Here is a 55,206-nt window from a genome sequence, read left to right as displayed (position 1 = left end):
AGTTTCAGGCTCAACTGATGCGGATTGGCGACCTGGTCACGGGCCACCAGTTCAGGGCCCAGCGAGCAGAAGCCGTCACGGCACTTGGCTTTTACCGCCGGGCGGTAGTAGCTGTCTTCCGGCAGGCTGAACTCATTGACGATGGTGTAGCCGGCCACATATTCCAGCGCATGTTCAACACTGACCCGGCTGGCACTCTTGCCGATCACCACGCCCAAAGCCGGGCCCGGTTGCAGGCGTTCACCTTGCGGATGGACCACCGTGCGATCGTGGCTGTTGCGGGTGTTGGGCGTCTTGATGAACAGCACCGGTTTGATCGGCGGTTTCTGATAAGGCGCTTGCTCGAATTCGGCGATACGTTGGTTCAGCAACCCTTGGTAGTTCAGCGCGACGCCGAACAGGGTGCCGTTCGCAACATCATGCAGGGCACGGCTCATGCTTTTCTCCTGGCAGTGGCGGAGCAGTGGCTGCTCTGCCGAATATTCGTTAACCTATTAACGTTATAATTAATATGTTAACCATCGTCAAGCGTGGCAAAATCCTCTGGCAATGGTTAGTCGCCTGAAACCGGCGCAGGATGAAAGTCCTTGCACTGCCAACACCCAAACAAGAAAGAGAACCGAGCGATGATCGATCGTCAGCCGATTCCCAATATCAACATCGGTCAGGTCTACGACCAACGCTACAGCGATGCCGAAGTGCACTACGACAAACTCGGCAACCTGGCGGGGTTCTTCGGCCGCAACATGCCCGTGCACCGACACGACCGGTTCTTCCAGGTGCATTACGTGAAGAGCGGTGCGGTGCGGGTCTATCTGGATGACCAGCAATACCTCGAGTCGGGGCCGATGTTTTTCTTCACTCCACCGACGGTGGCCCATTCCTTCGTCACCGAAGCGGACGCCGACGGGCATGTGCTGACGGTGCGTCAGCAGCTGGTCTGGCAGTTGATCGATGCCGACCCCAGCCTGGCACCCGGCCCGCAGTTGCCGGCGGCCTGCGTGGCGCTTGCGCGGCTGGCACCACAATTCCAGCCCGAGGTCAGGAGGCTGGAGTTTTTGTTCGAGGAACTGTGCGGCGAGATCAACACCGATGGGCCAGGGCGGGGTTCGGCTCTGGACAGCTTGACGCGATTGATCATGATCAGCCTGCTCAGGTTGTGCGCCAACTCCCTGGAAGCTCGCCCGGCGCGCCACGAAGACTTGCGGATCTTCCATCGCTTCAATGAATTGATCGAAGACCATTACCTGCAGCACTGGCCCCTGTCGCGCTATGCCGACGGTATTGGTGTTACTGAGGCACGGCTCAACGACGTCTGTCGGCGCATTGCCGACCTGCCGTCGAAACGCTTGATTTTCGAGCGGCTGATGCAGGAGGCCAAGCGTCTGTTGCTGTTCACTGGCAATTCGGCCAACGAAATCTGCTACCAACTGGGGTTCAAGGATCCGGCCTATTTCAGCCGGTTCTTCCAGCGTTATGCACAGATGACCCCAGGGGAATATCGCCTGCGGCAGTCGGGTTTGCGCTGATACAGCCATGCTCGCTACTCGATAGGCTTATAAAAAACACTCTGAGCTGTGGAGCAATCATGGTCGCAGTCGGTGCCCTGAAAAATGGCTTTTACAGGGAACCGATTGCACTTTTCATGGGCGGGTCACCGCAAGGCCCAGCTGGCTTTGCTGTCATGGATAGTTGCATGCACTCTGTGCCGACTCTAAGCTTCGGAGCTTCGACCTCTTTTTGCGCGTGAACCATGCCGACCCCCAGACCGTCCCTTACGCTCACCTTATTGCAGGCCCGCGAAGCGGCCATGGCATTTTTCCGGCCGTTGCTCAATGAGCATGATCTGACTGAACAGCAGTGGCGGGTGATTCGCATCCTGCGCCAGCAGGGCGAACTGGAAAGCCATCGGCTGGCTCATCTGGCGTGCATTCTCAAGCCGAGCATGACCGGCGTTCTGTCTCGGCTGGAGCGTGACGGTATCGTGCGGCGCAGGAAGTCGTCCGAAGATCAGCGCCGGGTGTTCGTCGCCCTCACCGAGCGGGGGCAGCAGTGTTTCGTCGACATGAGTGCGGGGATGGAAAGCAATTACTTGAAGATTCAGGAACAGTTCGGTGAGGAGCCGCTTGAGCAGTTGCTGGAACTGCTCAATAAGCTGAAGAGCATCAAGCCCTGACCGACGAAACCACGATCGATGGAGCGTTTGCCGTCATCCTGGAACCAGTAGCCAACATCGCTGAAGAGGTTTTTGTAGGTGGTCTAATGAAACCGGACACCTATTTATTAGGCGAGACTGCTCGCCAGATAGAGGTGTCTGATGACCACGCAACGTCGTTCCTTTTCCGCTGAATTCAAACGAGAGGCCGCAGGCCTCGTGCTCGATCAAGATTACCTCCACATCGAAGCCAGTCGCTCGCTTGGGGGTTGTCGAGTCCGTATTACGTCGCTGGGTTAACCAACGCCAGCAGGAGCGCAACGGCGTTGCTCCGCAGAGCAAAGCGCTGACGCCTGAACAGCAGAAAATCCAGGAACTGGAAGCTCGAATCGCTCGCTCGCTCGCCAGCAACAGCGCATCAGCCTGGTGTGCCTCCTATTCACAACACCCACGTTGCACTTGAATGGGTGGGCATTTCACCGAGCCGAAGGAGCAGAATACGCAGCAGTGGCCTGGATCAGGACGCAGTAGTTTCTTGCAGTTGTTGCATTCGTAGAAGTACAGACAGGCATCTGTGGGCATGGTTTCCTGCCTGGCGAAACCACAATGCGGGCAGGTCAGCACGGACTCAAGAACAATGGTGCTCATGGGGCATCACTTCTGCACGATGGAGGGATAACCTGCGTTCATGGTCGCCTTGGTGAGCGCTTCGTACGTGGTTTGGTCCGGGGCGAAGGTCACAGTGGCCGTTTTCTTGTCGAAATCGACCGTGACCGCATTGACGCCTGGTACCTTCTGTAGTGCCTTCTTCACTGTGATCGGGCAAACCTCGCAGGTCATGTTCTGCACTCCGAGCGTAATGGATATCGGCGGGGCGGCCAGCGCTGCCAAAGGTAAGCTGACCAGCAGGGCAATCAGTAGTTGGCGCATGGTGATCTTCTCTCAGTAAAACAGTGGGGCGAACCAAGGCACGGCCAATAGGCCGAGCAGGAGTACTGCAACCAGCCAGAAAATGAACCGTTGCCGTTTGAGGGGACGAGAGACAGCGCAAGACGAACCCGAAACGCAGGTCTGCGGTACAAGGTAGAGCTTGTAGAAGGCCATACCGAGAAATAGCAGCGTCAACCCGATGAAGATCGGGCGATAGGGCTCCAGTGCCGTCAGATTTGCGACCCAGGCACCGCCGATCCCAAGGGTCAGTAATACCAGTGGTCCGACACAACATACTGATGCCCCAATGGCGGCAAGCGCACTGGCGAACAGTGAGTTTTTTCCCGTGATTAATGCCATGTCGATTTCCTTGAGGCTGTTTGCCCAAGTGATACTCTAAACCCTGTACCCAGGTACGGAATCAAGGGGAACGTGGTGTCGAAAGAGCTGACCATTGGAAAACTGGCGGATGCAGCTGGAGTGAGTGTCGAGACCATTCGCTATTACCAGCGACTCGGCCTGCTGGATGAGCCCATCAAGCCGCTGGGTGGTCACCGCCGCTATACGGTGGAGCAGGCAGCGTGCCTGCGCTTTATCAAACGAGCACAGGCACTCGGCTTTACGCTATCCGAAATCGGTGGACTGTTACGGCTGGATAAAGGCTGTGCGTGCGTCGAGACTCGGGCATTAGCAGTCAGTAAACTGGCGCTAATTGAAAAGAAAATCACCGACCTTGCCGCGTTGCAAAAGAATCTGGTCAGCTTGGTGCAGCAATGTGACGCCGGAGAGGGAGGGTTGAATTGTCCAATCATCGAGGCGTTGGAGCATGAGTAATGCTGCTTACCCAGGATGAATAATGTAAAACGACGCCTGTAAACCGATGCTAGTCTTGATAGATACGACGCCAGGTGGGCGCTGTTTGCGACTCCATTGGAGTTGCTGGTTAACAATGGGGGGGTTGAGCCAACACACTTCGTGGTGGTTGGGGGGAATTCGCCGGCGCGGTGCCGGCAGGATAGGGATTATGAGTAGCTCCCAAACCATTCACCCCATCTGGCTCCGGTTGACCCATTGGGTCAACGTCATCGCGGTGCTCATCCTGCTGATGAGCGGCTGGCGTATCTATAACGCCTCTCCGATCTTTTTCTTCCAGATTCCCGCCGGTATCACCCTGGGTGGTTGGTTGGCGGGTGCGCTGCTTTGGCATTTTGCGGCGATGTGGATACTGGTCATTAACGGCACTGTTTACCTCCTCCTTAATATTTTCTCCGGCCGCATCGCCTACAAGTTTTTCCCGATACGCCCCGCCGAAGTCTTTCATGATGTGCTGGCGGCCCTCAGGGGCAAGCTTGCCCATGCCGACTTGCGGCAATACAACTCCCTGCAAAAGCTCGCCTACCTCTTTGTCGTGCTCGATCTCATTGTGCTCGTGCTGTCGGGCCTGGTGATCTGGAAGTCGGTACAGTTTCCTCTGCTGAGGGAGCTGATGGGTGGTTATGACTCAGCGCGCATCGTGCATTTTGTCTGCATGGCCCTGTTGGTCGCCTTTACCGTGGTGCATCTGGTGATGGTGGCCCTCGTGCCGCGCACCCTGATAGCCATGCTGCGTGGGCGCTAAACCATGATCAGAAAGATTAAAAAAGACCGGTTTGATGAATCCGCCATCATCCAGGCGGTGGCGCAGGAGCTTGATCTACCCGCGCGTAGACAATTTCTTCAGCATGTCTGGACGCTGGGCGCGATTGCCTTGCTGACGGGCTGTCGCCTGGATGACAGTGACTCCGTGGAGTCCATGCTGAAAATGGTGTCGCGCTTCAACGACAAGGTGCAGGCGGCGCTATTCGATCCGGGCAGGCTGGCACCGACCTACCCTGAGTCGATGATGACACGCCCCTTTCCCTTCAATGCCTATTACGACCGCGACGGCATTCCGGACATCGACGGTGATGATTTCAAACTCACGGTCGGCGGCCTGGTCCAGGATAAACATAGCTGGACCCTCGCCGAGCTGAACCAGTTGCCGCGAACCACTCAGGTCACGCGCCTGATTTGCGTGGAGGGTTGGAGCGCCATCGGCAAATGGGGTGGGGTGACCTTTGCGACCTTTCTGCGACGTGTGGGCGCCGATACCAGTGCCAAATATGTCGGACTCAAATGCGCCGATGACTATTACACCAGCATCGACATGCCCACGGCTTTACACGCGCAGACGCTGCTCACCCTGAGTTATGACGATCAGGTATTGCCGCCGGAGTACGGTTACCCCCTGCGGCTGCGTATGCCGACCAAACTGGGCTTCAAGAACCCCAAACACGTTGTGGAGATTTTTGTGACCAATGATTATCCCGGTGGCTACTGGGAGGATCAGGGTTACAACTGGTTCAGTGGCAGTTGAGCGATCGGCTGTCCTGAAAAACGGCGGATTGCCGCTGTCGTTAACGCGAACTACACGGGAAAAATGACATGAAAAAGCTGATTGTTACGGCGGTTGCCGCCGTTGTTCTGGGCCTGGCCGCTGCCCCACTGTTTGCAGCTGAAACAGGCACCAGTGATATGAACAAGGAGCAGATGGACAAGGGCACGATGAAAAAGGATGAAATGAAAAGCGATACCGTGAAGGCCAAGCACCACTACAAGACCAAAGGCGACCAGAAGAAGAGTGACGCCATGGGCAAAAGTGATGCGATGAAAAAAGACAGCATGGATAAAGGCGGCGCCATGAAGAACGACGGCATGGAAAAAAAGGACAATATGAGCAATGACACGATGAAGACATATTAAGGCGCCCAGTCGCTACAGCTCTGGATCGCGCGTGCTCCCACCTGGGACATTCCAGGACCATTTGCACCTGCTGATTGACGGACGCTCCAGAGAAGTCGTCTGCCAATAACCGGAGGGCTCGATGCTTATCGTCCTGGTCTGGATGGCCGCATTGGCAGGTGTTTGGTGGGATTTCAAGCGCAACTGAATAGCGGTCTGTTCATTAAACCAAAGCGGCCCCTCGTGACAGGCGACTGCCGATCGTCAAAACGAAAGCGAGAGCACCTTTTCAATAGGCGCAAGAAGACATGAGCATGGTGGCGCGAGGCTGTGTTTTTACGCACCACCCAGCGCCTCAGATGGACCGCTGGTTGTGAAAATGCAGCGACCCGCATTTACTGCGATTATCGAGCAGCAGTGACTGCAAACCAACGCAGCTGCCTGGATCGAAGCTCGCCGCGCCTTGCGCGTTTGGGCCGCCGCAAAAAACTGCATCCAGGCTACTTGGGAATCGCGTCTCGTTGCAGTTTCGCTAACCGCTTTGGACGCTCGTTGATTACCTGATGACGGCGATGATCCGTCATTTTTTTCCAGCCACGAATTTCCTCCAGGGTGCGCAAGCAGCCTACGCAAAGGGTGGTCTTGCCATCGAATTTACAGACTTCGGTGCAAGGGGATTTGACAGCCATTGCTCAGGCCTCCGCTTCTGGATGCACTTCAACCGTGAGATGGGACAACCCTTTGAATTGGGCAAGATGCTGATGGTAAAACTGTGAGGTGCGTTTCGGCTCGCGTGTGACGACCGAAACCACCGCGCCGAGATGCCCTGGGCCGAGCCGCCAGACATGCAAATCCACCAGTTTGTCACCGGCCTCGTCAATCACCGTCCTGATCTTGCCTTCAATCCGGGTGTCTGCACTGGCATCCACCAGGATCGCACCGGTCTGGCGTATCAGACCGTAAGACCAGTTGGCGATCACGAGTGCCCCAACGATACCGGCCAGTGGGTCCATCCACAGCCAGCCAAATGCCTGGGCCAACAGCAGACCGATGATGGCCATAACTGACACGGCCGCGTCCGCAATGACGTGAATGTAAGCAGCTCGCATATTGTGGTCGCGGCTGTCCACACCATGGTTGTCGTGAGCATGCTCCGTGAATTCGACGGTCTGTTCACCCGATGGCAGGGCAACGGCTACCTTGAAACCATGCGGCTCCGGAATGTCGCTGGTGGATTCCAGAAAGCCGGCTTTCTGCATAAAGTTGAACACTTGCCGCGAACCGTCCTGGCGTATCGTCGTAACCGTGACATCGCTTGGCGAGAGTAGGGGGCCTGAGCCTTCGGTGGAAAAGCGAAACACAGGCGGAACACCCTCTTCGAAGATCGACAGTTCGAACACCCCTTCAGAAGTGACAATCCGCTGCATTTCCTCATGATGATCATCATGTTCACCGCTCTCGGCATGCCCATGACTGTGTCCATGGCTGTGCCCGTGGTCATGCCCATGATCTGCGCCGCTCAGCAGCCAGGCACTGGCAATATTCACGGCCAAGCCAACGACGGCGATCGGAATGGCTTCGCTGAAATGGATAGGTACCGGGGACAGGAAACGGGAAACGGCTTCGTAACCTATCAGTAAGGCGATCATCGCCAGAATGATGGCGCTGGTGAAGCCCGCCAGATCACCCAGCTTGCCGGTGCCAAACACGAACCGCCGATCATTGGCGTACTTACGCGCATAGGTGTAGGCCAGCGCAGCGATCAACATGGCACCCGCGTGCGTGGACATATGCAAGCCGTCCGCGACCAGTGCAAGTGAGCCGTACAGGTTGCCGCCGATGATCTCGACCAACATCATGGCCGTGCACAGCGTAATCACAGCCCACGTCTTGCGCTCATTTTTTTCATGGCCCACGCCTAGAAAGACGTGATCATGACCGACATTAAACGGTGCTTCGTACAGGTTATTCATACTGAGTTCACTTGAAATAGCTGCGGACGATTTCGATCAGTTGCTCTTTGGCATCATTCGGCTCCTTGCCGTCAGCAAAATCCGCATCAATCAAATGCGTGCGGATATGGTCCTCCAACACCACCGTCAAGAGACCGTTCATGGCACCCCGGCAACTGGTGATTTGCTGGAGTACCTCAATGCAATCACGTTCCTCGTGCAGCGCACGTTCAATCGCTTCGAGCTGACCACGAATACGACTGACACGATTCAATAGCTTTTTCTTGTCCTTGATGGTGTGACCCATGATTGCATCTCGAGATCAAAATATACTGTAGGGGGGTATACATTACATGATCGAGGTGTAGACCCGCCATAGAGTTCTGATATTCGGTAGGCGCAAAAAGCACTAGGGTGTTTTTTTGTGGAATCGACTTAACGGAGCACTCGTTGTATGAGCGGCTCTGCCTGTGCTTATCTGTTTGCCAACCGCCGCGCCAATCGTATAAAGGTGCTGGTGCATGACGGGCTTGGCATCTGGCTGCACGCCGTTTGCATCAGGGGAAACTCTTCTGGCCTGGCTCTCGACACGGTTCGACGAATTTTTAGGAGAAAACCATCAAAGCCTTATCAATTGTACGACCTAGTGGAAGCCGAATCGCTTCTGGTGAGAAAACCCTTGAAATTCGTCGCTGGCATCCGGAATTAGATCCCTTCGAGGATCTGCTGATTGTCGAAAATGGGCGATTTCTTCGTACCGATGGAGACGAAGACAGTGATGGTATTGCCGTCGCAATCGTCCGCGTCAAAGCTGTGCGTCCGTTCACGCCAGGTGACGTGCAAGCGGCGTGCGCAAGTTATTTTGAGGATGGCTGGCTTGCATGGGAGCTGTGTTATGTAAGGCCTGTTACGACCCCTGTGACTGTCCGAGCGGCGCGCGGTATTTACGAGGCAGACTTCTTGCTCCCGCAGGGACAGTAACCATTACGTAAGGTGAGTTGAGCGGACGCTTAAGAACGTTTATGAGTAACGCCCAATGCTGTGGCGAAAAGCTGGGCGTATCGGTGCCGACGCTTTCAGCGACGTCAAAATGATGGTCAGGGCAGAGGTTGGAGGCTGGTTTTGATGGTAGTGACCACACGGTTACGGCCTTGGTGTTTAGCGTGATACAGGCGTTGATCGGCTACGTGCAGAATTGCCTCGATGGTGTCGCCGTCGCGGCCAGATTGCGATATGCCGATGCTCACTGTGACCATAGTTAACCGCTGCAGGCCGCTATTAAAAGAAGTGTTTGCAACGGTGGTTCGCAGACGCTCAGCGATTACGCGCGCGCCTTCGAGTGAAATCTGAGGTAGCAGTATCATGAACTCTTCCCCGCCCACTCGGGCTACGCCGTCATACGGCCGGATCGAATCGAGGCATTTCTGCACGAACTCCTTCAGGATGTCATCGCCCACCTGATGTCCGAAGCGATCGTTGATGGACTTGAAATTGTCCAGATCGAGTGCCAGTACGGAGAACGGCGCACCGCCGCGCGCGGTCCGGCCAATTTCGGCTTCGACCCGCTCCATGAACCGACGCCGATTATCAGCGCCTGTCAGTGGATCGGTTGCTGCAAGGTGGCCGAGTTCTTGATTGGTGCGCTGGAGCTCCTGCAGGGCGCTCTCGGTGTACGCCATCGCCTCGGCAAGACGCACCATCAGCTCCTCTTGGCTGTAAATATTCGAGAACGAGCGCGTGGTGAGGAACGCTTGCACTACCCCATAGCTCAATAGGAAGAATCCGGCGGCGAAGATCGCATGAGCGAGCCACCACATGTGGTTCCACGGACGTCCAAGGATGAAGGCGAGAGATGACAGCGCGAACGCGGTGACCGAGATGGCAAAAATCACCATCAGCGGTGAACGGAAACGGCGCAGCAGGATCATTGCCACGTTCAATGTGGAAAAAACGAGGGCACCACCTTCCATCGAGAGGCGCACCGCGAGATGGCCTGCGATCGGCGAATTCGCAACGTACGCCACTGCCACGTCAACCAGCAGGAACAGTCCTATCCAGGTCAACCAGGGGAGGGGCTTCATTCGTTGGTCCGCGGCATCAGGCGGGCGGTGGTATGACAGCATTCCGACAAACAGCAGAATCGCCATGACCAGTCGAGAGGCCGGTCCATAAAGCAGGAAGAGCCAGATATTGTGGTGTGCGAGCCCAGTGAACGCACCATGCAACGCATAGATCAGCACAAAACCGAAAAAGCCAAGCGTCATCCATCGCAGCAGCGGTTCTCCCGATGACTGATAGCAGCGCCACGTTACGTAAGTAACAAACAAGCCCTCTAAGGTGGCTGCCGTGATTGCAATTATATGGAACGCGTGGTTCTCGAATATAAGGGTGGGGTCCTGAAAGAAGAATAAGTAGACAATCAGATAGGCGGGAATAAGCGCAAATCCTGCGAGCAGCAAGCAGGCATAAACCTTGATCATGAGACGGACGGCTTCAGGTGGCTCGCCAGTGGCGATGGTATTGCTCATGGTTCCCTCCAATTTTAAATCTATTTTGCCAACACCGGTCCGGTGTTGGCTCCAAAGCCGCCTACCTGCCAACTGTCCCTCGCGCCATTACGCAAATAGGTGATGGACCGATACATTGCATTTCAATTTTAGACACCTCACCAGTTTCTGCTGCCGAAGTAGGTAAAAATGTTCACGCGAACACAATTAACTAATAACGAATGTCTGGTTATTCTCATTGGTCAGGGGTTAGCTGTCCTTCCCAAAATCAGGTGGACACCCTGTCTGGACTTAGCGTAGCCAGCTAGATGACTAGGCAATCTTCAGCGACTCCGGTCGCCATTCGGTCTGCTGGATACGCTTGTCGCCGCGGCCGACGCGCCAAGAGATCTGATTCATGAAAACCTCAGTCCACACCGATCGAGCCGGTTGCGCCGCACATTGGGCATCATGCTGCCCGAATTCCTGTCGGAACCGGTAGGCCACCGCTACACTAGGATAATGCGTTTCAGCTTGGCATTCAGTGCGGCGAACGCCGCTTCGGTACTGGCCTTGTGGTTGGTGATGAGCACGTCGATGCGTTCTGGCGGGCAGAAGGCGACGCGGCTCTCTACGCCGATCTTGCTGTAATCGGCCAGGATGACCACGTGCTCGGCATGGTCAGCCATGGCGCGCGCGACTTCGGCTTCACGGTGGTCGTAGTTGCTGGCGCCGCGAAGGGCGTTGATGCCGACGGGCGACAACAGCGCGAAGTCGGCCCGATAGCGGCCAATTTCCGCCACCGTGGTGCCACCCACTGTAGCCGGAGCACGGTCGTCGAGCGAACCACCCAGTACGATCACCTCGTTGTGCTGGCTGCCTGGCGCGGCGGGATTACGCAATTGCAGAGCCACGTTGAACGAGTTGGTGATCACGGTTAACCCGCCCAGCTTGGCCAGCTCTTCGGCGAGGATGACGGTGGTGGTGCCGGCGTCGATAAACACAGTCTGTCCGTGCGACAGCAGGCTGACCGCGGCGCGCGCGAGGTCACGCTTGAATCTGACGTTGATGTGCGCCCGTTCGGCGATTGGCGCCTCGTCCTCGACGCGGATGGCGCCGCCGTGTATCCGCTTCAACTCCCCCAGATTTTCCAGAGCTACCAGGTCGCGCCGCACAGTCTCGCGTGAAACATTCAGCTCCGCGCCGATGCGGTCGGTGGTGACGCGCTGCAAGGTTGATAGCAGTGCGCGGATCCGCTGGTAACGCTCTTCTTGCCACATGCCTGGTGTCCCTGCTGTTTGAGTCGCTGTCCGAGCACGCATTGTGGAGGGGTGTCGGTCGCTGTCAAGTTTGGTGCGGCCCCCATGATCATTGGGCTGGCGCGGTCTGCACGTCATATTTGTGTAATATTGAGGCATTGTTGTTTTTTTGTGTATTTGGAGATAGCCTCGTGGCCGGACGGTTTCTTCCCCTCGTCCTTATTTCGAAACACGCTTTCGCCATCGCCTCGGTTGTAACCTCTCGTCTAGAAGTAGGAGCTATGCCATGCAGCGTCGCCAGTTTCTGAACACCCTCGCTACTGTTTCCGTCGTAACCCCGCTTTTGTTGAGCTCCCGTATAACGCAAGCCGCCACGCCCCCGGCCACACCGAGCGCGCTGGATCCGGCGCGCTGGTCGCCGCTCAATACCCAACGCCTGCAGGCGGTGATCGACCAGCACGGCGTCAAGAGCGCGTCCTACCGCCCGGAGCAGCGCCCGTACGCGGTGTTCGACTGGGACAACACCTGCATCATGAACGACTGTGAAGAAGCGCTGCTGGTCTACCAGATCAATCATCTGCAGTACAAGCTGACACCCGATGAGTTCGCCACCGTGCTGCGCCAGGACGTGCCGAACGGCGCGTTCATGAAGGACTACACCACCGTGGACGGCAAGCCGGTCAAGATGGAAGACATCGCCAGTGACGTGGAAGCTGACTACCGCTGGTTGCACGCTAACTACCAGGGACTTGCCGGCGACAAGAGCCTGGAAGAGATCCAGGCCAGCGAGCAGTACAAGGATTTTCTCGCCAAGCTCTACTTCATGTACGACGCGATCTGCGACAGTTACCCGGTGGAGATCGGCTACAAGTGGATTCTGTACTTCTACAAGAATATGACCACGGCTGAATTGCAGGCGATGGCCGAGGCCTCCAACAACTACGCCATCGGCGACGCGCTGCGCAAGGTCAAGTACGAGAGCTCACGCACATTGCCGGGCAAGGCAGGTGTGGTGGCGGACACCCACTTCCATGGCATCCGCATCCATGAGGAGATCCGCGGCCTGATGCACTCGCTGCGCGCCAACGGCATCGACGTGTATGTCAGCACCGCCTCGATCGACGACGTGGTGCGTGTATTCGCCGGCCATCCCAATTACGGCTACGGCGTGCCACCTGAGAACGTGATCGGCCTGCGCATGGCGATGGAAGAAGGTAAGTACACCAGTCGCTATCTGCCGGGCTGGCACTTCAACTACGGGCCGGGCAAGACCGTCGGTATCAAGAACGTGCTGGTGAAACAGAAGGGCTACGGCCCGGTGCTGGTGGCCGGCGACAGCGACGGTGATGCCTGGATGCTGCGCGACTTCAACGACACGGCGGTGGGGGTGATCGTCAACCGCATGAAGAAGGGCGAGATCGGCGCCGACAGCCAGCAGGCTGCCACCCAACTGGGCACCCCGAACGCCCGCTTCATCCTGCAGGGGCGCGACGAGCACACTGGCCTGATGATTCCGGACGAAAAATCGCTCAAGTACGGTAAAAGCGAGCTTAAGCTGCTGGCGTGATGGCACTGGCTCGCGGGTGGTCGGTTGCCATCCGCGAGCCACAGTGCAACGACTAAAAAATCAATAGGTCGGTCAGCCACATCTGTTCGACTTTCCCGCCCATCAAAAACGGACATCTGTCGTGGTGGCCCGGATTAACGGGACTCAGCCAACGAGGTGAGTCTCTGATCTGAATCCGCATTGCCATGCGTTGATGTTGATCAGCGTCAAGGTCGAGCAGAGGGGTAAGGCACGATAATGCTGTGTGCATTGCCGTCCGTTGCAAGTTCGCCGGGCAGACCAGCGTCGAAATGCGAAAGCAGGGGCGCGTGGCGAGTAGTGCCGAACTGAAGGCGCAAGACCATGATCTATCCACTCCTGTTGACCTTGCATTTATTCGCCGCACTGATCTTTATCGGAACGGTGTTCTTCGAAGTCTTGTTCCTGGAAAGTATCCGCAAACAGTTATCTGCCAAGGTGATGCTCCTGGTCGAACAGGGTATCGGCCGTCGAGCCCGCACGTTGATGCCTTGGGTCTTGCTGGTGTTGTTCGGCGCGGGGCTGGGCATGGTCTGGCTGCGCTATTTGCCAGCGCTTGCCTCGCCACTGGCCTCATCGTTCGGCACCTTGTTGACGTTGAAGATCATTCTTGCCGTTAGCGTATTGCTGCACTTTTTGGGGGCCATGTTTCTTTTTAAAAGTGGGCGCATGAAGGCCCGGTATCTGCACTTCATTCATGGCAGCCTGTTCTGCCATATGGTCGGCATAGTGCTGTTGGCCAAAGGTATGTTTTACCTGACGTGGTGACCGGGCGTTGAGAACCATTGGACCAGCAGTCTTATTCTGCGAGCGCTTCACCTGCGCTTGATGCAAATCAAGGAGCATCGGCCGGTAAACCCGGACACTGGTTATCCGGAACCAGTCTCGGAGACCGTCATGCTCGATCTCTTTCATAACCCCAGCGAGCACAACCCCAGCGAGCACAACCCCAGCGAGCTGATTATTCGGCGCGATCAAGGCGTGCTCGACCCCAACTGCCATGCTGACACCCAAAAATTTCATGGTGGTATCGGCTCTCTGGATTTGCTTCGTGCATTGCGCAGCAGTCGCCAGAAGCAACGCCCGCTGTCCTTGAACGTGCAGTTACCCGCTAACCTGAAGCCTTCCGTGTGCTCCTCGCGCAATATCGCGTGTGAGCGCAGCGGTATCGAACAGTATCTTCAGTGTCTGGAGCACGAGATCGACCTGATCGGTTGCCATCTGGGTGCCGAGCAACGGGTCGAGCAGTTTCATCTGGGCGGCGGTACACCCGCCATTGCGCATGTGCAGCGGCTGATGAGTCATCTGCGTGGTCGCTTCAACTTTCTTGACTATGAGTGCGGCGATTACAGCATCGAGGTGGATCTTCACCATACCGACTGGGCGACCATGGGCTTGCTGCGCGACCAGGGGTTCAATCACGTCAGTATCGGCGTTCCGGATATCGCTACGGACAGTGAAATGTCAGTGGCCTGTTACCAGAATCCGGCTCCGATCCATTCGCTTATCGATGCCGCTCGCACCTTTGGCTATCGATCCATCAATGTTGATCTGGGCTTTGGCCATGCATGGCAGACGCCAGAAAGTTTCGCGCTGAAGCTGGCGACCATTATCGAGCTGGAGCCGGACAGGCTGCAGGTGTTCGATTATGCCCGGCCCCCCCAACGCTATCGGCCGGTGAGAGGGGATAAAGTGAGGGAGCGGTGCAGCCAGGACGATAAAGGCGCGATGCGTCAGATCTGCTTTGAACAGCCGATTGCTGCGGGTTATCACTACATCGGTCTGGGGCAGTTTGTCAGGCCCGATGATGATCTGGCGATCGCTCAGGAAAGAGGCCGGTTACGCCGCAACTGTCAGGGTTTTACCCGCCACGGCTATTGCGATCTTGTCGGCTTCGGGATGGGCGCCATCAGCCAGATCGACGATTTGTACGCGCAAAACACCGACGATCTGCTGCGTTACCAGTTGCAACTGGACCGGGGCCAGCTGGCAACCTGTCGCGGCTGGCGCTGTGAGGCGAGTGATCAGGTCAGGCAACTGGTCATGGAGCGCCTGGCGTGTGACCAGGAACTGGATATTCACGCCATCGAGACTCGTTATGGACTGATTTTTCGCAAGTACTTTGCATCAGCCTGGCCTTTGCTGGAGCAATTGAGTCGGGACGGGTTGATTGAACTGTCGGACCGTTTCATTTGCATTCTTCCCGCCGGCCGACCGGAAGTGGATGCCATCTGCAAGCTGTTTGAAAAGGATTTGGGCCAAGGCATTAACCCAACTGCGAGTTGATTGATCATGAAACCTTCGTTTGATTTCAATCGAGCCCTGGTCGAAAAGTATGACCGCCCAGGGCCGCGCTACACCTCTTATCCCACGGCTCCACAGTTCCATCAGGCGTTTGCCGTCGACGACTACCAGCGTGCCGCCCAGGACAGTAACCAGGCAGCTGTTCCCAAGCCGTTGTCGGTGTATATCCACATTCCGTTTTGCAAGAGCCTTTGCTACTACTGCGCGTGCAACAAAATCATTACGCAAAAAACCCATCGCGCGGTCGAGTACCTGGCGTACCTCAAGCGTGAAATCGTTATGCAGGCCGCGTTGTTCGACAGCACGCGCACACTCACGCAACTGCACTTGGGCGGTGGCACGCCGACCTATTTGACCGGCGAACAATTGGCTGACCTGATGGACTGCCTGCATCAAGCGTTTGACATGGATGACAGCGATGACCACGAATTCTCCATCGAAGTCGACCCGCGCACCATCAGCCCCGAGCAGGTTCAATCGCTGCGCCGCCTAGGCTTTAATCGCTTGAGCTTCGGCGTGCAGGACTTCGACCCCGACGTGCAAGCCGCGGTCAATCGGCAGCAAAGCGAAGAGCAGATTTACGCGCTGGTCGCTGCCGCTCGCCAGGCGCAATTCAAATCAGTCAGCGTGGATCTGATTTACGGGCTGCCATTGCAAACCGTGGCGAGTTTCGATGTCACCCTCGGCAAAATTATCGCTCTGTGTCCAGACCGGATTGCCGCCTACAGCTATGCCCATCTGCCGCAGCTGGTGCGCGCGCAACGGATGATTCGCCCTGCGGACATGCCGCCACCGGAGCGCAAGCTGGAATTGCTCGAGCTGACCATCCGCCGTCTGACCGAGGCCGGCTATGTCTATATCGGCATGGATCATTTCGCTTTACCGGACGACGAGCTGGCACTGGCCCGCGTCAACGGCACCTTGCAACGCAATTTTCAGGGCTACTCCACCCATGCCGATTGCGACTTGATCGGCCTTGGCGTGTCTTCGATCGGTAAGGTTGGCGACAGCTACAGCCAGAGCGTCAAGGAGCTTTCGCAGTACTACGCGCGTTTGGATCAGGGGTTGTTGCCGGTGCATCGGGGTTACCGTTTGAGCGCTGACGACCTGCTGCGTCGCGAGGTAATCAACGACCTGATGTGTCATGGGCGGATTGATTTTGGCAAGTTTGAAGTAAGTCATGGCATCCGCTTTACCGACTACTTTGCCGATGCACTGGCGCAACTTGAGGAGCATGTTCGCGACCGGTTGCTGGAGATTCACGAAGACGCGCTGGTGCTGTTACCTCAAGGGCATTTGATGATGCGCAGTGCCGCGATGGCTTTTGACGCTTATTTGGGTTGCGAGCAAAAAGGGCAGTTTTCCCGCACCGTTTGACGGCGATCAAGTTTGCCGGCCATGTCGCTTGCCAGGTTATCGCAGGTACCCGTAGCGTGGCCCTCAAACCCGCTGTTGAGCCCCGCTCTTGTATCAGGTATCCCATGGACCGTATTCATTCCGTCGAACACAAGGTCGAACCTTTCTACCAACCGCTGAACAATGAAGAGGCATTGTTCGAGCAAGCCTGGCGACACGGCATGCCGGTGTTGATCAAAGGCCCCACCGGCTGCGGCAAGACCCGTTTCGTCCAGCACATGGCCCATCGGCTGAAGTTGCCGCTGTACACCGTGGCCTGCCACGATGACCTGAGCGCCGCAGACCTGATCGGCCGCCATCTGATCGGTGCCCAGGGCACTTGGTGGCAGGACGGGCCGCTGACCCGGGCGGTGCGTGAAGGGGGCATCTGTTACCTCGATGAAGTGGTCGAGGCGCGCCAGGACACAGTGGTGGTGTTGCATCCGCTGGCCGATGATCGTCGGGAGCTGTTCCTGGAACGCACAGGGGAAGTCCTGCAGGCGCCGCCGTCCTTCATGTTGGTGGTGTCTTACAATCCCGGTTACCAGAACCTGCTCAAAGGCATGAAACCCAGCACCCGACAGCGCTTTGTGGCGATGCGTTTCGGCTATCCGCCAGTGGCCGATGAAGAGCGCATTGTCGCCAGAGAAGCCCAGGTGGACGTGGCGCTGGCGGCGCAGGTAGTCAGGCTCGGGCAGGCCCTGCGACGGCTGGATCAACATGATCTGGAAGAAGTCGCGTCCACGCGGTTGCTGATTTTCACGGCACGAATGATTCGCTCCGGCATGAGCCCCCGTGAGGCGTGCATGGCCTGTCTGGCCGAGCCGCTGAGCGATGATCCGCTGACCGTTGCCGCGCTGATGGACGTGGTTGATGTCCACTTCGCCTGAAACCACTGCCGCGTCTCCCGGCCATTTGCCGGGCGATCTGGCGATGTGGTTTTTCATCCTCGCCGAGCTCTCGGTGTTCGCAATCCTGATTCTCGCGTTCGCGGTGACCCAGGTGCTGAAACCCCAGATGTTTAGCGAAAGCCGACAGTTGCTTAATAGCTCCACCGGGTTGGCGATGACCTTGAGCTTGCTCACGGCCGGGCTGTTCGCCGCGCTGGCCCAGCAACAGGTCAGGCAATCGCGGGCCCGCCGCGGCGCCGTCCTTCTGCTGGCGGCCTTGCTGGCCGCCAGTGTCTACGTGGTGTTGAAACTCACTGAATACCGGCATCTTCTGGCCTCGGGGCTGGGCATGGAGCACAACACCTTTTTCACTCTGTACTGGATCCTCACCGGATTCCATTTCCTCCATGTGCTACTCGGCATGCTGATTCTCGGCTGGCTGGCCGAGCGTTGCCGGCGTCGTCTGTACAGCGCCAGCACTTGCAGCGGGCTGGAATCCGGCGTGCTCTATTGGCACATGGTCGATCTGATCTGGGTGGTGCTTTTTCCTCTGGTCTACGTTCTGAACTGACGAGGTTCTCATGTCTGCTTCCAGGGTTTTGGTCACCTGCTGGGCAGGGCTGGCCGTGCTGAGTGTGTGCACCGTGGTGCTGGGGCATGCCGGGGCCACACTGCTGCTTTCCATTGCTATCTTGCTGGTTGCAGTCGGCAAGGCCTGGCTGATCGCCGACGGCTTCATGGAAATGCGCCACGCGCCGCGACTGTGGCGCAGGTTGATGTTGAGCTGGGCGGTGGCTTTGGCGGCAGTGGTAGGGGTGACGCTGGTGTCTTTACATTAAGCCGTTACGCGACCCGTGTAGCAGCAGGCTTCGCCAGCTGCTACGGGGTGCCCCTACGGCCTTAAGATTTATACCCGACCAAAACCATCGGGTTTTCTTGATCGCCATCAAGCAGGTTTCAGCCCGCTGCTTCCTAGAATGGACAGGCCAAGCAAAGAGGAAGCGACCATGTCAGAGACCTTCACTAAAGGCATGGCCAGGAATATCTATTTCGGGGGAAGCGTGTTCTTTTTCCTGATATTCCTGGCCTTGACCTATCACACGGAACAGACCTTCCCAGAGCGCAGCAATGAAGCGCAATTAAGCGAATCAGTGGTGCGCGGCAAGTTGGTCTGGGAGCAAAACAACTGTGTCGGCTGCCACACATTGCTGGGCGAGGGCGCCTACTTTGCGCCTGAACTGGGCAACGTGTTCCAGCGTCGCGGCGGGGAGGAGGGCTTCAAACCTTTTCTGTATGCCTGGATGAAAATGCAGCCGCTGGGCGTACCAGGCCGGCGAGCGATGCCTCAGTTCAACCTGAGCGATCAGGAAGTGGATGACATCGCCGAGTTCCTCAAATGGAGCTCGAAAATCAACACCAATGGCTGGCCGCCAAACAAGGAGGGCTGAGAGATGAGTATGGCTAATCCGCATCTGAAATTTGCCTCGCAAGCCGTGGCCAAACCGTATTTTGTGTTTGCCCTGATCCTGTTTCTCGGTCAGGTGCTGTTCGGTTTGATCATGGGCCTGCAATACGTGGTGGGGGACTTTCTGTTCCCGGCCATTCCCTTCAACGTGTCGCGGATGGTGCACACCAACCTGCTGATCATATGGCTACTGTTCGGCTTCATGGGCGCTGCCTACTACCTGATTCCGGAAGAGGCCGACCGTGAACTGCACAGTCCGAAGCTGGCACTCATCCTGTTCTGGGTATTCGCCGCCGCCGGTGTGCTGACCATTCTGGGCTATCTGCTGGTGCCTTATGCGGGGCTGGCCAGGCTGACCCACAACGAGCTGCTGCCGACCATGGGCCGCGTTTATCTGGAGCAGCCGACCATCACCAAGATGGGTATTGTGCTGGTGTGCCTGGGCTTTCTCTACAACATCGGCATGACCCTGCTCAAAGGTCGCAAGACCACCATCAGCGTGGTCATGATGACCGGGCTGATTCTGCTCGCAGTGTTCTTCCTGTTCTCCTTCTACAACCCCGCAAACCTGGCCCGCGACAAGTTCTACTGGTGGTGGGTGGTGCATCTTTGGGTGGAAGGCGTATGGGAGCTGATCATGGGCTCGATGCTGGCTTTCGTGCTGATCAAGATCACCGGTGTGGACCGGGAAGTGGTCGAGAAATGGCTCTATGTGATCATCGCCATGGCGCTGATTACCGGGATCATCGGCACCGGTCACCACTACTTCTGGATCGGTGCGCCTGAGGTCTGGTTATGGGTCGGTTCAATCTTCTCCGCACTGGAGCCGCTGCCCTTCCTGGCCATGGTGATATTCGCCTTCAGCATGGTGAAGAAGCGTCGTCGGCAGCACCCGAACCGCGCCGCCACGCTGTGGGCCAAGGGCACCACAGTGACCGCCTTCTTCGGCGCGGGCGTCTGGGGGTTTCTGCATACCCTGGCACCGGTCAACTTCTACACCCATGGCACGCAGTTGACGAACGCTCACGCTCACCTGGCCTTCTACGGCGCTTACGCGATGATCGTGATGACCTTGATCAGCTATGCCATGCCACGCTTGCGCGGGCTGGGTGAAGCCGGCGACGAGCGCTCGCAGACTCTGGAGATCTGGGGCTTCTGGTTGATGACCCTGTCAATGGTGATGATCACGCTGTTCCTCACCGCTGCCGGTGTCGTACAGATCTATCTGCAACGCTGGCAGGCCGACGGGATTGCCTTGCCGTTCATGGCCACGGTCGAACATTTGACTGTGCTGTTCTGGGCCCGTCTGGCCAGTGGCGTCGGTTTCCTCGCCGGGCTGCTCTGCTATCTGTTCAGTTTCAAGCAGCGTGGTCGCGCAGCCTTGCGCGCCCCGGCCGCTGTTGTCCCTTCATGAGCAGGTGCAACGGCTAGAAAAGGTCGGCCCGGCTGATACAGCGGGCCGTTTTTTTGGTGTCCAAAAAGGGCAAAAACCATGGCCTTTACCGTCGAACTGGAAGAGTGGGTGGGCAGTGTCTGGCACCGCTTCATCACCCGGCGCGCAAGCCCGGACTTCCCCGAAGCACGGGTCGAACTGGTCAGCCAGCAACGACCGCTGGCGCTGTTGTTTCGCGCCATGGGCGGCGCCAGTGGCATAGGTGTGGAGGCCGCCAACGATCGTGATCTATTGCTGCGCCGCAACGTGCTGCAGCAGATCGCCGGTACCTGCAAACAAGTGCCATTGGCGTGGTGCGACGAGAATAACCTGCGTCTACCGTCGAGCCTTGCGGTCTTCCCGGAGGTTGCGTTGAATGAGGAGCTCTATCGCTGGCTGGCACTACTGGCGGCGCAGGCCGGCCAGATGCGTCACTGGGGCCGGGACAATCAGCGTTGGACGCAAACGCTGCTGCGGCGCTACCCGGCGTTGCGTTCTCGCTACCAACGCCTGGTCGATGCCCATCTGCAATTACGTCCGGATCCGGCGTCATTGAACTCCGGCGAGGCGGCTCTGGAACGGGCGTTGTGTCAGGCGTTGCGCGAGCCGGGCAGCGTCGAACATTTTCCCCGTAGCGAACGGGCGGCCTGGCCGCTGCCACTGTGGCTGTATCCGCCGCAGAACCTCGCAAGCCCACAGGCCGCGGATCTGAGTGAAGAGTCGGAAGAGTACCTGGCTACGCCCCCGGGCGAGCAGAAAGGCGGCCGCAAGCGCGCCAAGCGAATTGATGAAAGCACCCGCTCAGGCGGGCTGTTGGTGGTGCGTCTGGAGAACCTGTTCAGCTGGACCGAACACGTTGATCTGGATCGTTGGACGGATGACCGCGAAGACCCGGACGCCGCGAGAGTCGCCGAGGACCTGGACGAGTTGACCCTGTCGCGCACTCGTCTGCGCAAGGGGGGCGGTCTTAAGCTGCACCTGGATTTACCCCCGGCCGATGTCGACGATATTCCCCTGGGCGAGGGCATCAAATTGCCGGAGTGGGACTACCGCAAGCAGCTGATGCAGGACGGCTTCGTCAATCTGCAAATGATGCTGCCGCGTGACTGTGAGGCGCAGCCACTGCCGTCACGGCTGAAGGCCTCAGCGTACCGTCTGCGGCGCCAGTTCGAGCACCTGCGCAATGACCGCCAATGGTTACGCCAGCAACCCCAGGGTTCAGAACTGGACATGCAGGCCTGGCTGGATTTTCACGTTGAACGCCAGTACGGCCAGTGCGCCGAACGCGGGCTGTTCATGGAGCAACGGCAGACTCGTCGCGATCTGGCGTGCCTGCTGCTGGCGGATGTGTCGATGTCCACCGATGCTCACCTGAACGATGAGCATCGAGTGATCGATGTGATCAGGGACAGCCTGCTGCTGTTTGGCGAAACCCTGTCGGTGCTGGGGGATGACTTCGCCCTGTACGGGTTTTCCTCGCTGCGTCGTCAGCAGGTGCGCATGCAAGAGCTCAAGTCCTTCACCCAGCGTTATGACGACACCACTCGCGGCCGCATTCAGGGGCTTAAACCGGGATATTACACGCGCATGGGCGCGGCCATTCGCCACGCCACGCAGCTGCTGGGCGGCTGTAAACGCAGACGCAAACTGTTGCTGCTGCTGACGGATGGCAAGCCCAATGATCTGGATCTCTATGAGGGGCGCTACGGTGTTGAAGACACCCGCGAGGCGGTGCTGGAGGCGCGACGTCAGGGGCTGACGCCGTTCTGTATCACCATTGATCGCGAGGCCGGCGATTACCTGCCGTATATGTTTGGCGCCAATGGCTACACCTTGATCCGCCAGCCAGAACAATTACCCCTGCGCTTGCCGCAGTTGTATCGCCAACTGACCCAGCGTTGAATTCTTAGGCGGCTACGTGGGGCGTGGCGACGTTTGCGTAGAAGCCTGCGCCCCTGTAGCAGCTGCCGAGCCTGCGAGGCTGCGTTCGGCTGCGCAGCAGTCGTAAACCCGGAACGCACGGTCCTCCTGAAACACCGCGTGGTCTGATTTCACGACTGCTGCGCAGCCGGACGCAGCCTTCGGCAGCTGCTACAGGGGGATAGGTTCGGGATGGCGGGGCATCAGTGGATGCTGCGCGGCAGCCAGAAAAACATTGTCACGCAGAAGATCGTCAGGCTGATGCAGAACCACATGAATCGTCGTTGCCGACGTGCCCCAGCGTATTCGGCCAGCGCCGGCAGGGGCATGCCGCACTGGCGGCACTCGGACTCCTGTGACGGGCTCGCGTGTTGGCAATACAGGCAGATGGGCATGTCGCTCACTCGAACTGTTCCAGACGCAGGCGATCAAGAATGGCGATCTGCCTGCCGTCTTGAGTGATGATTTTTTCATCGATCAAGCGGCGGATGATTCGCGAAAACGTCTCCGGCTGGATCGAGAGATGTCCGGCAATCAGTTGCTTGGCCATTGGCAGTTCGAATTGGCAGTCAACGGTTTGCAAGCGCACCAGTTGCGTCAGCAGATACCGCACGACCCGGTGGGTCGCGTTTTTCAGCGACAGGGTTTCAATCTCGTTGACTCGCTGGTGCAGGCGTACACACAGCTTGCCGAGCAGGGCGAAGGTCAATCGACTATTGCTCTGCAGCAGGTGCATGTAAGTGCTGTTGGATATGCGGTAGAGCTGAGTGGGACAGATCGCTTCGGCCGAGGCCACGTAATTGGGGGTGTCCATCAGCATCATCGCTTCGGCGAAAGTTTGCCGATCGCCGATGACTTCAAACACCTTCTCTTGTCCGTCGGGCGTCAGGCGGTAGATCTTCACCGCTCCGGCAATCACGAAATAGAACGAGTCCGCCGGCTCACCCTGGCGAAACAGCGGCTCGCCTTTGTCGATGCTCAATAAGTGGCTGGTACTCATCAATTCATCCAGCTGTTCTTCATTCAACGGCTCGAATAAATGATGACTGCGCAGAATCTGGTGATGGACGCGATGAAGCACCATAAAAATTCATCCTGATGGCTGAGAGGGAAGAGCGCAGCTATGAAGTCAAACGAGGCCTAGAGAGACGCCGCTGGCCAAGGCCACGATTGAGCTCAGCACTACAAACCATGCCAGTGGCTGGATGACTTTTTTCATGACGACTCCGGGTAATCGAGGGATCAAAGGTGCCTGTAAGGATGCTCATGGTTGAGCAAGACTCGGGCCATGCCCGGAGGGCCCTATTTATGGGGGTTGTCAGAGGGTGAGGTGAAAAAGACCATGGGGTTTAGGGTGAAAACAACCATGTAGTGGTCATTTGTACCTTGGATGCATGGCTTGGCGGTGTCCCGTAGCAGCTGCCGCCAGGCTGCGTTCGGCTGCGCAGCAGTCGTAAACCCGGAACGCACAGTCTTCCTGAAACACTGCGTGGTCTGATTTCACGACTGCTGCGCAGCCGAACGCAGCCTCGCAGGCTCGGCAGCTGCTACGGGGGAATGTGCTGATCCTGAAATCTTCCATACCTACCGACATCAGGGCACGCCCCTTGCAATCCATTGTTCGACTACAGAGGGTCAATTTAACCCTCTGGCAGTTGGCAAGCTTGATCTGTGACAAGTGCAGTTCACCGGCAATACCCGATGATGGGGCTGGGATTTACCCTCCGGCAGCAAGGTAGAGGAGTGGCTTTATGCAGGTACTTGACCGCCGTACAGCGATGGCGATAACGCCGCTGCTACGTCTGGCCTTTCGGCCGTTTTTCCTCGCGGGCTGCGTCTTGGCGTTGCTGGCCATACCGCTCTGGCTGGCAGCCTTCAGTGGCGCGATTTCCGGCTGGCAGCCGGCAGGCGGTTGGCTGGCCTGGCATCGGCATGAGCTGCTGTTCGGGTTTGCGCTGGCGATTATCGCGGGCTTTCTGCTGACGGCCGTGCAGACCTGGACCGGTCGCCCGGGCATCAGCGGTACGCCGTTGGCGGCTCTGGCACTGCTGTGGTTGTGCGCGCGTCTGGCCTGGCTGGCGAACGTGCCGTGGCCGCTGCTCGCGGTTCTGGAATTGGCTTTCCCACTGGCGGTGGCGGCGCTCATGGGCTTCACCCTATGGAAGGTGCGGCAGAAACGTAACTACCCGATTGTGTTGGTGCTGCTGTTGTTGGCCGTGGCCGACGGCTTGTCCATGTACGGCCTGGTTGAAGGTCATGAAGGCTGGCAGCGTCAGGGTGTATTGACCGGCATCTGGCTGGTGGCGGCAATGATGAGTTTGATCGGCGGACGGATCATTCCGTTTTTCACCCAACGTGGCCTCGGTCGGGTCGACGGGGTTGCCGCCTGGCCCTGGCTTGATCGGCTGCTGTTGGTGGGCTCGCCGCTGGTGGCACTGCTGTATGCGGCAGGGCCTGCGCTTTATCCCAACGTCTGGGTCGGTGTGCTGTTCGCCGTGCTGGCGGCGGGGCATCTGGTGCGTCTGGTTCGCTGGCATGATCGGGCGCTCTGGCGAGTGCCGTTGCTGTGGTCGTTGCACCTGGCCTATGGCTGGTTGGCGGTGGCCTGTCTGGGCATGGCGCTGTGGCATTTCGGGGTGCCGGTGAACCCCAGTCTGGCGGTGCATTGCCTGACGATAGGCGCCATGGGTGGCTTGGTTCTGGCAATGATCGCGCGGGTCAGTCTGGGGCATACCGGCCGTGCGCTGGAGCCGCCGATGGGCATGACCCTGGCGTTTATTTTGCTGAACCTGGCGTGTCTCAGCCGGGTCGTGCTGGTCCTGTTTTTTCCGTTGGGAGCGCTGTGGCTGGCGGGTCTGTGCTGGGCGCTGGCGTTTGCGTTGTACGGCTGGCGCTATGGGCCAATGCTGCTGCGAGCCCGGGTTGACGGCCATCCAGGATGAACAGGCGAATTGAGAGAGGCTGTCAGTGATGTACCCCTTTTTACTGGTCACCCACTTGCTGGCGGCCATCGCCTTTATCGGCACGCTGTTTTTCGAGGTGTTCATCTGGCATTCCGCCCGCCAGCAGTTGGCGAACGGTGCGCAGCTGGCGGCGGATCAGGCGATTGCGGTGCGCTCGCGCAAGGTGCTGCATGGCGTGGTGTTGCTGTTGTATGGCGCCGGCATCGGGCTGGCGTGGCAGCACCGAGGTATCTTGAGTCAGCCGTTGGCCAGCAGTTTTGGCACGCTGTTGAGCCTGAAGATTGTTCTGGCGGTGAGCATCATCGGGCATTACTTGCTGCTGGCGTATTGGCTGAAAAGCGCACGGCTGACCTCGACCCGCGCCAGCTGGATTCGCCGCAGCATCCTGGGGCACATGCTGTTGATCGTGATCCTGGCCAAGGCCATGTTCTATTGGCACGGCTGAACACTGATTTTCCCAGCGACTATCCCAGCCCAAGGACTCATCCAGCCCAAGAAAAACCCGCGTCAACCGCTTGGTTGACGCGGGTTTTGTATTGCCGGTAATCGATCAGCTGCGGGGGTTCAGGGCCTTGACGAAGAGCACGTTGTTTTCCAGATGGATGTGCTGCATCAGGTCATCTCGAAACTCCAGCAACCCGCGATAAAGGGCGCGCCAGGTGTTACAGGCGTCTGCAGGCGGGGTGATGTTGTCGGTCAGGGCGAGCATTTTTTCCAGGGCTTCACCATGTTGATCATGTTCAAAACGCAGCACCTGGATCGGCGGTGCGGCCTGGGGGCCCATTCCCTGTTGCAGCATTGGGAAGAGCACTTGTTCTTCCTTGAGCATGTGGCCTTCGAGTTCTTGCTGCATGTCCCGCAGGTGGTCGGCCAGGCCATTGGGGCAGCTGCTGCGCGCACCATGAACCTGCTCGACGCGGCGGGCCAGGCGGATCAGTTCCGGCAGTTGCTCGCGGTGACGGGCGTGGTAGCGCGCCAGGATGTGGGCGATCAGCTGCTCCTGGGGTTCGTCGCGCCAGTCGTGTTGGGTTTCACCGGCGTCTTGCAGGGCGTGGAGGGCGTCGGCAATCAGGACGGGGTCGAGGCCTTTACCGAGGGCGGCTTCACGCAGGGTTTTCTGCCCGCCGCAACAGAAGTCCAGGTTGAAGGCGTGAAAAGTCCGGGTGGCGCCGGGAATGTCGCAGGCCAGTTGGCCGAGACTGTGTTCCAGAAGGGTCAGGCTCATCATGATTCCTTATTGAGGTTTCAACGGTTCCTGAGTCGTGTTGCATCCGACATGCCATATTTAAATCATTGAAAAAGCTCAATTAATTTTTTGTTGTGGTGATAAGTACCCTGACGGCTTAGGGTGAATCAAACCATAGAGGGTGATTACTACCATGCTGCGTGAAAGCCTGGCTGCCGACTTGATCGTCGAGCTGCCGAATGCCGTGCGTTTGCAACGGCTTGTCCAGACCCTGCGCGAATATTTCAACAGTGGCGCCGTGGGGTTACTGCGTCTTGATGACGACAGCCTGAGGCCAGTCGCGACCGTGGGGCTGGTTCACGAAGCGCTGGGGCGCCGGTTTGTCATCGCCCAGCATCCTCGACTGGCGGCGATCATGGCGTCACGCGAGCCGACTTGGTTCGAGCCCGACAGTCGCCTGCCGGATCCCTATGACGGCTTGCTCGACGGTCATGTCGGCGAACCGCTGCCGGTGCATGACTGCATGGGCGTAAGCCTGTATGTGGAGGGTCGGATCTGGGGCGCGATCACCCTCGATGCCCTGCACGCCGGGACCTTCGATAGTCATGCGCGGGACGAGCTCAAGCGTTGCACTTTGCAGATCGAGGCCGCCGTGCGGGTGACCCGACTCGAACAGGAAAACCGCAGTTTGCGCTTGTCCCGCAGCGATATTCAGGACGTGCGGATGCCCGCTGAAGAAGGCGAAATTCTGGGCCAGAGCGAGGTGCTGCACCAGTTGCTCAATGAGCTGGAGGTGCTGGCCGACTCCGAGTTGCCGGTGTTGCTGCTGGGGGAGACCGGGGTCGGTAAAGAACTGTTCGCCCGGCGTTTGCACCGTCTGTCACGCCGACGTCACAAGCCCCTGGTGCACGTCAATTGCGCCGCCTTGCCGGAATCGCTGGCGGAGAGCGAGTTGTTCGGGCACGTCAAAGGGGCTTTTTCCGGGGCCACCAGCGATCGTGCCGGGCGTTTCGATGCGGCCAACGGCGGCACGCTGTTTCTCGACGAGGTCGGTGAATTGCCGTTGGGCGTACAAGCCAAATTGCTGCGTACGCTGCAAAACGGTGAGATCCAACGCCTGGGCGCCGACAAGCCGCTGCATGTCGATGTGCGAATCATCGCCGCGACCAACCGGCACCTGCCGGACAGCATCCGCGACGGCTTGTTTCGTGCTGATCTGTATCACCGTCTCTCGGTGTACCCGGTGCCGATTCCGGCCTTGCGCGATCGCGGTAACGATGTGTTGATGCTGGCCGGGCATTTCCTTGAACTCAATCGGGCACGGCTCGGCCTGCGTGGTCTGCGTCTGTCGCCAGCAGCTGAGCGAGCGCTGTTGGGCTATGCCTGGCCGGGCAATGTGCGTGAACTGGAGCATGTGATCAGTCGAGCCGCGCTGAAGCAGCTCAGCCGTGGCACCAGTCGCACCCTGATCATGACGCTGGAGCCCGAGATACTGGATCTCGACAATGGGATTCACGCGCCGGGTTCGGTCGCTGAACTCCCCCAGGACGATGTGCCTGACCTGCCGTTCCAGCCCTTGGGTGAAGCCGTCGACGATTACCAGCGGCAAAAAATCCTCCACGCCCTGAGTCTTTCCGGGGAGAACTGGGCCAGCGCCGCGCGGCTTCTGGAAGTCGATCCGAGCAACCTGCACAAACTGGCCCGGCGTTTGCGGCTCAAGTAAGGGAGGGCGGTGCAGGGTTGATGCCCCGTGTTGATGCTGAGTGTTGATGGTGGTCAAGGTCGTGTTGCGCAGTGCCTCGCACACTGGGCAGAACCTTCTGGAGATCACCGCCATGCCCCTTTCCCTGGCTCAAATGCGCCGTAACTACACCCTTGATGGCCTGCAAGACGATCTAGTGATGGACGATCCGCTGACTTTGTTCCGGCAGTGGATGCAACACGCCCGCGACACCGAGAGCGGGCCCATCGAGGCCAATAGCATGGCCTTGGCAACGGTCGACAGCCAAGGGCGCCCACACTGCCGGATCCTGCTGCTCAAAGGTTTGAGCGATGAGGGCTTCACTTTTTTCGGCCATTACCAGAGTGACAAGGGTCAGCAACTGGCGTGCAATCCCTTTGCGGCCATGACCTTTTTCTGGCCCGGTCTGGAGCGTCAGGTTCGTGTCGAAGGCAAGGTGTCCAGGCTCGACCCGCAGCTCTCGGATGCTTACTTCGACTCCCGGCCACTGGCCAGCCGTCTGGGCGCCTGGGCTTCACCGCAAAGCCGTCCGCTGGCCAGTCGAGCAGCGCTTGAACATTTGTTGGCTGAAACCGGGCAGCGCTTCGTCGGCCAGACCATTCCACGACCCGAGCACTGGGGCGGCTACTGCCTGCGTCCCGAACGGCTGGAGTTCTGGCAAGGGCGTGCCGACCGTTTGCATGATCGTCTCGATTACCGCTTGCAGCATGGCGCATGGCAACGAAATCGTTTGGCGCCTTGAGCGTCGAATTCCGGTTGGTCAAACGGGAAGTTTCAGATTGTTTGCCAGGCTCAAGACCCACCCCTCACCCCAACCCTCTCCCCAAAGGGGCGAGGGAGCAAATTGTGGGTTTCTGAAGATGTGCTGCGACCTGAAAGTAATACGTTGAATCCATAATCAATTCGGTTTCACAGGTCGCAGCAGCTCGGCAGACGCTAAAGATCAGTTCCCTCGTCCCCCTGGGGAGAGGGTTAGGGTGAGGGGTGGATTCCGGATGAGCACAGCGTCTGAATCTGCTTTTTCTTAACTGCATTCGTACCAGTATTCCCCCATTGCCCCCGTCGAGGTACCTCCTTGGAGGAATAGGCTCGGTCGGCGTTCCGGTTCAGGCTGGGCTATACCCTCATCTACGGGAAGGCTTGGATATGGCCCATTTGGCGCAACGCACTTTTCAACCGCTGAACATCGCCGTGCTGACCATCAGCGATACGCGAACCTTTGAAACCGACACCTCGGGACAGACACTGACGGATTTGCTGCAAACGGCCGGGCATGTGCTGATCGATCGTGATCTGGTCAAGGACGACATTTATCAGATCCGCGCAACACTCTCCCACTGGATCGCCGACCCCAAGGTACAAGTGGTACTGATGACCGGCGGCACCGGATTCACCCCTCGCGACAACACACCGCAAGCGGTTCTGCCCTTGCTGGACAAGCATGTGGAAGGCTTCGGCGAATTGTTCCGTCAGGTGTCTCTGGCGGAAATCGGCATGTCCAGTTTGCAGTCCCGGGCATTGGCCGGGATGAGCAACGGCGTGCTGGTGTGCTGCGTACCGGGTTCGCCGGGCGCGTGCCGAACCGCCTGGAACATGATCCTGCTCGAACAACTGGACAGTCGCACCGGCCCGTGCAATTTCGCTCCGCATTTGAAGCCGCAGGCGCAGCGGGTCATCGATGCTTGTGAGGCACGGCCATGACCGGCCCGGTGTGCGACAGCGGCAACCTGATGCCCGTGGACGAGGCCATCGCCCGACTGCTGAACCAGGCACCGTCGCCACCACCGGTGCAAAAGATCCCGCTGGATCAAGCCTTGGGACGGGTGCTGGCCGGTGACATTTATTCCCCAGTGAACCTGCCGGCCTGGGACAACAGCGCCATGGACGGCTATGCCCTCAGGGCGGCTGACCTGCCACTGGCGGGCGGCTACCTGTCGGTGGTTGGCCGGATCGCAGCGGGGGACAGCGACAGCTCGCCGTTGTTGGCGCAGCAGGCAGTGCGGATTTTTACCGGAGCGCCGCTGCCACCGGGTGCCGATACCGTGGTACCGCAAGAGCGTTGCCAGGTCGAGGGCGAGCGCGTCTGGTTCCCGCCAGTACGCGTTGGCGAGCACGTGCGCAAGGAGGGCGAAGAAGTGCGCCTTGGGCATCTGTTGCTCAAGGCCGGCAAGCGCTTGCGCCCACAAGAGCTGGGGCTGTTGGCAGGTGCTGGCGTAGCGCAGGTCGAGGTTTATCGACCTTTGCAGGTGTGCCTGCTCAGCAGCGGCGATGAACTGCGTGAGCCGGGCGAGTCATTGGCGCCGGGGCAGATTTACAACAGTAATCGTTACTGCCTCGCCGCGCTGTTACGCGGCTGGGGTGTCGAGGTGCATGACTACGGGGTCATGGCCGATGAGTTGGCCGCCAGCCGCGATGCCTTGATTCTGGCTTCTTCGGAATGCGATCTGCTGCTGACCTCGGGCGGCGTATCGGTGGGTGAGGAAGACCATCTCAAACAGGCGATCGAGGAACTGGGCAGCGTGGATTTTTGGCGGCTGGCCATCCAGCCGGGTAAACCCCTGGCCTTTGGGGCGGTGGCTGGCAAACCCTGGATCGGTATGCCGGGTAACCCATCGGCGGCGCTGATTACTGCGTTGGTGGTGGTGCGTCCGTTCCTGCTCAGGGCACAGGGTGTGTGTGAGGTGATGCCAGTGCCATTGGCCGTGCCGGCGGCGTTCGATTGGCTGCAGCGCAACAAGCGCCGGCAGTACCTGCGGGCAAAGCTGAGCGCCGGCGACGACGGGCAATTGAGCGTGGAGCTGCACCCTCAGCAAAGCTCGGCCATGTTGACTGCCGCCTGCTGGGCCGACGGGCTTGCCGTGGTTGAGTGCGAGCAGCAAGTGCTCAAGCACGACAATGTCACGTTTCTGCCCTTCGCTGACCTGATGCAGTGATGGCAATTGATTGCCGTCAAGGTCGTGGTCGCCGGTCTCGCTAGACTGGCAGCGCATTTTCGATCGCTCTGAACCTGCGCGCGACAGGTATCAGCCGATGGTCGCGACGAGTTCTTTCATGAGGATTACCCATGCAACTGGTCTGCCCGGCAGGGAACCTGCCTGCGCTAAAAGCGGCCGTGCGCCAAGGCGCCGACGCCGTCTACGTCGGCTTTCGTGATGACACCAATGCCCGGCATTTCGCCGGGTTGAATATGGACGACAAACAGTTCGACGCCGCGGTCGCCCACATTCGCCAGCATCAACGCAAGCTCTACGTCGCGGTCAACACCTACCCTCAGCCCAAGGGCTGGGAGCGCTGGCAGCGGGCGGTAGATCGCGCCGCCGATTTCGGCGTGGATGCGCTGATCGCCGCCGACCCGGGGGTGCTCAACTACGCCAGTCAGCGTCACCCGAAACTGGCGTTGCACTTGTCCGTCCAGGGCTCGGCGACCCATGCCGCGGCGCTTGAGTTTTACGCGCAGCGCTACGGGATTCGCCGCGCCGTGCTGCCGCGGGTGTTGTCGTTGGCGCAAGTCCGCCACGTGGCGGCCAGCAGCCCGGTGCCCATTGAAGTCTTTGGTTTCGGCAGCTTGTGCATCATGGCCGAAGGGCGTTGCCATCTTTCTTCCTACATCACCGGAGAATCGCCGAATCTGTGCGGCGTCTGTTCGCCGGCCAAAGCGGTGCGCTGGAGCGAAGACGCCCAAGGCTTGAGCGCGCGACTCAGTGAGGTCCTGATCGACCGCTACACCCCGGACGAACCGGCCGGTTATCCGACCTTGTGCAAAGGCCGTTTCCTGGTCGACGGCAAGCGCTTCCATGCGCTGGAGGAACCCACCAGCCTCGACACCCTGGACCTGCTGCCGGAGCTGGCGGCCATCGGTGTCGAGGCGGTAAAAATCGAAGGCCGCCAACGCAGCCCGGCCTATGTGGAGCAAGTCACCCGCGTCTGGCGCGCCGCCCTGGATGCCCATCGCGGTTCGCCGGGCACCTTTCGGGTCAAGGATGAATGGCGTCGAGTGTTGGCCGGTTTATCCGAAGGCAGCCAGACCACCCTGGGTGCTTATCATCGATCATGGCAATGAGGAACGGGACATGAAGCTCAGCCTGGGACCGGTCCTGTTTTATTGGGACAAAGAGCAACTCAGTCATTTTTACGCCGAGATGTCGGCCTTGCCTCTGGATGTGATTTATCTGGGGGAAACCGTGTGTTCGAAACGCCGGGCATTTTCATTGGATCAGTGGCTGGGCCTGGGGCGCGAGTTGCAGCAATGCAGTCAGGCGCAGCTGGTGCTTTCCAGCCTGACGCTGATCGAAGCGGCGTCCGAGCTCTCTAGCCTGCGACGTCTGTGCGACAACGGCCAATTGCTGGTGGAGGCCAACGACATGGGCGCGGTGCAGTTGCTGGCCGAACGTAAATTGCCTTTTGTCGCAGGCCCGGCGCTCAATTTGTACAACGGTCATGCGCTGGCGCAACTGCTGGACTGCGGCATGACCCGCTGGGTGCCGCCGGTGGAATGTTCGGCTGCACTGATCGGCGATGTGATCGATCAGGTGCGCGAGTTGGGCCGCGAGGTGCCGGAAGTCGAAATCTTTGCCTATGGGCATTTGCCCCTGGCCTATTCCGCACGCTGCTTCACCGCTCGGGCGGAAAACCGGCCCAAGGACGACTGCCAGTTTTGCTGCATCAACTACCCCGACGGCCTGGCCTTGACCAGTCAGGAAGGCCAGCCGCTGTTCACCCTCAACGGCATTCAAACGATGTCCGCCGAGGTGACCAACCTGCTGGCTGATTATGCCGGGCTGGTGGCCTGCGGCGCTGATCTGTTGCGTCTTAGCCCGCGCGCTCAGGGCATGGCCGAGGTGATTACGGCCTATCAACGGGTCCGCCTGGGCGAAACGCCGCCGCTCTTCGTCGAAGGTTGCAATGGCTATTGGCATGGCCAGGCCGGGATGTTGCGCGTCGAGGAGGTCGGCCTGTGTTGAACCGAAAAAAGTGGCTGTTGAAAGGTGCCGACCGGTTGTTGCCGCTCGTACGCCGGGTGCCCTTTGTCGTGCAGCGGTTGGCGTTGCAGCAAGCGCTCAACCGATGTCTTGCCGAGCCGCTGCGTGACGGTGGGTTTGAACTGTTGCGCGGTCGCTGGCTGTGCCTGCGGATTCCGGACCTGGGCTTGTCCTGGTACCTGACCCTGGGCCGCGGGGGATTGCAGATTGCCGAGCGCGCGCAGGCGCACGTGACCATCAGTGGCAACTGGCGGGAGTTTTTACTCCTGGCCAGTCGCCAGGAGGACCCGGATACGTTGTTTTTCCGCAGGCGCCTGGTGATCGAGGGCGATACCGAACTGGGGCTGGCACTGAAGAACCTGATCGACAGTCTTGATCCTGATGTTTTGCCTGTTTGGTTGTGGCGCAATCTGGAGCGGGCAGGGAAGGGGTTGGCTGCGGTGTAGGAGCGAGCTTGCTCGCGATGGACTCCAGGGCGGCGCGTTTATTCAGAAAACACGCGTTATCGTTAACGTCCATCGCGAGCAAGCTCGCTCCTACCAATCAACTGTTTAACCTCTTCAAACAACTCATCACTCTGCTCCTCGGTGCAATCCTCGCCATAGCGCTTGCGCAGTCCATGCTGGCTCAGAATCAGGTGCACATCGGCGTGCAGGCCGTGCTGGTTCAGGCAGCCTTCGACGCATTGCAGCGGGCAGCCGTCCAGCGCGAGGATCAGGCGTCCCGAGCGCGCCTTGTTGACCAGTGCTAGCACATGCCCGCCGACACCGACGATGCAGGACATTTCGGCCAGACCGCTGCGATCCAGGCGCAAGGCCAGAGTGTTGGCCAGTTGGGCGACGTTGGAGCAGCCGGAGCAGGAATAGACCAAAGGCAGGATTGATGCGGGCATGAGGGATCTCCACTGATGGACCCTGTCAGTGTGCAAGGCTGGCTGCGTGGCGCCTTGACCATGGTCAAGCCTGCCGCAAGCCCATCACTGTTGGTAAGCCGCCAGATCCTCTGCAGCGAGGATGCGGATATTGCGCCGCTCCATCGCGATCAGGCCGCTCTCGACCAGGCGATGCAAAATGCGTGAGAAGGTTTCCGGTTGAATACCCAGTTTCGAGGCCACCAGGCGTTTGGAAACCTGCAAGACAATCTGGCCGTTGACCGGGTCGCGCTCCTGGAACAGGAAATTGATGACCCGTCGGCTGGCGCTGGCGAGGGTCAGGGTATCGATGTCCTTGAGGCGCTGGTGCAGGTGAATGCTCATGCTTGCCAGGATCGCCAGGCAGATTTTCGGCTGATCTTCCAGGGCATTGCGGTAATGGCTGCCCTCGATACTGACCAGTACGCTGTCCTTCAGCGCTGTGGCACTCACCGGGTAGAGTCTGGCCTGGCTGAACAACAAAGCTTCGGCGAAGGTTTGCCCGGCGTGGATAATTTCCACCAGATTCTCCTGACCTTCACCGGTGACTCTGTGCAGCTTGACCTGACCGCTGACCAGCAGGAAAAACCGTTTGGCCGGGTCGCCCTGATGCATGAGTGTGTCATGGCAGCTCAGGCGCTTGAGGTTGGCCAGGGTGCAGACGTCCTGGAATACTTTTTCCGGCAATTGGCTGAACAGGTGATGACGGCGCAAGATTAAAACGATTGAAGGGTGGGTCAGCATGGCGTACCTCCGCTGACGGTCATAGTAGAGCGCGCGAACCGTGTGGCCTATGCCTCCGCCGGTCTACCTCCAAAGAGGTATGTGTTTCAGGTCGGGCTGCGCAGATGTTCCATGGCCCACACGGCGGCCTCTACCCGCGAGCGCAAACCGAGTTTGTGCAGCAGGTTTTTGACGTGAACCTTGACCGTGCCTTCGGTGATGCCCAGCTTGTGCCCGATGACCTTGTTGCTAAAGCCGCTGGCAATAGTTTTCAGCACCTGGCGTTCGCGCTCGGTCAGTTCCACCACCGCCAGGCGTGGTGGCGAACGTAGCGCCTGGGCCATGACCTGAGTGAGGCCGGGGCTGATCACCAGTGCGCCGTTCAGTGCATCACGGATGTACTGAATCAACAGCTCGGGTTCCATGTCCTTGAGCAGGTAGCCATCGGCATCCAGGCGCAGTGCGTCGCGAATATCGTCTTCGGCGTCCGACACGGTGAACAGCAGCACCTTGCCGGTGTAGTGCATTGCCCGCAACCGGCGCAGGGTTTCGATGCCATTCATCTGCGGCATGTTGTTATCGAGCAACACCAGATCCGGTTGCAGCGGTTCGATGAGGCTGAGTGCTTCTTCGCCGTGACCGGCTTCGCCGACGATCTGGAAATCATCTTCCAGTTCGAGCATTTGGCGGATGCCGTGACGCATCATCGGATGATCGTCTACCAGCAGGATTCTGTGTTGCAGGGGCGGGTTCATGGGACGCTACCTTCTGTTTGCTGCCCGAGAAACTCCGGCAGGAATTCCAGTTGGACGAGGGTGCCTTGCGGCGTTCGGGAAAATATCTGTAGCTGACCACGCAAGCTGCGGGCGCGCTCATTCATGATGTTCAGGCCGTGGTGTTCGCGCTGGTCGACATCGCCGCTAAAGCCGCGGCCGTCGTCTTCGACCGAGAGCCTGACGGTTTCGCCGTCCTGACGCAGTTGTAGCCAGGCGTTTTGCGCATGGGCGTGGCGCAAGCAATTGGAGAGCGCCTCGCGAGTGATTTGCAAAATGTGGATTTGCTCGCTGGCCGACAGTTGAAAGGCCAGTGTGTCGACGTGCAAGTGCACCTGGAAATCACCCCGGCGAGAGAACTCCTGGGCGGTGTCCTTGAGCTCTTGCGCCAGACCCGCGTCGTGAATTTGCAAGCGAAAGGTGGTCAGCAGTTCACGTAACTGGCGGTAGGCGTTGTTCAACCCCTCGCGCAGCTCGGCGGTGACAGTTTCCAGGGTTTCAACCGGTTCGCCACGGCGCATCAGGGTCTGCATGCGGCTGACTTGCAGCTTCATGTACGACAGGGCCTGGGCCAGTGAGTCGTGTAACTCGCGGGCGATGATGGTGCGTTCATCGAGCAGCAGCAGGCGATGATCCTGTTCGCGCTGGCGCTTGAGTGAAAGCGAGGTACCGATCAGGTTGGCCAGCGCCTGGATCAGTTGGGCTTCCCAATTCTGTGCCCGATGCCCGTCGTCAAAATACGCCTTGAGCTCACCCAGCTCGTTGCCCTGGTTGCTGATGCTGAAGGTTTTCGGACTGGCTTTAGCGTGTTTCTGGCAGGTGGCGCATTCACTGCTGGCACAGACTTCACGGTCGTTTTCGCCATGCAGGGCGAGCATGTGCGAGGCGGGTGCCTGCACCGCGCCGCGCAGGCACAGCGATAGACGCAAGCCAGGCAGGCGTTGCTGGAAGCGCCGGATCAATTCATCCAGCCCTTCGGCGTTGGCCAGGCGTGTGGCCAGGCTTTGGCTGCTTTGATACAGCAGTTCCAGGGCGGCATTGGCTTGTTGCAGGTTCAGGGTTTTCTGTTGGACCTGACTCTCCAGGGTGCGGTGCGATTCTTCGATCGTCTCGGCCATGGCGTTGAAGCTCATGGCCAACTGGCCGAGTTCATCTTGCGACTGATGGTTGACCCGCACTTTGAAATCGCCACCGCGAAAGCGCTGGGTGGCGTCCACCAACTCTTGCAAAGGCGTTACGACGCCGTACTGCAGCTCGTACAAGCCAATCAGCAGAATGATCATCGTGGTGAACAAGGCCATGCCCTGGATCGCCTGCTGCCAGCCTTGTTTGTGTTCGCTTTGTTGCTGCAACAGGCTGACGAACTGGTTCAGTTGTTCGACGAAGGGCTGGGCGTTGGCCTGGAAAAACACTGCATCGCCGCGCTCCAGCGCCGGGCGCAAATCGTCGTTCCAGCGCTGCTGGATGTGTTGGTAGCTGGCCTGCAGAGCAGTCGGCGGGCCATCTTCCAGAACGGCCTTGAGTGAGTGGCTGTTCAGGCGCTGTTGCAGGCTGTCGGTGATGGCGGTGATTTCTTCGCCGGTTGCACCGCTGGCCAGCTTCCAGCTCAGGTTGTAGGTCTCCATGCGCACGGAACCTGCGGTGTTGATGGCCGCTGCGTCGCCCTGGCTAAACCAGGCGATCAGCCCGGCGCTCAACGAGCTGGCGAGGGCGAGCACAGCGATCAGGATCACCGCGAGCCCGGCGCGCGCGGGCAGGGAGCTACGCAGCCAACCGAGCATCAGTGCCGATCCGCGGAAAAGGGGAGATTGCCGAGAGGGAAACAGAACATGTAGAGCACCTGATCGTAACTGCCAATGGTTTTGCAGCCGATCCTGGTCGCACTACCTCTAAAGAGTTGTCGGCCGTTCCCTGTCAGTAAAAGCGTCGGCAAACGAAGTTAATACATTGATAAATAAAGGCTTTACTTGGTTTTTAGAACTACCTCCTTAGAGGTATACAGGGCAAGCATAGGCCTATACCGCCATGGGCTTCGTTGACATGGATCAAGTTTTCGCAGGGTTCGTCTCTCTAGTCTGCGGCCATGGCTAACTGACTGGAGAACGTTGTGACCCAACCGCGTGTACAACAAGGCCTTGTGCTGGGTATGAGTACGCTGGCCTTCACCGTGTGCTTTATGGTCTGGATGATGTTTGCGGTGCTCGGCGTGCCGATCAAGGAGCTTCTCCAGCTCAACGAAACCCAATTCGGCCTGCTGGCCGCCACTCCGGTATTGACCGGCTCGCTGGCGCGTTTACCGCTGGGCCTGCTGACCGACCGCTTCGGCGGGCGCAGCGTGTTTTTCCTGCTGATGCTGTCCTGCGTGTTGCCGCTGTACCTGATCAGCCACGCCACCGCCTACTGGCAGTTCCTGGTGCTGGGGTTGTTCGTTGGCCTGGCCGGCGGCTCGTTTTCGGTGGGTATTGCCTACGTCGCCAAATGGTTCGACCAGCAGAACCAAGGCTTTGCCATGGGTATTTTCGGCGCGGGCAACGCCGGGGCCGCAGTGACCAAGTTCCTGGCCCCGGCGCTGATCGCCGCCGGTAGCTGGCAACTGGTACCGAAAGTCTTCAGCGCAATCCTGTTTATCACCGCGCTGCTCTTCTGGTTCTTGACCACGGAGAACAAGGGTCACCGCAGTGCCACGGGCGCCAGCTTGCGTGAGCAACTGAAGGCGTTGAAAGACCCAGCGGTATGGCGCTACTGCCAGTACTACTCGATCGTCTTCGGTGGCTATGTCGGCCTCGCGTTGTGGATGACCAAATACTACGTGCAGGAATACGGTTTCAACCTGCAAAGCGCAGCCCTGTTGGCCGCCTGTTTTTCCCTGCCCGGTGGTGTGCTGCGCGCCGTCGGCGGCTGGATGTCGGACCGCTGGGGTGCTCAGAGCGTGACCTGGTGGGTGCTGTGGGTCAGTTGGGTCTGCCTGTTTCTGCTCTCGTATCCCCAGACCCAATTGCAGGTGCAGACCCTCAACGGTCCGCTGAATTTTCATATTGGCTTGAGCCCCACGCTGTTCACCGTGCTGCTGTTCGTCATGGGCATCGCCTTCGCGTTCGGCAAGGCCTCGGTTTTCAAATATATCGCCAATGACTACCCGAAAAACATGGGCGCCGTGTCCGGCATCGTCGGCCTGGCCGGTGGCTTGGGCGGTTTCGTGTTGCCGATTCTTTTTGGTGCGCTGGTGGACCTGACCGGCGTGCGCTCCTCCTGCTTCATGTTGATGTACGGCGTGGTCTGGGTCTCCCTCACCTGGATGTACTTCAGCGAAATACGCAAGAGCCCGGTGTTCGGTAAAGAGCTGCCGGTGACCTCGTCCCCGTTTTCCAGCATTGCCCAAGGAGAAGAACATGTCCGTTCTGCAAAAGCCTGATTCAGGCCCGGTCATTCATGACTGGCGCCCGGAAGACCCAGCATTCTGGGGGCGTAGCGGCAAACAGACCGCCACGCGCAACCTGTGGATTTCCATTCCTGCGCTGCTGTTGGCCTTTGCGGTGTGGATGGTCTGGAGCACGGTGATCGTGCGGTTGAACGCCATCGGCTTCAGCTTCACCACCGATCAGCTGTTCTGGCTGGCGGCGTTGCCGGGGCTGTCCGGCGCGACCTTGCGGGTCTTCTATTCCTTTATGGTGCCGATCTTCGGCGGCCGCCGCTGGACCGCCCTGAGCACTGCGTCGCTGTTGTTGCCATCGATCTGGATGGGCTTCGCCGTGCAGGACCCGAGCACCTCTTACAGCGTGTTCGTGCTGATCGCCTTGCTGTGCGGTTTTGGCGGCGGCAATTTTGCGTCGAGCATGTCCAACATCAGTTTCTTCTATCCCAAGTCCCAGCAGGGCACAGCCCTTGGTCTCAACGCCGGGTTGGGTAACCTGGGTGTCTCAGTGATGCAGTTCTGCGTGCCGCTGGTGATTACCTTCGGCGTGTTCGGCTTCATGGGCGGATCGCCGCAAGTACTGCCGGACGGTAGCCAGTTGTGGTTGCAGAACGCCGGGTTCATCTGGGTGCCGTTCATTATTGCGGTAACGCTGATTGCCTGGTTCGGCATGAACGACTTGTCCAGCGCCAGGGCTTCGTTCAGCGAACAGGCGGTGATCTTCAAGCGCAAGCACAACTGGCTGATGTGCTGGTTGTACCTGGCGACCTTCGGTTCGTTCATCGGTTTTTCCGCGGCGTTTCCGCTGCTGATCAAAACCTCCTTCCCTGACGTGATCGCCTTGAAATTTGCCTTCCTCGGCCCCTTGGTCGGTGCCCTGGTGCGTCCATTGGGCGGCTGGCTGGCGGACAAACTCGGCGGCGCGAAGGTGACCTTGTGGAACTTCGTTCTGATGATCGTGATGGTCTTCGGCGTATTGCACTTCCTGCCGCAGAACGGTTCGGGCGGCAACTTCTACGGCTTCCTTGGCATGTTCATGCTGTTGTTCATCACCACTGGCGTGGGCAACGGCTCCACGTTCCGGATGATCCCGGTGATCTTCCGCACCCTGCATGAAAGGTTCAGCGCCGGGAAATCGCCGGCCATCCGTGAACAGGCGCTGAAGAACGCCGGCAAGGAGTCGGCCGCCGTCCTGGGCTTCAGCTCTGCGATGGGCGCCTTCGGTGCGTTCTTCATTCCCAAATCCTTCGGCACTTCGATGGCCCAGACCGGGGGCCCGGAGATGGCCTTCTACATGTTCGTCGGCTTCTACCTGAGCTGCATTGTGGTGACCTGGTGGTGGTACGCGCGCAAAGGCGCCGCGACACCCTGCTAAGCCGACCCGAATCCAACCATTGCGTGGGCGGGGCACAGAACCCCGCGGCAAGCCTGAGAGGAATACACCGTGAGTCATTTACTGGATCAACTGCGGTTTTTCAACCGCAAGCAAAACGAGTTTTCCGACGGTCACGGAGAGACCCGCAAAGAGTCTCGTGACTGGGAGAACGTCTACCGTTCGCGCTGGCAGTACGACAAGATCGTGCGTTCCACTCACGGGGTGAACTGCACCGGGTCCTGCTCCTGGAAAATCTACGTCAAGAACGGTCTGATCACCTGGGAAACCCAGCAGACCGACTACCCGCGCACCCGTAACGATCTGCCTAACCATGAGCCTCGTGGCTGTCCGCGTGGTGCCAGTTACAGCTGGTACATCTACAGCGCCAACCGGCTCAAGTACCCGAAAATCCGCAAGCCGTTGCTCAAACTCTGGCGCGATGCGCGGCAGACTATGGCGCCGGTCGAAGCCTGGGCCAGCATCGTCGAGGACAAGGTCAAGGCCGACTCCTATAAAAGCAAACGCGGCATGGGTGGCTTCATTCGTTCCAACTGGGAGGAGGTCAACGAGATCATCGCCGCTTCCAACGTCTACACCATCAAACAATACGGCCCTGACCGGATCGTGGGCTTCTCGCCGATTCCTGCGATGTCGATGGTCAGCTATGCCGCGGGGTCGCGTTACCTGTCGCTGATCGGCGGCGCCTGCTTGAGCTTCTATGACTGGTACTGCGACTTGCCACCGGCCTCGCCGATGGTCTGGGGCGAGCAGACCGACGTGCCGGAATCGGCCGACTGGTACAACTCCAACTACATCATTGCCTGGGGTTCCAACGTTCCGCAGACCCGTACCCCCGACGCGCACTTTTTTACCGAAGTCCGTTACAAGGGCACTAAAACCGTGGCCATCACGCCCGATTACTCGGAAGTGGCCAAGCTCACCGACTTGTGGCTTAACCCCAAGCAAGGCACTGACGCGGCGCTGGCCCAAGCGTTTAACCATGTCATCTTCAAAGAGTTCCACCTGGACAAACCGAGCGCCTATTTCACCGAATACGCCAAGCGCTTTACCGATTTGCCGGTGCTGGTGCTGCTCAAGCAAATGGTCGATGTGGCGCCGGGCGCCGGCTACCAGCCGGACCGCTTCTTGCGCGCCTCGGACCTGACCGACAACCTCGGCCAGGAAAACAACCCGGAATGGAAAACCATCGCGCTGGATGTCAGCGGTGAACTGGTTTCGCCCCAGGGCTCCATCGGTTATCGCTGGGGCGAGAAGGGTAAGTGGAACATCCTCGCCCGTGAAGGCGGCGAAGGGCGTGAGATCGATCTGAAGCTGAGCCTGATCGGTGATGACGTCGCCGAAGTGGCGTTCCCGTATTTTGCCGGCGAGTCCCACGAGCACTTCCAGCACGTGGCCGGCGATGCCGTGCAATACCGCCGCGTGCCGGTGCATAACGTGGTGCTGGCGGACGGTAGCGTGGCGAAAGTCGCCACCGTGTTTGACCTGTCGGCGGCCAATCTGGCAATCGATCGCGGTTTGGGTGGCGCTAACGTCGCCAAGGATTACGACGACGCCAGTGTGCCGGGCACCCCGGCCTGGCAGGAGCAAATCACTGGCGTTAGCCGTGAGAAAGCCATCCAGATCGCCCGTGAATTCGCCGATAACGCGGACAAGACCAAGGGCCGCTCGATGATCATCGTCGGTGCGGCAATGAATCACTGGTACCACATGGACATGAACTACCGCGGGCTGATCAACATGCTCATGCTCTGCGGGTGTGTCGGCCAGACTGGTGGCGGTTGGGCGCACTACGTCGGTCAGGAAAAACTTCGTCCGCAATGCGGTTGGCTGCCACTGGCGTTCGGCCTGGACTGGAACCGTCCGCCTCGGCAAATGAACGGCACCAGCTTCTTCTATGCCCACAGCTCGCAATGGCGCCACGAAAAAATGAGCATGCACGACGTGCTCTCGCCGCTGGCCGATAAGAGCCAGTTTCCCGAGCATGCCCTGGACTACAACATCCGCGCCGAACGCGCCGGTTGGCTGCCCAGTGCACCGCAACTGAACACCAACCCGCTGCATATTTGCCGTGACGCTGCAGCGGCCGGCATGGACCCCAAGGACTACGTGGTCAAGTCGTTGCAGGACGGTTCCCTGCGGTTCTCCTGCGAGCAGCCGGACAGCCCGGTCAACTTCCCGCGCATCATGTTTATCTGGCGTTCCAACCTGCTGGGCTCCTCGGGCAAGGGCCATGAGTACATGCTCAAGTACCTGCTCGGCACCAAAAACGGTGTGATGAACGAAGACATCGGCAAAGTCGGCGACTGCAAACCCGAAGAAGCGGAATGGGTGGACGAGGGTGCCATCGGCAAGCTTGACCTGGTGACGACCCTGGACTTCCGCATGTCTTCGACCTGCGTCTACTCGGACATCGTGTTGCCAACCGCGACCTGGTACGAGAAAGACGACATGAACACCTCGGACATGCACCCGTTCATTCACCCATTGTCGGCGGCCATTGACCCGGCGTGGGAATCTCGTTCGGATTGGGAGATCTACAAAGGCATTGCCAAGGCGTTTTCCAGCATGTCCGAAGGGCATCTGGGGGTTGAAAAGGACCTGGTAACCATCCCGCTGATGCATGACAGCGTTGGCGAACTGGCCCAACCGTTTGGTGGTACCGACTGGAAAAGCGCCGGCGTGGCACCTGAGCCGGGCAAGAACGCGCCGAACCTGCACGTGGTGGAGCGTGACTACCCCAACATCTACAAGCAATTCAGTTCCCTTGGGCCCTTGCTGGAAAAACACGGCAACGGTGGCAAGGGCATCAACTGGAACACTGACGATGAAGTGAAATTCCTCGGTGAACTCAATCACCATGAGGGCGACGCGGGCATCAGCCACGGCCGGCCGAAAATCGACACGGCGATCGATGCCGCCGAAGTGATTCTGTCCCTGGCGCCGGAAACCAACGGCCAGGTGGCGGTCAAGGCCTGGGCCGCGCTGTCGGAATTCACCGGGATCGACCACAGCCACCTGGCGCTGTCCAAGGCCCACGAGGCGATTCGTTTCCGCGACATTCAGGCACAGCCACGCAAGATCATTTCCAGCCCGACCTGGTCGGGTCTCGAAGACGACCACGTCAGCTACAACGCCGGCTACACCAACGTCCATGAAGGGATTCCATGGCGCACCATCACCGGTCGCCAGCAGTTCTATCAGGATCACCCGTGGATGCAGGCGTTCGGCGAGCAGCTGATGAGTTATCGGCCACCGGTCAACACCCGCACCATCGAAGGGGTGAAAGGCAAGCGCAGCAACGGCCACACGGAAATCGTCCTGAACTGGATCACCCCGCACCAGAAATGGGGCATCCACAGCACCTACAGCGACAACCTGCTGATGCTCACCCTCAGCCGTGGCGGGCCGATTGTCTGGCTCTCGGAGAACGACGCGAAACGCGCCGGCATCGAGGACAACGACTGGATCGAGTGCTTCAACGTCAACGGCGCGCTGACCGCACGAGCGGTGGTCAGTCAGCGGGTCAAGGACGGCATGGTGATGATGTACCACGCCCAGGAACGAATCGTGAACGTGCCCGGCTCGGAAACCACCAAGACCCGTGGCGGCCATCACAACTCGGTCACCCGTGTCGTACTCAAGCCGACTCACATGATCGGTGGCTACGCCCAGCAAGCCTACGGTTTCAACTATTACGGCACGGTCGGTTGCAACCGCGATGAATTCGTCGTGGTGCGCAAGATGGCCAAAGTCGACTGGCTCGATGGTTCGACCGGCGATGACCTGCCGCGTCCCCTGCCGACCGAGATGGATTGAGGAGAACAGTCATGAAAATTCGCTCACAAATCGGCATGGTTCTGAACCTGGACAAATGCATCGGTTGCCACACTTGCTCGATCACCTGCAAGAACGTCTGGACCAGCCGCGAAGGCATGGAATACGCCTGGTTCAACAACGTCGAATCGAAACCCGGGATCGGCTACCCGAAAGAATGGGAAAACCAGGACAAGTGGAAGGGCGGCTGGATCCGCAATGCCAACGGTACGATCAACCCGAGGATCGGCGGAAAATTCCGCGTATTGGCGAATATCTTCGCCAACCCGGATCTGCCACGCCTCGATGATTACTACGAACCCTTCGACTTCGACTACCAGCATCTGCACACCGCACCGCTGGGCGAGCACCAGCCAACGGCGCGGCCGCGCTCGCTGATCTCTGGCAAGCGCATGGAAAAAATCGAGTGGGGCCCGAACTGGGAGGAAATCCTCGGTACCGAATTTGCCAAGCGGCGCAAGGACAAGAACTTCGACAAGATCCAGGCGGACATTTACGGCGAGTACGAAAACACCTTCATGATGTATTTGCCGCGTCTGTGCGAGCACTGCCTCAATCCTACGTGCGCAGCGGCCTGCCCGAGCGGGGCGATCTACAAGCGCGAGGAGGACGGGATTGTCCTGATCGATCAGGAGAAATGCCGCGGCTGGCGGATGTGCATCAGCGGCTGCCCGTACAAGAAGATCTACTTCAACTGGAAAAGCGGTAAATCCGAGAAGTGCATCTTTTGCTACCCGCGTATCGAAGCCGGGATGCCGACGGTCTGTGCGGAAACCTGTGTCGGGCGCATTCGTTATCTCGGTGTGCTGCTGTATGACGCCGACCGCATCAGCGAAGTGGCGAGCACCGCGAATGAACAGGATCTGTACGAGAAACAACTGGAGATCTTCCTCGACCCGAATGACCCGGCGGTGATTCGTCAGGCCCTGGCCGACGGTGTGCCGCAGTCGGTGATCGATGCCGCACAACGTTCACCGGTCTACAAAATGGCGGTGGACTGGAAACTGGCGCTGCCGCTGCACCCGGAATATCGCACCCTGCCGATGGTCTGGTACGTACCGCCGCTGTCACCGATCCAGAATGCTGCAACCGCTGGCACCGTGGGCATGAACGGGGTGATCCCGGATGTCGATAGCCTGCGTATTCCGCTGCGTTACCTGGCTAACCTGCTGACCGCAGGCGATGAAAAACCGGTCAAACGCGCGCTCAAACGCTTGCTGGCAATGCGCGCCTACAAACGTTCCGAGCAAGTCGACGGTGTCCAGGATCTGCAAGTGCTTGCGGACGTCGGGCTTAGCGTGGCTCAGGTCGAGGAGATGTATCGCTACCTGGCAATCGCCAACTATGAAGACCGCTTTGTAGTGCCCAGTGCCCACCGTGAAGACGCCATGAGCGATGCGTTTGCCGAGCGTTCTGGCTGCGGCTTCAGTTTCGGCAGCGGTTGTAGCGGCAGTTCCGACACCAATATGTTCGGCGCCAAGAAAGCCAATCGCCGCGACATTCTGAAAACCGTCCAGTTGTGGGAGGAATGAGCATGCGCATTCTCAAAGTGATTTCGCTGCTGCTCGATTATCCGACCGAGACGCTGGTCGCGGGTCGCGACGAACTGGAACAGGCGATTATCCAGGCACGGGAAATCAGCCCCACGCAACGCGGCGCATTGTTCGAATTGCTCGAGCTGATCTGCGCCAATGACCTGATGGACGGGCAGGAGCACTACGGTGCGCTGTTCGGCCGGGGTCGCTCGCTGTCGCTGCTGTTGTTCGAGCATGTGCATGGCGAATCCCGCGACCGTGGTCAGGCCATGGTCGACATGATGGCGCAATACGAAGCCGCCGGTTTTGCCATCGGTGTCAAAGAGCTGCCGGACTACATCCCGCTGTACCTGGAGTTCCTGTCCACCCGCGAGGACATCGAGGCTCGCGAGGGCCTGGCCGATGTTTCGCACCTGTTGGCCTTGCTGGCGGCGCGTCTGGATGAGCGTGAAAGCGCCTATGCCAGTTGCTTCCGGGCACTGCTGCAAATTGCCGGCGCCGAGCCGCACCAAGCGGTGGCCGACCTGCGTGCGCAAGTCGCAGCAGAACCGCGCGACGACTCTCTCGAAGCCCTCGACAAGATCTGGGAAGAAGAGGCCGTGGACTTTCTCCAGGCCGAACAGCAGGACCGTTGCAGTTCGCTGCCAAGCGCACCGGGCAAGGCCCGCGAGGAAAGCGCGGTGCCATTGCATTGGGTCGATTTTCAGCATGAAGGGCTGGCCGCTGTGCCAGCCAGGGAGGTAGGCAATGTCTAAGTGGAATCTGTTGTTGTTCGGGGTGTATCCCTATGTCGCCCTGGCGATCTGCCTGATTGGCAGTTGGGCGCGCTTCGATCTCTCGCAGTACACCTGGAAGGCTGGTTCCAGCCAAATGCTCAATCAGCGCGGCATGCGCGTGGCGAGCAACTTCTTCCATATAGGTGTGTTGTTCGTACTGGCCGGGCACTTCGTCGGCCTGCTGACGCCGGCGTCGGTTTATCACCATGTGATCAGCACGGAGAACAAGCAGTTGCTGGCAATGGTCTCCGGTGGGATTTTCGGCCTGCTGTGCCTGATCGGTCTGCTGATGCTGATCAATCGGCGGCTGACTGATCCACGGGTGCGAGCCACTTCCAGCGTGTCGGACATTCTGATTCTGCTGGTGCTGCTGGCGCAGTTGCTGCTCGGGCTGCTGACCATTGTGGCGTCCACCGCGCATATGGACGGCTCGGTGATGGTGATGCTCGCCGATTGGGCGCAGAACACTGTGCTGTTGCGTCCGATGGAAGCGGCGGCGTCCATCGCGCCGGTCGGCTTGACCTACAAGCTGCATGTGTTTCTCGGCTTGACCCTGTTCGTGCTGTTTCCCTTTACCCGTCTCGTACACATGGTCAGTGCACCGATCTGGTACCTGGGACGGCGTTATCAAATCGTTCGGCAGAAAATCTGAGGAGGCAATCATGTCAGGTGGATGTGGATGTGGCGGCGGTAAAGGGGGCAGCGGTGGCTGCGGTTCTTCAAAGCAAGCGGAGCCCTCGGCGCCAGGCGTCGTTGATATCGCGCCGGGAGGTGCGGTGCAGTTTGAAGCACTCCCGGTCGAACCGGCTGCTGCTGACAGCGCCCCGGCGCAATTGATCGCCAGCAGCGAGCAGGAGTGGCCGATCATCAGCGTCAACGAGGTGTCGATCACCTCCGATGCCATGGCCCAGGAGCTGCAATATCATCCGGCCGAGAGCCGGGAAGAGGCGGTGTATCTGGCCGCCAGGGCGCTGGTGATCCGCGAGTTGTTGCAGCAGCGCATTGCCGAGCTCGGCCTGTTGTTACAGGTTGGTGCCGGCGAAAATGAAGAGGAAGCGGCCACCCGCTTGTTGCTTGAGCGCGAGGTGCAAGTACCCCAGTGTGATGAAGCAACCAGTCTTCGTTACTACGAAAACAATCGCGGGCGCTTCCATAGCGCGCCGTTGTTGGCGGTGCGGCACATCTTGCTCGAATGTGCGCCGGACGATGCCGAGGCCCGGAGCCTGGCGCACGAGCAGGCCGAAATCCTCCTGCAGCGTCTGGGGGATTTCCCCGGCAGTTTCGCCGAGCTGGCGCTGAAATATTCGGCCTGTCCGTCGAAGGCTCAAGGCGGTTCTCTAGGGCAGATCAGCAAGGGCCAGACCGTGCCGGAGTTGGAGCGTCAGATATTTACATTGGCGTCGGGATTGGCCGGCAAACCGCTGGAGAGTCGTTACGGCTGGCATGTGGTCAGTGTCGATCAGCGGATCGAAGGCATGCCGCTGCCCTACGAGGTGGTCTCTACGGCAATTCGCACGCAATTGCAGCAAGGCGTCTGGCAAAAAGCGTTAGTGCAATACCTGCAAACCCTGATCGGTGCCGCAGATATTCGCGGCATCCACTTGCAGGGCGCCGACTCACCGCTGGTGCAATAGGCCGCAGTGACCATTTGGCAAACCGGGGAAATGTGATGAGCACTGTCATGCAGGATGGCTTTGGGCGGCAGATCGATTATCTGCGGATGTCGGTGACCGATCGTTGTGATTTTCGCTGTGTGTATTGCATGGCGAAAAACATGACCTTTCTGCCACGTCAGCAGGTCCTTACGCTCGAAGAATTGCAGCGCTTGGCGACGCTGTTCGTCGGCCTGGGGGTGCGCAAAATCCGCCTGACTGGCGGCGAGCCGCTGATCCGCCCCGGTATTGTCGGGCTGTGCCGCAACATTGCCGCTTTGCCGGGTTTGCGCGAACTGGTGATGACCAGCAACGGCTCGCAGCTGGGCCGTCTGGCCCGGCCGTTGGCGGAGGCCGGGGTCAAGCGGATGAACATCAGCCTTGATAGCCTGGATGGGCAGAAGTTTCGTGCGATCACCCGTAATGGTGATCTCGATCAGGTGCTCAACGGCATCGAAGCGGCCCGCGGTGCGGGTTTTGAGCGGATCAAACTCAATTGCGTGGTGATGAAAGGACGCAACTTCGATGAAGTCCTGGGGTTGGTGCAGTACGCCATCGAGCAACACATCGATATCAGCTTTATCGAAGAAATGCCCTTGGGCGACGTCGGGCGCGCGCGTGGCGAATCGTTTTGTTCCAGCGACGAGGTACGTGCGCTGATCGCCAGCCGTCATGCGTTGCTCGACAGTGCCGAGAACAGTGGCGGGCCTGCGCGTTATGTACGCCTGGAACGTCATCCCGCTACCCGGATCGGTTTCATTTCACCCAACAGCCACAACTTCTGCGGTAGCTGCAACCGGGTGCGGATGACCGTTGAAGGGCGGCTGCTGCTCTGCCTGGGGCAGGAAGACTCCCTTGATTTGCGCGGTTTGCTGCGCCGCTATCCGCTGGATGACCAACCGCTGATCAATGCGGTGCAACAGGCGTTGCGCGGCAAGCCCTTGCGTCACGATTTCAACCCGGAAGGGGCGGTGCAGATTTTGCGCTTCATGAGCATGAGTGGCGGTTGACCTGATCTGTAAAACACAACAAATCCAATGTGGGAGCGAGCCTGCTCGCGATAGCGGTAGAACAGTCGACATCAATGTTGAATGTGCTGCAGTCATCGCGAGCAGGCTCACTCCCACATTGGATTCTCGCTGGCCAAAGTGTTTTTTATCCACCCCGCATTTGGGCGTCTTTTTTGCCGGTAATTCTTGACGTCGATCAAGTGCAGAACTGCCCTTTATCCGTAGCCTTCCCCGCATGTTGTGTTTTTAAAGTTTAAAACATCTATATGTAGTGTCTGGAGGCCGAATGCAGAGCACGCTGATCTCAATAGGATGTAACCGCTTGCACAAACGCGATGGCAGTCTGGTCGCCTTCGATGCGGACAAGATCCGTCAGGCCTTGATCGCCGCCGGCAAGGCCACCGGGGAGTACACCGAGTCCGAAGTCGAGGGTTTGCTCGGGGCGGTACTGGCCCGGTTGGAAGGGCACGCGCGACTGCATGTCGAACAGATCCAGGATCGCGTCGAACGGGTGTTGATGGACGCCGGTTTTTTCTTCGCCATGCGCGCTTACATCGTCTACCGCGAACAGCACGGGCGTTTGCGCCGCGACCGCAGAACCATGGTCGAGGTGGCGACCTCAATGAACGAGTACCTGGATCGTGAAGACTGGAGGGTCCAGGCCAACGCCAACCAGGGCTACTCCCTGGGCGGGCTGGTGCTGAACGTGTCGGGCAAGGTCACCGCCAATTATTGGCTCGATGAGGTGTACAGCGAGGCGATCGGCCAGGCTCATCGCGAGGCGGATTTGCATGTGCACGACCTGGACATGCTCGCCGGTTATTGCGCCGGCTGGTCGCTGCGTATGCTGTTGCACGAGGGCCTGAATGGCGTGCCCGGGCGAGTCGAAGCCGGTCCGCCGAAACACTTGAGCAGTGCGCTGGGGCAGATGGTGAATTTCCTCGGCACCTTGCAAAACGAATGGGCCGGCGCCCAGGCGTTCAGCTCGTTCGATACTTACCTTGCGCCCTTTGTGCGCAAGGACCAGCTGAGCTACCAAGAGGTGCGCCAGGCGCTGCAAGAGTTCATCTACAACCTCAATGTGCCTTCGCGCTGGGGTACCCAGACACCCTTTACTAACCTGACCTTCGACTGGGTCTGCCCACAGGACTTACGTGAACAGATACCGGTCATCGGTGGCGTCGAAATGCCGTTTGCCTATGGCGACCTGCAGGTCGAAATGGATCTGCTCAACCGCGCCTATATAGAGGTGATGCAGGCGGGCGATGCAAAAGGGCGGGTGTTCACCTTTCCGATACCGACTTACAACATTACCCATGACTTTCCGTGGGACAGCGAGAACGCCGACCGCCTGTTCGAGATGACCGCGCGTTACGGGCTACCGTACTTTCAGAACTTCCTCAATTCAGATCTGCAACCCAATCAGGTGCGCTCGATGTGCTGCCGTCTGCAGCTGGATGTCCGCGAGTTGCTCAAACGCGGCGGCGGTTTGTTCGGTTCGGCGGAACAGACCGGCTCGCTGGGCGTCGTCACCATCAACTGTGCGCGTCTGGGCTATGTGTTCAAGGACGATACCAGCGGTCTGTTGAAGCGCCTGGACACCTTGATGGAACTGGCGATGGAGAGCCTGGAGGTCAAGCGCAAGGTGATTCAGCATCACATGGACGCCGGATTGTACCCCTACACCAAGCGTTACCTGGGCACATTGCGCAACCACTTTTCCACCATCGGTCTCAACGGCTTGCATGAAATGCTGCGCAATTTCACCGGCGACGAGCAGGGCATGCACACCGAACAGGGCCGGCAGTTTGCCCTGAAGCTGTTAGACCATGTGCGCGCCACCTTGCTGCGTTTCCAGGAGGAAACCGGCCACCTCTACAACCTGGAAGCCACTCCGGCCGAAGGCACCACCTACCGCTTCGCCAAGGAAGACCTCAAGCGTTATCCCGATATCCTCCAGGCCGGCAGCGTGGAGGCTCCGTATTACACCAACTCCTCGCAATTGCCAGTGGGCTACACCGACGATCCATTCGAAGCCCTGGAGCTTCAGGACGAACTGCAATGCAAATACACCGGCGGCACGGTGCTGCATTTGTACATGGCCGAGCGAATTTCCTCGACTGAGGCCTGCAAGCAACTGGTGCGCAAGGCCCTTGGGCGCTTCCGGCTGCCTTACCTGACTGTGACCCCAACCTTCTCCATCTGCCCGGTCCACGGCTACCTCGATGGCGAACATGAGTTCTGCCCCAAGTGCGACGAGGCGCTGCTGCTGCGTGAGCAAAACCTCGGCACTGCTCATTGATTTCGACTCACTCAACCGCAAGGAGCTTCACCATGAATGCATTGCAAACACTGCCTCAAGCTCAACGTCAACGCTGCGAAGTCTGGACCCGAGTGATGGGTTATCACCGGCCGGTATCGGCCTTCAATCCGGGCAAGCAATCCGAGCATCGTGAGCGGGTCCACTTCACTGAAAGCGCGGCACTGGCCGGGCGCCAATGAGTCGAATGCTTCGGGTCGGGGGCATGGTGCCCTTGACCACTCTCGACTACCCGGGACAGCTGGCCTGCGTGTTGTTTTGCCAGGGGTGCGCCTGGCGCTGTCGTTACTGCCATAACCCGCAATTGATCCCGCCTCGCGGCAGCGAAGAAGTGGAATGGTGCCGGGTGTTGGCGTTTCTGCAACGTCGTCAGGACTTGCTCGATGCCGTGGTGTTCAGCGGCGGTGAGCCAACGTTGCAGGACGGCCTGCTCGGCGCCATGGATGAAGTGCGACAGATGGGATTTCGCATCGGCTTGCACAGTGCCGGGATCAAACCGGCCGCCTTTGCCAAGGCAGTGACGGGGGCCGATTGGGTCGGTTTCGATATCAAAGCCTTGCCTGAGGATTGCCAAACTATTACTCGCGTCGAGGGTAGCGGTGCCGCCAACTGGCGCAGTCTGGAGCATCTGCTGGCCAGCGGTGTCGACTATGAATGCCGCACCACGGTGCATTGGCATTTGTTCGAGCCTGCGCGGTTGTTGGTTCTGGCGCGGCGTTTGAGTGCTCTAGGGGTCAAGCGTTTTGCGGTGCAGTTGGTACGGACTGCCCGGATGCTTGATCCGCAGTTGTCGAGTATTTCGGCACCGGCTGAGCAGGCGGAGTTGTGGGCGGCGATGCGGGAGTTGTTTCCGCAGTTTGTGTTGCGTGGGTGATCCCTGTGGGAGCTGGCTTGTCTGCGAAGGCGGCCTGTCTCTTGTGGATGTGCGCAGACCCCCTGTAGGAGCCGAGCTTGCTCGCGATGGCGGCCTGACAGCCGACCAATCTCTTGACGGTGTACATATCCATTCCTGCGGTAACTTTGGCAAACGCCCCAAAGTCTACCAACCCTAAAATTGCAGCCACCATCCATAACCCACCAACCCATTAGCCAGTAACAGACACCCACTGCCTGGCAGTCGTCGAGCCAACGAAGCGCCCTCGCGACCCAGCAGCCTCCACCCCAACACCAAACTCCACCCCATCGCCGCCATCAACAGCAAGTCCCTTGCCGGCTGCACCCACTCCAGCAGCAGACTGGACCTGCATAGCGCAGCAACTTCACGGTGGTCGCCGTCAGCCCCAGAAACAACCCTGCGCCGCCAAGGGGTGTCAGGGTCAGGGCCAGGGGCGAATACAGAGCCGGGTTTCCCGCCAGTCGAGCCGTCAGACATAGCAGGATCAGCAAAGCGGTGCCCAGCAATATTGAGCTCAAGCTCAGGTAAGCGACGATGCTGAAACCGTCGAGCCAACTGAAGCTGTCGTTAAGTTGTGGGTAATGGGTGAGCAGCCACCAGGGCGCGTTGTCCTGCAAAGGCCAGAGCAGGTCCTGTTCGACCAGCCAGTGTACGAGGTGTTGTTTGAGGGCGACGAACCACGGGCTGACCGTCCACTGAAAAGCGCCTATGGCCAGACCGATCACGCCGAACCGCGCCGTTGCCCGCTGCAGCGTCCGCAGGCGTGGCAGTCGCTGGCGCCTTGCAGGCGACGGATATCGAGCAAGGGCGCGCAGTTGGGAGGCGGCAGACGTGGTGCGGCATTTTCCACCCAGCGTTGTTCGTCCACCTGAAAGTGTATCGGCGCAAGTCGGGCGAGCAGGGCAAAGACCCCGCTGACCGGGCACAAGTAACGGCACCAGCCCCACTTGCCCCGGGCGAACAGCAAACTGACGATGACCGCCACGACCGTCGAGTCGCCTAGAATCAATAACGCTGCCTGGGCGTAGTCATAGACACTGATCAACTGACCGTAGAGGGTCGTCAGGCAGAACGCCAACGTTGGCCAGCCGCCCCAGCGCAACCAGCGCGGCACGCCTAAACCTTTGCCGTAGCGGCTGGCCCATTCGCTCAGCGAACCTTCCGGGCACAACACTCCGCACCAGAGTCGGCCAAACAGCACCATCGACAGCAGCACGAATGGCCACCAGATTCCCCAGAACAGGAACTGCGCGAGCAAGGTCAGATTGTCGAAGATCCGTGCCTGATTGTCCGGCAGTGGTAGCACCGCCGGTATCACCAAGAGCAGCGCACGACCACCCACTGCACGGCACGTATCACCGGCGCATTCCGACGCATTCCGTCGCCCAGGCACTGGAGCCATTGATTGCGCCGACTCATGTCGGGCATGGAGCTGTTCCCGAGCGGTGCTAGTAAGAGCAGGGCGAGTGAAAGCGAAAAGGGGGGGACGCATGATGCTTTCCGGGCACTGACGAGTAAGACCCCGAGTCTAGGAAGCTTTCTTGCGAATAATAATGATTATTGTCAGTTTTTGGGGCGATGAGCTTTGCCTTGCGAGTCGGGCAGCCGAAACAGGGCAACCTGGACGCAATCCGGCCATGAGCGTGTGCTCATCGAATACGGGAGTGCACATATAAAGAGCATCGAAGCCGATGGCTGTGGCGTTGTGGTTCTTCATATATTCAATTCTGACTCGTTCTCGCACCGCCGCGGCCGTGGCGCGCCGTGTAAGACCGCCAAGTTGACGCAAATGCCAGCGTCCTGCTGATCAGCTACGTCGCGTTAAGCTCAGGTCAGCGACGCACACAGTGAATTCATCGTTCTTGATCTGTATCAACCGCATTTCCACGCAGGCTGTATAGGCTGGAGGCACTCCTATACGTTACCTGGGGATCGGCATGGCCAAGAATTTTCCCATACACCCGAAGCACCCCGAGCGCATCTGCTGGGGCTGCGACAGGTACTGTCCGGCAAATTCCATGGCGTGTGGAAATGGCTCCGATCGCACGATGCATCCGGCCGAGATGATCGGAGACGATTGGTATTTGCACGGAGACTGGGGCATCGACCCGTTAATCACGACAGATAAAGCGTCAGACGATTCGCGCCGCTGAGTAAAAACGCCCTGCCATGCTGACGAACATCCAGCGCGAACGCGCCACATGATGCTCAACCCCTGTGAATTGAGCAATATACTGCGCACATTGTTTGTGCGCTCCTCTATATAAGCAGGGTTTTAGAGGTTTTCGACGATTGTTGATAGATAACCTGCATTAGGGGTTGACGGCAGATTCTGTAAGTCTATAATTCGCCCACTTCCGGCGCAGTCGAAACGGAAAACTCCTTGGTAAACAAAGAGTTACGCAGTTTTCGACAGCGGTTACGCTTCAGTTCATCGAGGCCCGAAGGAGTTGCTGGAGTCGTGTTGTTGGACTCCATTAACGGTTCGATCCACTCGGTCGAAAGCGGTGTAAAAGAGGTGTTGACAGCAGCGAGTAACGCTGTAGAATTCGCCTCCCGCTAACGAGT

General features: G+C 59.0%; 55 protein-coding genes and 3 pseudogenes (1 of these 58 only partly in view). 40 read left to right on the top strand and 18 right to left on the bottom strand.

Features of this window, described 5'->3' with window-relative positions; all coding sequences use genetic code 11:
* Positions 1-437, bottom strand: the 5' portion of a protein-coding gene (locus ACZYSM_RS21540; RefSeq protein WP_489074363.1) for a fumarylacetoacetate hydrolase family protein. The gene continues 220 nt to the left of window position 1, outside the view; only the first 437 of its 657 coding nucleotides appear in the window; the start codon lies at positions 435-437; its stop codon lies beyond the left edge, outside the window.
* A gap of 189 nt (positions 438-626) precedes the next feature.
* On the opposite strand from ACZYSM_RS21540, the gene hpaA reads away from it, so the two are divergent.
* Positions 627-1,529 (top strand): 4-hydroxyphenylacetate catabolism regulatory protein HpaA, encoded by a 903-nt coding sequence (gene hpaA / locus ACZYSM_RS21535; protein WP_489074361.1) that lies wholly within the window; start codon positions 627-629, stop codon positions 1,527-1,529.
* Between the two features lie 224 nt (positions 1,530-1,753).
* On the top strand, positions 1,754-2,176 hold the full coding sequence (gene hpaR / locus ACZYSM_RS21530) for a homoprotocatechuate degradation operon regulator HpaR (RefSeq protein WP_489074359.1): 423 nt from the start codon (positions 1,754-1,756) through the stop codon (positions 2,174-2,176).
* On the opposite strand, the pseudogene ACZYSM_RS21525 reads toward hpaR, so the two are convergent.
* A pseudogene (locus tag ACZYSM_RS21525) lies at positions 2,167-2,256 on the bottom strand (hypothetical protein); the annotation flags it as partial. The gene hpaR and the pseudogene ACZYSM_RS21525 overlap by 10 nt on opposite strands.
* A 61-nt stretch (positions 2,257-2,317) precedes the next feature.
* Here ACZYSM_RS21525 and ACZYSM_RS21520 point away from each other — a divergent pair.
* Positions 2,318-2,552: pseudogene (locus ACZYSM_RS21520) on the top strand (transposase); the annotation flags it as partial.
* Positions 2,553-2,590: 38 nt separating this feature from the next.
* On the opposite strand, the gene ACZYSM_RS21515 reads toward ACZYSM_RS21520, so the two are convergent.
* Genes ACZYSM_RS21515 through ACZYSM_RS21505 form a run of 3 tightly spaced genes read right to left on the bottom strand, consistent with a single transcriptional unit; the run spans position 2,591 to position 3,445 of the window.
* Positions 2,591-2,803: a GDCCVxC domain-containing (seleno)protein gene (locus ACZYSM_RS21515; RefSeq protein WP_489074357.1), complete on the bottom strand. Its 213-nt coding sequence runs from the start codon at positions 2,801-2,803 to the stop codon at positions 2,591-2,593.
* 6 nt (positions 2,804-2,809) lie between these two features.
* Positions 2,810-3,085 carry a mercury resistance system periplasmic binding protein MerP gene (gene merP, locus ACZYSM_RS21510; RefSeq protein WP_489074355.1) on the bottom strand — a complete coding sequence of 92 codons (276 nt, stop codon included), beginning with the start codon at positions 3,083-3,085 and terminating at the stop codon, positions 2,810-2,812.
* 12 nt (positions 3,086-3,097) lie between these two features.
* Positions 3,098-3,445: a mercuric transporter MerT family protein gene (locus ACZYSM_RS21505; RefSeq protein WP_489074353.1), complete on the bottom strand. Its 348-nt coding sequence runs from the start codon at positions 3,443-3,445 to the stop codon at positions 3,098-3,100.
* A 75-nt stretch (positions 3,446-3,520) separates the two neighbouring features.
* Between ACZYSM_RS21505 and merR the strand changes: the two genes are divergently transcribed.
* The 4 genes from merR (at position 3,521) to ACZYSM_RS21485 (ending at position 5,866) form a co-directional block, all read left to right on the top strand.
* Positions 3,521-3,919 carry a mercury resistance transcriptional regulator MerR gene (gene merR / locus ACZYSM_RS21500; RefSeq protein WP_489074351.1) on the top strand — a complete coding sequence of 133 codons (399 nt, stop codon included), beginning with the start codon at positions 3,521-3,523 and terminating at the stop codon, positions 3,917-3,919.
* A 190-nt stretch (positions 3,920-4,109) separates the two neighbouring features.
* Positions 4,110-4,703: a cytochrome b/b6 domain-containing protein gene (locus ACZYSM_RS21495; protein ID WP_489074349.1), complete on the top strand. Its 594-nt coding sequence runs from the start codon at positions 4,110-4,112 to the stop codon at positions 4,701-4,703.
* A 3-nt stretch (positions 4,704-4,706) separates the two neighbouring features.
* Entirely contained in the window at positions 4,707-5,480 is a 774-nt protein-coding gene (locus ACZYSM_RS21490; RefSeq protein WP_489074347.1) for a molybdopterin-dependent oxidoreductase, read from the top strand.
* Between the two features lie 68 nt (positions 5,481-5,548).
* Entirely contained in the window at positions 5,549-5,866 is a 318-nt protein-coding gene (locus ACZYSM_RS21485; protein WP_489074345.1) for a hypothetical protein, read from the top strand.
* 479 nt (positions 5,867-6,345) lie between these two features.
* Here the strand turns inward: ACZYSM_RS21485 and ACZYSM_RS21480 are convergent, their stop codons facing one another.
* From ACZYSM_RS21480 to ACZYSM_RS21470, 3 genes are read right to left on the bottom strand one after another with little or no spacing between them, the layout of a single operon-like run.
* A complete protein-coding gene (locus ACZYSM_RS21480; RefSeq protein WP_489074343.1) occupies positions 6,346-6,534 on the bottom strand; it encodes a DUF1289 domain-containing protein in 189 nt (62 codons plus the stop codon).
* Positions 6,535-6,537: 3 nt separating this feature from the next.
* A complete protein-coding gene (gene dmeF / locus ACZYSM_RS21475; protein WP_489074341.1) occupies positions 6,538-7,818 on the bottom strand; it encodes a CDF family Co(II)/Ni(II) efflux transporter DmeF in 1,281 nt (426 codons plus the stop codon).
* A 7-nt stretch (positions 7,819-7,825) separates the two neighbouring features.
* Positions 7,826-8,104, bottom strand: a complete 279-nt coding sequence (locus ACZYSM_RS21470) for a metal/formaldehyde-sensitive transcriptional repressor (RefSeq protein ID WP_322183987.1) — start codon at positions 8,102-8,104, stop codon at positions 7,826-7,828.
* A 147-nt stretch (positions 8,105-8,251) separates the two neighbouring features.
* Here ACZYSM_RS21470 and tnpB point away from each other — a divergent pair, with 147 nt between their 5' ends.
* Both tnpB and ACZYSM_RS21460 read left to right on the top strand, forming a co-directional pair.
* Positions 8,252-8,506 carry an IS66 family insertion sequence element accessory protein TnpB gene (gene tnpB / locus ACZYSM_RS21465; protein ID WP_489074338.1) on the top strand — a complete coding sequence of 85 codons (255 nt, stop codon included), beginning with the start codon at positions 8,252-8,254 and terminating at the stop codon, positions 8,504-8,506.
* Entirely contained in the window at positions 8,416-8,778 is a 363-nt protein-coding gene (locus ACZYSM_RS21460) for an ASCH domain-containing protein (protein ID WP_489074412.1), read from the top strand. The genes tnpB and ACZYSM_RS21460 overlap by 91 nt, the downstream gene beginning before the upstream one ends.
* 116 nt (positions 8,779-8,894) lie before the next feature.
* Here ACZYSM_RS21460 and ACZYSM_RS21455 read toward each other — a convergent pair whose 3' ends face one another.
* Both ACZYSM_RS21455 and ACZYSM_RS21450 read right to left on the bottom strand, forming a co-directional pair.
* Positions 8,895-10,325, bottom strand: coding sequence for a GGDEF domain-containing protein (locus ACZYSM_RS21455; protein WP_489074335.1), 1,431 nt, complete (start codon positions 10,323-10,325; stop codon positions 8,895-8,897).
* 467 nt (positions 10,326-10,792) lie between these two features.
* Entirely contained in the window at positions 10,793-11,563 is a 771-nt protein-coding gene (locus ACZYSM_RS21450; protein ID WP_489074333.1) for a DeoR/GlpR family DNA-binding transcription regulator, read from the bottom strand.
* A 265-nt stretch (positions 11,564-11,828) separates the two neighbouring features.
* Between ACZYSM_RS21450 and ACZYSM_RS21445 the strand changes: the two genes are divergently transcribed.
* The 10 genes from ACZYSM_RS21445 (at position 11,829) to ACZYSM_RS21400 (ending at position 22,515) form a co-directional block, all read left to right on the top strand.
* Entirely contained in the window at positions 11,829-13,109 is a 1,281-nt protein-coding gene (locus ACZYSM_RS21445) for an HAD family hydrolase (protein WP_489074331.1), read from the top strand.
* Positions 13,110-13,451: 342 nt separating this feature from the next.
* Entirely contained in the window at positions 13,452-13,895 is a 444-nt protein-coding gene (locus tag ACZYSM_RS21440) for a CopD family copper resistance protein (protein WP_489074329.1), read from the top strand.
* Between the two features lie 129 nt (positions 13,896-14,024).
* On the top strand, positions 14,025-15,413 hold the full coding sequence (locus tag ACZYSM_RS21435) for an oxygen-independent coproporphyrinogen III oxidase (RefSeq protein WP_489074327.1): 1,389 nt from the start codon (positions 14,025-14,027) through the stop codon (positions 15,411-15,413).
* A 6-nt stretch (positions 15,414-15,419) separates the two neighbouring features.
* Positions 15,420-16,808 carry an oxygen-independent coproporphyrinogen III oxidase gene (gene hemN, locus ACZYSM_RS21430; RefSeq protein WP_489074325.1) on the top strand — a complete coding sequence of 463 codons (1,389 nt, stop codon included), beginning with the start codon at positions 15,420-15,422 and terminating at the stop codon, positions 16,806-16,808.
* A 104-nt stretch (positions 16,809-16,912) separates the two neighbouring features.
* Entirely contained in the window at positions 16,913-17,716 is an 804-nt protein-coding gene (locus ACZYSM_RS21425; protein WP_489074323.1) for a CbbQ/NirQ/NorQ/GpvN family protein, read from the top strand.
* The gene (locus tag ACZYSM_RS21420) at positions 17,700-18,287 is read left to right on the top strand and encodes a cytochrome c oxidase subunit 3 family protein (protein ID WP_489074321.1); all 588 of its coding nucleotides are present in this window, start codon (positions 17,700-17,702) and stop codon (positions 18,285-18,287) included. Before ACZYSM_RS21425 ends, ACZYSM_RS21420 begins: the two co-directional genes overlap by 17 nt.
* A gap of 10 nt (positions 18,288-18,297) precedes the next feature.
* Entirely contained in the window at positions 18,298-18,555 is a 258-nt protein-coding gene (locus ACZYSM_RS21415) for a cytochrome C oxidase subunit IV family protein (RefSeq protein ID WP_489074319.1), read from the top strand.
* A 168-nt stretch (positions 18,556-18,723) separates the two neighbouring features.
* Positions 18,724-19,164, top strand: a complete 441-nt coding sequence (locus tag ACZYSM_RS21410) for a c-type cytochrome (protein ID WP_489074317.1) — start codon at positions 18,724-18,726, stop codon at positions 19,162-19,164.
* A 3-nt stretch (positions 19,165-19,167) separates the two neighbouring features.
* On the top strand, positions 19,168-20,595 hold the full coding sequence (locus tag ACZYSM_RS21405) for a cbb3-type cytochrome c oxidase subunit I (protein WP_489074315.1): 1,428 nt from the start codon (positions 19,168-19,170) through the stop codon (positions 20,593-20,595).
* A gap of 78 nt (positions 20,596-20,673) precedes the next feature.
* Positions 20,674-22,515, top strand: a complete 1,842-nt coding sequence (locus ACZYSM_RS21400) for a nitric oxide reductase activation protein NorD (protein WP_489074313.1) — start codon at positions 20,674-20,676, stop codon at positions 22,513-22,515.
* Positions 22,516-22,736: 221 nt separating this feature from the next.
* Here the strand turns inward: ACZYSM_RS21400 and ACZYSM_RS21395 are convergent, their stop codons facing one another.
* Positions 22,737-22,928 (bottom strand): protein DnrP, encoded by a 192-nt coding sequence (locus ACZYSM_RS21395; RefSeq protein ID WP_489074410.1) that lies wholly within the window; start codon positions 22,926-22,928, stop codon positions 22,737-22,739.
* Between the two features lie 5 nt (positions 22,929-22,933).
* The gene (locus ACZYSM_RS21390) at positions 22,934-23,617 is read right to left on the bottom strand and encodes a Crp/Fnr family transcriptional regulator (RefSeq protein ID WP_489074311.1); all 684 of its coding nucleotides are present in this window, start codon (positions 23,615-23,617) and stop codon (positions 22,934-22,936) included.
* Positions 23,618-24,284: 667 nt separating this feature from the next.
* Here ACZYSM_RS21390 and ACZYSM_RS21385 point away from each other — a divergent pair.
* Together ACZYSM_RS21385 and ACZYSM_RS21380 are read left to right on the top strand one after the other, a co-directional pair.
* Positions 24,285-25,475 carry an NnrS family protein gene (locus tag ACZYSM_RS21385; RefSeq protein WP_489074309.1) on the top strand — a complete coding sequence of 397 codons (1,191 nt, stop codon included), beginning with the start codon at positions 24,285-24,287 and terminating at the stop codon, positions 25,473-25,475.
* Positions 25,476-25,503: 28 nt separating this feature from the next.
* Positions 25,504-25,941, top strand: coding sequence for a CopD family copper resistance protein (locus ACZYSM_RS21380; protein ID WP_489074307.1), 438 nt, complete (start codon positions 25,504-25,506; stop codon positions 25,939-25,941).
* Positions 25,942-26,046: 105 nt separating this feature from the next.
* Here the strand turns inward: ACZYSM_RS21380 and ytfE are convergent, their stop codons facing one another.
* Positions 26,047-26,721: an iron-sulfur cluster repair protein YtfE gene (gene ytfE / locus ACZYSM_RS21375; protein ID WP_489074305.1), complete on the bottom strand. Its 675-nt coding sequence runs from the start codon at positions 26,719-26,721 to the stop codon at positions 26,047-26,049.
* A 154-nt stretch (positions 26,722-26,875) separates the two neighbouring features.
* Here ytfE and norR point away from each other — a divergent pair, with 154 nt between their 5' ends.
* The 7 genes from norR to ubiT all read left to right on the top strand — a co-directional run bounded on the left by norR (position 26,876) and on the right by ubiT (position 33,848).
* Positions 26,876-28,405: a nitric oxide reductase transcriptional regulator NorR gene (gene norR, locus ACZYSM_RS21370; RefSeq protein ID WP_489074303.1), complete on the top strand. Its 1,530-nt coding sequence runs from the start codon at positions 26,876-26,878 to the stop codon at positions 28,403-28,405.
* Between the two features lie 112 nt (positions 28,406-28,517).
* Positions 28,518-29,165 (top strand): pyridoxamine 5'-phosphate oxidase, encoded by a 648-nt coding sequence (gene pdxH / locus ACZYSM_RS21365; RefSeq protein WP_489074408.1) that lies wholly within the window; start codon positions 28,518-28,520, stop codon positions 29,163-29,165.
* Positions 29,166-29,569: 404 nt separating this feature from the next.
* On the top strand, positions 29,570-30,124 hold the full coding sequence (gene moaB, locus ACZYSM_RS21360) for a molybdenum cofactor biosynthesis protein B (protein WP_489074301.1): 555 nt from the start codon (positions 29,570-29,572) through the stop codon (positions 30,122-30,124).
* The gene (locus ACZYSM_RS21355; protein ID WP_489074299.1) at positions 30,121-31,356 is read left to right on the top strand and encodes a molybdopterin molybdotransferase MoeA; all 1,236 of its coding nucleotides are present in this window, start codon (positions 30,121-30,123) and stop codon (positions 31,354-31,356) included. Before moaB ends, ACZYSM_RS21355 begins: the two co-directional genes overlap by 4 nt.
* A gap of 131 nt (positions 31,357-31,487) precedes the next feature.
* The gene (ubiU, locus tag ACZYSM_RS21350) at positions 31,488-32,483 is read left to right on the top strand and encodes a ubiquinone anaerobic biosynthesis protein UbiU (RefSeq protein WP_489074297.1); all 996 of its coding nucleotides are present in this window, start codon (positions 31,488-31,490) and stop codon (positions 32,481-32,483) included.
* Positions 32,484-32,493: 10 nt separating this feature from the next.
* Positions 32,494-33,384 carry a U32 family peptidase gene (locus tag ACZYSM_RS21345; RefSeq protein WP_489074295.1) on the top strand — a complete coding sequence of 297 codons (891 nt, stop codon included), beginning with the start codon at positions 32,494-32,496 and terminating at the stop codon, positions 33,382-33,384.
* Complete coding sequence (gene ubiT / locus ACZYSM_RS21340) at positions 33,378-33,848, top strand: ubiquinone anaerobic biosynthesis accessory factor UbiT (protein ID WP_489074293.1); 471 nt, start codon at positions 33,378-33,380, stop codon at positions 33,846-33,848. The genes ACZYSM_RS21345 and ubiT overlap by 7 nt, the downstream gene beginning before the upstream one ends.
* Before the next feature lie 62 nt (positions 33,849-33,910).
* Here the strand turns inward: ubiT and ACZYSM_RS21335 are convergent, their stop codons facing one another.
* The 4 genes from ACZYSM_RS21335 to ACZYSM_RS21320 form a co-directional block, all read right to left on the bottom strand.
* A complete protein-coding gene (locus ACZYSM_RS21335) occupies positions 33,911-34,294 on the bottom strand; it encodes a putative zinc-binding protein (protein ID WP_489074291.1) in 384 nt (127 codons plus the stop codon).
* Positions 34,295-34,378: 84 nt separating this feature from the next.
* Positions 34,379-35,056, bottom strand: a complete 678-nt coding sequence (locus ACZYSM_RS21330; protein WP_489074289.1) for a Crp/Fnr family transcriptional regulator — start codon at positions 35,054-35,056, stop codon at positions 34,379-34,381.
* A gap of 86 nt (positions 35,057-35,142) precedes the next feature.
* The gene (gene narL / locus ACZYSM_RS21325) at positions 35,143-35,790 is read right to left on the bottom strand and encodes a two-component system response regulator NarL (protein ID WP_489074287.1); all 648 of its coding nucleotides are present in this window, start codon (positions 35,788-35,790) and stop codon (positions 35,143-35,145) included.
* Positions 35,787-37,589 (bottom strand): HAMP domain-containing protein, encoded by a 1,803-nt coding sequence (locus ACZYSM_RS21320; RefSeq protein WP_489074285.1) that lies wholly within the window; start codon positions 37,587-37,589, stop codon positions 35,787-35,789. Before ACZYSM_RS21320 ends, narL begins: the two co-directional genes overlap by 4 nt.
* Before the next feature lie 326 nt (positions 37,590-37,915).
* Between ACZYSM_RS21320 and ACZYSM_RS21315 the strand changes: the two genes are divergently transcribed.
* From ACZYSM_RS21315 to ACZYSM_RS21265, 11 genes are all read left to right on the top strand, one after another.
* On the top strand, positions 37,916-39,220 hold the full coding sequence (locus tag ACZYSM_RS21315; RefSeq protein ID WP_489074284.1) for an MFS transporter: 1,305 nt from the start codon (positions 37,916-37,918) through the stop codon (positions 39,218-39,220).
* Positions 39,198-40,595 (top strand): NarK family nitrate/nitrite MFS transporter, encoded by a 1,398-nt coding sequence (locus ACZYSM_RS21310; protein WP_489074282.1) that lies wholly within the window; start codon positions 39,198-39,200, stop codon positions 40,593-40,595. The genes ACZYSM_RS21315 and ACZYSM_RS21310 overlap by 23 nt, the downstream gene beginning before the upstream one ends.
* A gap of 69 nt (positions 40,596-40,664) precedes the next feature.
* Positions 40,665-44,432: a nitrate reductase subunit alpha gene (locus ACZYSM_RS21305; RefSeq protein WP_489074280.1), complete on the top strand. Its 3,768-nt coding sequence runs from the start codon at positions 40,665-40,667 to the stop codon at positions 44,430-44,432.
* Positions 44,433-44,443: 11 nt separating this feature from the next.
* The gene (gene narH, locus ACZYSM_RS21300) at positions 44,444-45,982 is read left to right on the top strand and encodes a nitrate reductase subunit beta (RefSeq protein ID WP_489074278.1); all 1,539 of its coding nucleotides are present in this window, start codon (positions 44,444-44,446) and stop codon (positions 45,980-45,982) included.
* 2 nt (positions 45,983-45,984) lie between these two features.
* Complete coding sequence (gene narJ, locus ACZYSM_RS21295) at positions 45,985-46,740, top strand: nitrate reductase molybdenum cofactor assembly chaperone (protein ID WP_489074275.1); 756 nt, start codon at positions 45,985-45,987, stop codon at positions 46,738-46,740.
* Positions 46,733-47,413: a respiratory nitrate reductase subunit gamma gene (narI, locus tag ACZYSM_RS21290; RefSeq protein WP_489074273.1), complete on the top strand. Its 681-nt coding sequence runs from the start codon at positions 46,733-46,735 to the stop codon at positions 47,411-47,413. The genes narJ and narI overlap by 8 nt, the downstream gene beginning before the upstream one ends.
* A gap of 10 nt (positions 47,414-47,423) precedes the next feature.
* On the top strand, positions 47,424-48,395 hold the full coding sequence (locus tag ACZYSM_RS21285; protein ID WP_489074271.1) for a peptidylprolyl isomerase: 972 nt from the start codon (positions 47,424-47,426) through the stop codon (positions 48,393-48,395).
* A 35-nt stretch (positions 48,396-48,430) separates the two neighbouring features.
* Positions 48,431-49,423, top strand: a complete 993-nt coding sequence (gene moaA, locus ACZYSM_RS21280; protein ID WP_489074269.1) for a GTP 3',8-cyclase MoaA — start codon at positions 48,431-48,433, stop codon at positions 49,421-49,423.
* Between the two features lie 286 nt (positions 49,424-49,709).
* Complete coding sequence (locus ACZYSM_RS21275; RefSeq protein WP_489074267.1) at positions 49,710-51,725, top strand: ribonucleoside triphosphate reductase; 2,016 nt, start codon at positions 49,710-49,712, stop codon at positions 51,723-51,725.
* A gap of 32 nt (positions 51,726-51,757) precedes the next feature.
* Entirely contained in the window at positions 51,758-51,925 is a 168-nt protein-coding gene (gene nrdD / locus ACZYSM_RS21270; protein WP_489074265.1) for an anaerobic ribonucleoside-triphosphate reductase, read from the top strand.
* Complete coding sequence (locus ACZYSM_RS21265; RefSeq protein ID WP_489074263.1) at positions 51,922-52,617, top strand: anaerobic ribonucleoside-triphosphate reductase activating protein; 696 nt, start codon at positions 51,922-51,924, stop codon at positions 52,615-52,617. The genes nrdD and ACZYSM_RS21265 overlap by 4 nt, the downstream gene beginning before the upstream one ends.
* Positions 52,618-52,791: 174 nt before the next feature.
* Here the strand turns inward: ACZYSM_RS21265 and ACZYSM_RS21260 are convergent.
* Positions 52,792-54,066 (bottom strand): annotated as a pseudogene (locus tag ACZYSM_RS21260) (4Fe-4S binding protein).
* 509 nt (positions 54,067-54,575) lie between these two features.
* Between ACZYSM_RS21260 and ACZYSM_RS21255 the strand changes: the two are divergent.
* Positions 54,576-54,791, top strand: a complete 216-nt coding sequence (locus ACZYSM_RS21255) for a DUF3079 domain-containing protein (protein ID WP_489074261.1) — start codon at positions 54,576-54,578, stop codon at positions 54,789-54,791.
* Positions 54,792-55,206: the final 415 nt, after the last annotated feature.

This window comes from Pseudomonas sp. F220 (assembly GCF_057813935.1).
This window is presented reverse-complemented; position numbering and strand designations above follow the sequence as displayed.

Bases quoted from the DNA above. Each gene is read 5' to 3' on its own strand.
- hpaA (WP_489074361.1), top strand. From the start codon at position 627: ATGATCGATCGTCAGCCGATTCCCAATATCAACATCGGTCAGGTCTAC.
- hpaR (WP_489074359.1), top strand. From the start codon at position 1,754: ATGCCGACCCCCAGACCGTCCCTTACGCTCACCTTATTGCAGGCCCGC.
- ACZYSM_RS21515 (WP_489074357.1), bottom strand. From the start codon at position 2,803: ATGAGCACCATTGTTCTTGAGTCCGTGCTGACCTGCCCGCATTGTGGT.
- merP (WP_489074355.1), bottom strand. From the start codon at position 3,085: ATGCGCCAACTACTGATTGCCCTGCTGGTCAGCTTACCTTTGGCAGCG.
- ACZYSM_RS21505 (WP_489074353.1), bottom strand. From the start codon at position 3,445: ATGGCATTAATCACGGGAAAAAACTCACTGTTCGCCAGTGCGCTTGCC.
- ACZYSM_RS21495 (WP_489074349.1), top strand. From the start codon at position 4,110: ATGAGTAGCTCCCAAACCATTCACCCCATCTGGCTCCGGTTGACCCAT.
- ACZYSM_RS21490 (WP_489074347.1), top strand. From the start codon at position 4,707: ATGATCAGAAAGATTAAAAAAGACCGGTTTGATGAATCCGCCATCATC.
- ACZYSM_RS21485 (WP_489074345.1), top strand. From the start codon at position 5,549: ATGAAAAAGCTGATTGTTACGGCGGTTGCCGCCGTTGTTCTGGGCCTG.
- ACZYSM_RS21480 (WP_489074343.1), bottom strand. From the start codon at position 6,534: ATGGCTGTCAAATCCCCTTGCACCGAAGTCTGTAAATTCGATGGCAAG.
- dmeF (WP_489074341.1), bottom strand. From the start codon at position 7,818: ATGAATAACCTGTACGAAGCACCGTTTAATGTCGGTCATGATCACGTC.
- ACZYSM_RS21470 (WP_322183987.1), bottom strand. From the start codon at position 8,104: ATGGGTCACACCATCAAGGACAAGAAAAAGCTATTGAATCGTGTCAGT.
- tnpB (WP_489074338.1), top strand. From the start codon at position 8,252: ATGAGCGGCTCTGCCTGTGCTTATCTGTTTGCCAACCGCCGCGCCAAT.
- ACZYSM_RS21455 (WP_489074335.1), bottom strand. From the start codon at position 10,325: ATGAGCAATACCATCGCCACTGGCGAGCCACCTGAAGCCGTCCGTCTC.
- ACZYSM_RS21450 (WP_489074333.1), bottom strand. From the start codon at position 11,563: ATGTGGCAAGAAGAGCGTTACCAGCGGATCCGCGCACTGCTATCAACC.
- ACZYSM_RS21445 (WP_489074331.1), top strand. From the start codon at position 11,829: ATGCAGCGTCGCCAGTTTCTGAACACCCTCGCTACTGTTTCCGTCGTA.
- ACZYSM_RS21440 (WP_489074329.1), top strand. From the start codon at position 13,452: ATGATCTATCCACTCCTGTTGACCTTGCATTTATTCGCCGCACTGATC.
- ACZYSM_RS21435 (WP_489074327.1), top strand. From the start codon at position 14,025: ATGCTCGATCTCTTTCATAACCCCAGCGAGCACAACCCCAGCGAGCAC.
- hemN (WP_489074325.1), top strand. From the start codon at position 15,420: ATGAAACCTTCGTTTGATTTCAATCGAGCCCTGGTCGAAAAGTATGAC.
- ACZYSM_RS21425 (WP_489074323.1), top strand. From the start codon at position 16,913: ATGGACCGTATTCATTCCGTCGAACACAAGGTCGAACCTTTCTACCAA.
- ACZYSM_RS21420 (WP_489074321.1), top strand. From the start codon at position 17,700: ATGTCCACTTCGCCTGAAACCACTGCCGCGTCTCCCGGCCATTTGCCG.
- ACZYSM_RS21415 (WP_489074319.1), top strand. From the start codon at position 18,298: ATGTCTGCTTCCAGGGTTTTGGTCACCTGCTGGGCAGGGCTGGCCGTG.
- ACZYSM_RS21410 (WP_489074317.1), top strand. From the start codon at position 18,724: ATGTCAGAGACCTTCACTAAAGGCATGGCCAGGAATATCTATTTCGGG.
- ACZYSM_RS21405 (WP_489074315.1), top strand. From the start codon at position 19,168: ATGAGTATGGCTAATCCGCATCTGAAATTTGCCTCGCAAGCCGTGGCC.
- ACZYSM_RS21400 (WP_489074313.1), top strand. From the start codon at position 20,674: ATGGCCTTTACCGTCGAACTGGAAGAGTGGGTGGGCAGTGTCTGGCAC.
- ACZYSM_RS21395 (WP_489074410.1), bottom strand. From the start codon at position 22,928: ATGCCCATCTGCCTGTATTGCCAACACGCGAGCCCGTCACAGGAGTCC.
- ACZYSM_RS21390 (WP_489074311.1), bottom strand. From the start codon at position 23,617: ATGGTGCTTCATCGCGTCCATCACCAGATTCTGCGCAGTCATCATTTA.
- ACZYSM_RS21385 (WP_489074309.1), top strand. From the start codon at position 24,285: ATGCAGGTACTTGACCGCCGTACAGCGATGGCGATAACGCCGCTGCTA.
- ACZYSM_RS21380 (WP_489074307.1), top strand. From the start codon at position 25,504: ATGTACCCCTTTTTACTGGTCACCCACTTGCTGGCGGCCATCGCCTTT.
- ytfE (WP_489074305.1), bottom strand. From the start codon at position 26,721: ATGAGCCTGACCCTTCTGGAACACAGTCTCGGCCAACTGGCCTGCGAC.
- norR (WP_489074303.1), top strand. From the start codon at position 26,876: ATGCTGCGTGAAAGCCTGGCTGCCGACTTGATCGTCGAGCTGCCGAAT.
- pdxH (WP_489074408.1), top strand. From the start codon at position 28,518: ATGCCCCTTTCCCTGGCTCAAATGCGCCGTAACTACACCCTTGATGGC.
- moaB (WP_489074301.1), top strand. From the start codon at position 29,570: ATGGCCCATTTGGCGCAACGCACTTTTCAACCGCTGAACATCGCCGTG.
- ACZYSM_RS21355 (WP_489074299.1), top strand. From the start codon at position 30,121: ATGACCGGCCCGGTGTGCGACAGCGGCAACCTGATGCCCGTGGACGAG.
- ubiU (WP_489074297.1), top strand. From the start codon at position 31,488: ATGCAACTGGTCTGCCCGGCAGGGAACCTGCCTGCGCTAAAAGCGGCC.
- ACZYSM_RS21345 (WP_489074295.1), top strand. From the start codon at position 32,494: ATGAAGCTCAGCCTGGGACCGGTCCTGTTTTATTGGGACAAAGAGCAA.
- ACZYSM_RS21335 (WP_489074291.1), bottom strand. From the start codon at position 34,294: ATGCCCGCATCAATCCTGCCTTTGGTCTATTCCTGCTCCGGCTGCTCC.
- ACZYSM_RS21330 (WP_489074289.1), bottom strand. From the start codon at position 35,056: ATGCTGACCCACCCTTCAATCGTTTTAATCTTGCGCCGTCATCACCTG.
- narL (WP_489074287.1), bottom strand. From the start codon at position 35,790: ATGAACCCGCCCCTGCAACACAGAATCCTGCTGGTAGACGATCATCCG.
- ACZYSM_RS21320 (WP_489074285.1), bottom strand. From the start codon at position 37,589: ATGCTCGGTTGGCTGCGTAGCTCCCTGCCCGCGCGCGCCGGGCTCGCG.
- ACZYSM_RS21310 (WP_489074282.1), top strand. From the start codon at position 39,198: ATGTCCGTTCTGCAAAAGCCTGATTCAGGCCCGGTCATTCATGACTGG.
- narH (WP_489074278.1), top strand. From the start codon at position 44,444: ATGAAAATTCGCTCACAAATCGGCATGGTTCTGAACCTGGACAAATGC.
- narJ (WP_489074275.1), top strand. From the start codon at position 45,985: ATGCGCATTCTCAAAGTGATTTCGCTGCTGCTCGATTATCCGACCGAG.
- narI (WP_489074273.1), top strand. From the start codon at position 46,733: ATGTCTAAGTGGAATCTGTTGTTGTTCGGGGTGTATCCCTATGTCGCC.
- ACZYSM_RS21285 (WP_489074271.1), top strand. From the start codon at position 47,424: ATGTCAGGTGGATGTGGATGTGGCGGCGGTAAAGGGGGCAGCGGTGGC.
- moaA (WP_489074269.1), top strand. From the start codon at position 48,431: ATGAGCACTGTCATGCAGGATGGCTTTGGGCGGCAGATCGATTATCTG.
- ACZYSM_RS21275 (WP_489074267.1), top strand. From the start codon at position 49,710: ATGCAGAGCACGCTGATCTCAATAGGATGTAACCGCTTGCACAAACGC.
- nrdD (WP_489074265.1), top strand. From the start codon at position 51,758: ATGAATGCATTGCAAACACTGCCTCAAGCTCAACGTCAACGCTGCGAA.
- ACZYSM_RS21265 (WP_489074263.1), top strand. From the start codon at position 51,922: ATGAGTCGAATGCTTCGGGTCGGGGGCATGGTGCCCTTGACCACTCTC.
- ACZYSM_RS21255 (WP_489074261.1), top strand. From the start codon at position 54,576: ATGGCCAAGAATTTTCCCATACACCCGAAGCACCCCGAGCGCATCTGC.